The organism is Blastococcus sp. SYSU DS1024 (assembly GCF_054050795.1).
Window position 1 is genome coordinate 171,828 of record NZ_JBJHAA010000004.1, and the last position, 55,311, is coordinate 227,138.

At 74.4% G+C, this 55,311-nt stretch carries 60 protein-coding genes and 1 tRNA gene (2 of these 61 running past the window's edge); 36 read left to right on the forward strand and 25 right to left on the reverse strand.

Annotated features, from left to right (window positions below; all coding sequences use genetic code 11):
- The 3 genes in view from ACI79S_RS05665 to argS are tightly spaced (each overlapping or abutting the next) and all read right to left on the reverse strand, a layout consistent with a single transcriptional unit that may run on beyond the window.
- On the reverse strand, nt 1-1,065 hold the 5' portion of the coding sequence (locus ACI79S_RS05665; protein WP_456592461.1) for a homoserine dehydrogenase. It extends 231 nt beyond the left edge of the window; the window shows 1,065 of its 1,296 coding nt (coding positions 1-1,065); the start codon lies at nt 1,063-1,065; the stop codon falls past the left edge of the window.
- Nucleotides 1,062-2,555, reverse strand: a complete 1,494-nt coding sequence (lysA, locus tag ACI79S_RS05670; RefSeq protein WP_456592462.1) for a diaminopimelate decarboxylase — start codon at nt 2,553-2,555, stop codon at nt 1,062-1,064. The genes ACI79S_RS05665 and lysA overlap by 4 nt, the downstream gene beginning before the upstream one ends.
- Complete coding sequence (gene argS / locus ACI79S_RS05675) at nt 2,555-4,216, reverse strand: arginine--tRNA ligase (protein WP_456592463.1); 1,662 nt, start codon at nt 4,214-4,216, stop codon at nt 2,555-2,557. Before argS ends, lysA begins: the two co-directional genes overlap by 1 nt.
- A 155-nt stretch (nt 4,217-4,371) precedes the next feature.
- Between argS and ACI79S_RS05680 the strand changes: the two genes are divergently transcribed.
- From ACI79S_RS05680 to ACI79S_RS05690, 3 genes are all read left to right on the forward strand, one after another.
- A complete protein-coding gene (locus ACI79S_RS05680; RefSeq protein ID WP_456592464.1) occupies nt 4,372-5,097 on the forward strand; it encodes a DUF3105 domain-containing protein in 726 nt (241 codons plus the stop codon).
- A gap of 28 nt (nt 5,098-5,125) precedes the next feature.
- The gene (locus tag ACI79S_RS05685; protein WP_456592465.1) at nt 5,126-5,785 is read left to right on the forward strand and encodes a DUF305 domain-containing protein; all 660 of its coding nucleotides are present in this window, start codon (nt 5,126-5,128) and stop codon (nt 5,783-5,785) included.
- A gap of 70 nt (nt 5,786-5,855) precedes the next feature.
- A tRNA-Arg gene (locus tag ACI79S_RS05690) sits at nt 5,856-5,930 on the forward strand.
- Nucleotides 5,931-6,082: 152 nt separating this feature from the next.
- On the opposite strand, the gene ACI79S_RS05695 is transcribed toward ACI79S_RS05690, so the two are convergent.
- Complete coding sequence (locus tag ACI79S_RS05695) at nt 6,083-6,460, reverse strand: cupin domain-containing protein (protein WP_456592466.1); 378 nt, start codon at nt 6,458-6,460, stop codon at nt 6,083-6,085.
- Nucleotides 6,461-6,672: 212 nt separating this feature from the next.
- Here ACI79S_RS05695 and ACI79S_RS05700 point away from each other — a divergent pair, with 212 nt between their 5' ends.
- The 3 genes from ACI79S_RS05700 (at nt 6,673) to ACI79S_RS05710 (ending at nt 9,410) form a co-directional block, all read left to right on the forward strand.
- Nucleotides 6,673-8,298: a sodium-dependent transporter gene (locus ACI79S_RS05700; protein ID WP_456592467.1), complete on the forward strand. Its 1,626-nt coding sequence runs from the start codon at nt 6,673-6,675 to the stop codon at nt 8,296-8,298.
- Nucleotides 8,295-8,429 carry a methionine/alanine import family NSS transporter small subunit gene (locus ACI79S_RS05705; RefSeq protein ID WP_456592468.1) on the forward strand — a complete coding sequence of 45 codons (135 nt, stop codon included), beginning with the start codon at nt 8,295-8,297 and terminating at the stop codon, nt 8,427-8,429. The genes ACI79S_RS05700 and ACI79S_RS05705 overlap by 4 nt, the downstream gene beginning before the upstream one ends.
- An 84-nt stretch (nt 8,430-8,513) precedes the next feature.
- On the forward strand, nt 8,514-9,410 hold the full coding sequence (locus ACI79S_RS05710; RefSeq protein ID WP_456592469.1) for an alpha/beta fold hydrolase: 897 nt from the start codon (nt 8,514-8,516) through the stop codon (nt 9,408-9,410).
- Nucleotides 9,411-9,427: 17 nt separating this feature from the next.
- On the opposite strand, the gene ACI79S_RS05715 is transcribed toward ACI79S_RS05710, so the two are convergent.
- On the reverse strand, nt 9,428-10,198 hold the full coding sequence (locus tag ACI79S_RS05715) for an SDR family NAD(P)-dependent oxidoreductase (protein ID WP_456592470.1): 771 nt from the start codon (nt 10,196-10,198) through the stop codon (nt 9,428-9,430).
- Nucleotides 10,199-10,378: 180 nt separating this feature from the next.
- On the opposite strand from ACI79S_RS05715, the gene ACI79S_RS05720 reads away from it, so the two are divergent.
- The 3 genes from ACI79S_RS05720 to ACI79S_RS05730 are packed head-to-tail and all read left to right on the forward strand — an operon-like array spanning nt 10,379 to nt 12,393.
- Nucleotides 10,379-10,801: a hypothetical protein gene (locus ACI79S_RS05720; RefSeq protein ID WP_456592471.1), complete on the forward strand. Its 423-nt coding sequence runs from the start codon at nt 10,379-10,381 to the stop codon at nt 10,799-10,801.
- Nucleotides 10,722-11,846, forward strand: a complete 1,125-nt coding sequence (locus tag ACI79S_RS05725; protein ID WP_456592472.1) for an alpha/beta fold hydrolase — start codon at nt 10,722-10,724, stop codon at nt 11,844-11,846. Before ACI79S_RS05720 ends, ACI79S_RS05725 begins: the two co-directional genes overlap by 80 nt.
- Before the next feature lies 1 nt (nt 11,847).
- Complete coding sequence (locus ACI79S_RS05730) at nt 11,848-12,393, forward strand: N-acetyltransferase family protein (protein WP_456592473.1); 546 nt, start codon at nt 11,848-11,850, stop codon at nt 12,391-12,393.
- 6 nt (nt 12,394-12,399) lie between these two features.
- On the opposite strand, the gene ACI79S_RS05735 is transcribed toward ACI79S_RS05730, so the two are convergent.
- The 4 genes from ACI79S_RS05735 to ACI79S_RS05750 are packed head-to-tail and all read right to left on the reverse strand — an operon-like array spanning nt 12,400 to nt 16,810.
- Nucleotides 12,400-14,037 carry an ABC-F family ATP-binding cassette domain-containing protein gene (locus ACI79S_RS05735; protein ID WP_456592474.1) on the reverse strand — a complete coding sequence of 546 codons (1,638 nt, stop codon included), beginning with the start codon at nt 14,035-14,037 and terminating at the stop codon, nt 12,400-12,402.
- Between the two features lie 31 nt (nt 14,038-14,068).
- Entirely contained in the window at nt 14,069-15,142 is a 1,074-nt protein-coding gene (locus tag ACI79S_RS05740) for an adenylate/guanylate cyclase domain-containing protein (RefSeq protein WP_456592475.1), read from the reverse strand.
- A gap of 14 nt (nt 15,143-15,156) precedes the next feature.
- Nucleotides 15,157-15,627, reverse strand: coding sequence for a universal stress protein (locus ACI79S_RS05745; RefSeq protein WP_456592476.1), 471 nt, complete (start codon nt 15,625-15,627; stop codon nt 15,157-15,159).
- Between the two features lie 10 nt (nt 15,628-15,637).
- Complete coding sequence (locus ACI79S_RS05750) at nt 15,638-16,810, reverse strand: MFS transporter (RefSeq protein ID WP_456592477.1); 1,173 nt, start codon at nt 16,808-16,810, stop codon at nt 15,638-15,640.
- A gap of 141 nt (nt 16,811-16,951) precedes the next feature.
- Between ACI79S_RS05750 and ACI79S_RS05755 the strand changes: the two genes are divergently transcribed.
- The 7 genes from ACI79S_RS05755 (at nt 16,952) to ACI79S_RS05785 (ending at nt 25,300) form a co-directional block, all read left to right on the forward strand.
- Nucleotides 16,952-17,881, forward strand: a complete 930-nt coding sequence (locus ACI79S_RS05755) for an ABC transporter ATP-binding protein (protein ID WP_456592478.1) — start codon at nt 16,952-16,954, stop codon at nt 17,879-17,881.
- A complete protein-coding gene (locus ACI79S_RS05760) occupies nt 17,878-18,642 on the forward strand; it encodes an ABC transporter permease (protein ID WP_456592479.1) in 765 nt (254 codons plus the stop codon). Before ACI79S_RS05755 ends, ACI79S_RS05760 begins: the two co-directional genes overlap by 4 nt.
- A gap of 81 nt (nt 18,643-18,723) precedes the next feature.
- The gene (locus ACI79S_RS05765) at nt 18,724-19,533 is read left to right on the forward strand and encodes an ankyrin repeat domain-containing protein (protein ID WP_456592480.1); all 810 of its coding nucleotides are present in this window, start codon (nt 18,724-18,726) and stop codon (nt 19,531-19,533) included.
- Nucleotides 19,534-19,674: 141 nt separating this feature from the next.
- The gene (locus ACI79S_RS05770) at nt 19,675-23,481 is read left to right on the forward strand and encodes a multifunctional oxoglutarate decarboxylase/oxoglutarate dehydrogenase thiamine pyrophosphate-binding subunit/dihydrolipoyllysine-residue succinyltransferase subunit (protein ID WP_456592481.1); all 3,807 of its coding nucleotides are present in this window, start codon (nt 19,675-19,677) and stop codon (nt 23,479-23,481) included.
- 67 nt (nt 23,482-23,548) lie between these two features.
- Nucleotides 23,549-23,734 carry a DUF6104 family protein gene (locus ACI79S_RS05775; protein ID WP_456592482.1) on the forward strand — a complete coding sequence of 62 codons (186 nt, stop codon included), beginning with the start codon at nt 23,549-23,551 and terminating at the stop codon, nt 23,732-23,734.
- 320 nt (nt 23,735-24,054) lie between these two features.
- Nucleotides 24,055-24,525 (forward strand): hypothetical protein, encoded by a 471-nt coding sequence (locus tag ACI79S_RS05780; RefSeq protein ID WP_456592483.1) that lies wholly within the window; start codon nt 24,055-24,057, stop codon nt 24,523-24,525.
- Nucleotides 24,526-24,586: 61 nt separating this feature from the next.
- Nucleotides 24,587-25,300, forward strand: coding sequence for a metal-dependent hydrolase (locus tag ACI79S_RS05785; RefSeq protein WP_456592484.1), 714 nt, complete (start codon nt 24,587-24,589; stop codon nt 25,298-25,300).
- Between the two features lie 7 nt (nt 25,301-25,307).
- On the opposite strand, the gene ACI79S_RS05790 is transcribed toward ACI79S_RS05785, so the two are convergent.
- Nucleotides 25,308-25,604, reverse strand: a complete 297-nt coding sequence (locus ACI79S_RS05790) for a hypothetical protein (protein WP_456592485.1) — start codon at nt 25,602-25,604, stop codon at nt 25,308-25,310.
- A 76-nt stretch (nt 25,605-25,680) separates the two neighbouring features.
- On the opposite strand from ACI79S_RS05790, the gene ACI79S_RS05795 reads away from it, so the two are divergent.
- Genes ACI79S_RS05795 through ACI79S_RS05805 form a run of 3 tightly spaced genes read left to right on the forward strand, consistent with a single transcriptional unit; the run spans nt 25,681 to nt 29,668 of the window.
- Nucleotides 25,681-26,868 (forward strand): RtcB family protein, encoded by a 1,188-nt coding sequence (locus ACI79S_RS05795; protein WP_456592486.1) that lies wholly within the window; start codon nt 25,681-25,683, stop codon nt 26,866-26,868.
- Between the two features lie 20 nt (nt 26,869-26,888).
- Nucleotides 26,889-28,232, forward strand: coding sequence for an MFS transporter (locus ACI79S_RS05800; RefSeq protein WP_456592487.1), 1,344 nt, complete (start codon nt 26,889-26,891; stop codon nt 28,230-28,232).
- The gene (locus ACI79S_RS05805; RefSeq protein ID WP_456592488.1) at nt 28,229-29,668 is read left to right on the forward strand and encodes a pyridoxal phosphate-dependent decarboxylase family protein; all 1,440 of its coding nucleotides are present in this window, start codon (nt 28,229-28,231) and stop codon (nt 29,666-29,668) included. The genes ACI79S_RS05800 and ACI79S_RS05805 overlap by 4 nt, the downstream gene beginning before the upstream one ends.
- On the opposite strand, the gene ACI79S_RS05810 is transcribed toward ACI79S_RS05805, so the two are convergent.
- On the reverse strand, nt 29,658-30,854 hold the full coding sequence (locus ACI79S_RS05810) for an NAD(P)-dependent malic enzyme (protein ID WP_456592489.1): 1,197 nt from the start codon (nt 30,852-30,854) through the stop codon (nt 29,658-29,660). The two genes, ACI79S_RS05805 and ACI79S_RS05810, sit on opposite strands and share 11 nt — an antisense overlap.
- A 53-nt stretch (nt 30,855-30,907) precedes the next feature.
- On the opposite strand from ACI79S_RS05810, the gene ACI79S_RS05815 reads away from it, so the two are divergent.
- Nucleotides 30,908-31,510, forward strand: coding sequence for a dTDP-4-dehydrorhamnose 3,5-epimerase family protein (locus ACI79S_RS05815; RefSeq protein WP_456592490.1), 603 nt, complete (start codon nt 30,908-30,910; stop codon nt 31,508-31,510).
- Here ACI79S_RS05815 and ACI79S_RS05820 read toward each other — a convergent pair.
- Complete coding sequence (locus ACI79S_RS05820) at nt 31,496-31,894, reverse strand: S26 family signal peptidase (protein ID WP_456592491.1); 399 nt, start codon at nt 31,892-31,894, stop codon at nt 31,496-31,498. The genes ACI79S_RS05815 and ACI79S_RS05820 overlap by 15 nt on opposite strands.
- A gap of 51 nt (nt 31,895-31,945) precedes the next feature.
- On the opposite strand from ACI79S_RS05820, the gene sodN reads away from it, so the two are divergent.
- From sodN to ACI79S_RS05850, 6 genes are all read left to right on the forward strand, one after another.
- A complete protein-coding gene (sodN, locus tag ACI79S_RS05825) occupies nt 31,946-32,350 on the forward strand; it encodes a superoxide dismutase, Ni (protein WP_456589260.1) in 405 nt (134 codons plus the stop codon).
- 226 nt (nt 32,351-32,576) lie between these two features.
- Nucleotides 32,577-33,803: a PP2C family protein-serine/threonine phosphatase gene (locus ACI79S_RS05830; protein WP_456592492.1), complete on the forward strand. Its 1,227-nt coding sequence runs from the start codon at nt 32,577-32,579 to the stop codon at nt 33,801-33,803.
- A gap of 49 nt (nt 33,804-33,852) precedes the next feature.
- On the forward strand, nt 33,853-34,530 hold the full coding sequence (locus ACI79S_RS05835) for a phosphatidylserine decarboxylase (RefSeq protein ID WP_456592493.1): 678 nt from the start codon (nt 33,853-33,855) through the stop codon (nt 34,528-34,530).
- Nucleotides 34,531-34,540: 10 nt separating this feature from the next.
- Complete coding sequence (pssA, locus tag ACI79S_RS05840) at nt 34,541-35,368, forward strand: CDP-diacylglycerol--serine O-phosphatidyltransferase (protein ID WP_456592494.1); 828 nt, start codon at nt 34,541-34,543, stop codon at nt 35,366-35,368.
- Entirely contained in the window at nt 35,365-35,847 is a 483-nt protein-coding gene (locus ACI79S_RS05845; RefSeq protein WP_456592495.1) for an N-acetyltransferase family protein, read from the forward strand. The genes pssA and ACI79S_RS05845 overlap by 4 nt, the downstream gene beginning before the upstream one ends.
- Nucleotides 35,848-35,870: 23 nt before the next feature.
- The gene (locus tag ACI79S_RS05850) at nt 35,871-36,653 is read left to right on the forward strand and encodes an HAD-IIA family hydrolase (protein WP_456592496.1); all 783 of its coding nucleotides are present in this window, start codon (nt 35,871-35,873) and stop codon (nt 36,651-36,653) included.
- 23 nt (nt 36,654-36,676) lie between these two features.
- On the opposite strand, the gene ACI79S_RS05855 is transcribed toward ACI79S_RS05850, so the two are convergent.
- Nucleotides 36,677-37,159 (reverse strand): hypothetical protein, encoded by a 483-nt coding sequence (locus ACI79S_RS05855; protein ID WP_456592497.1) that lies wholly within the window; start codon nt 37,157-37,159, stop codon nt 36,677-36,679.
- Between the two features lie 89 nt (nt 37,160-37,248).
- Here ACI79S_RS05855 and ACI79S_RS05860 point away from each other — a divergent pair, with 89 nt between their 5' ends.
- A complete protein-coding gene (locus ACI79S_RS05860; protein WP_456592498.1) occupies nt 37,249-38,274 on the forward strand; it encodes a diacylglycerol/lipid kinase family protein in 1,026 nt (341 codons plus the stop codon).
- Nucleotides 38,275-38,552: 278 nt separating this feature from the next.
- Nucleotides 38,553-38,804, forward strand: a complete 252-nt coding sequence (locus tag ACI79S_RS05865; RefSeq protein ID WP_091928851.1) for a WhiB family transcriptional regulator — start codon at nt 38,553-38,555, stop codon at nt 38,802-38,804.
- 127 nt (nt 38,805-38,931) lie between these two features.
- Here the strand turns inward: ACI79S_RS05865 and ACI79S_RS05870 are convergent, their stop codons facing one another.
- Nucleotides 38,932-40,413, reverse strand: coding sequence for a sensor histidine kinase (locus tag ACI79S_RS05870; RefSeq protein WP_456592499.1), 1,482 nt, complete (start codon nt 40,411-40,413; stop codon nt 38,932-38,934).
- An 80-nt stretch (nt 40,414-40,493) separates the two neighbouring features.
- On the opposite strand from ACI79S_RS05870, the gene ACI79S_RS05875 reads away from it, so the two are divergent.
- Nucleotides 40,494-40,991, forward strand: a complete 498-nt coding sequence (locus ACI79S_RS05875; protein ID WP_456592500.1) for a GNAT family N-acetyltransferase — start codon at nt 40,494-40,496, stop codon at nt 40,989-40,991.
- 57 nt (nt 40,992-41,048) lie between these two features.
- On the opposite strand, the gene ACI79S_RS05880 is transcribed toward ACI79S_RS05875, so the two are convergent.
- Together ACI79S_RS05880 and ACI79S_RS05885 are read right to left on the reverse strand one after the other, a co-directional pair.
- The gene (locus tag ACI79S_RS05880; protein ID WP_456592501.1) at nt 41,049-41,273 is read right to left on the reverse strand and encodes a biotin/lipoyl-binding carrier protein; all 225 of its coding nucleotides are present in this window, start codon (nt 41,271-41,273) and stop codon (nt 41,049-41,051) included.
- 57 nt (nt 41,274-41,330) lie between these two features.
- On the reverse strand, nt 41,331-42,380 hold the full coding sequence (locus ACI79S_RS05885; RefSeq protein WP_456592502.1) for a biotin carboxylase N-terminal domain-containing protein: 1,050 nt from the start codon (nt 42,378-42,380) through the stop codon (nt 41,331-41,333).
- Nucleotides 42,381-42,554: 174 nt separating this feature from the next.
- On the opposite strand from ACI79S_RS05885, the gene ACI79S_RS05890 reads away from it, so the two are divergent.
- Nucleotides 42,555-42,629 carry a 50S ribosomal protein bL37 gene (locus ACI79S_RS05890; protein WP_014377707.1) on the forward strand — a complete coding sequence of 25 codons (75 nt, stop codon included), beginning with the start codon at nt 42,555-42,557 and terminating at the stop codon, nt 42,627-42,629.
- 204 nt (nt 42,630-42,833) lie between these two features.
- Here the strand turns inward: ACI79S_RS05890 and rsrA are convergent, their stop codons facing one another.
- On the reverse strand, nt 42,834-43,172 hold the full coding sequence (rsrA, locus tag ACI79S_RS05895; protein WP_456592503.1) for a mycothiol system anti-sigma-R factor: 339 nt from the start codon (nt 43,170-43,172) through the stop codon (nt 42,834-42,836).
- The gene (locus tag ACI79S_RS05900) at nt 43,169-43,864 is read right to left on the reverse strand and encodes a sigma-70 family RNA polymerase sigma factor (RefSeq protein ID WP_456592504.1); all 696 of its coding nucleotides are present in this window, start codon (nt 43,862-43,864) and stop codon (nt 43,169-43,171) included. The genes rsrA and ACI79S_RS05900 overlap by 4 nt, the downstream gene beginning before the upstream one ends.
- A 196-nt stretch (nt 43,865-44,060) precedes the next feature.
- On the opposite strand from ACI79S_RS05900, the gene ybaK reads away from it, so the two are divergent.
- Complete coding sequence (ybaK, locus tag ACI79S_RS05905) at nt 44,061-44,534, forward strand: Cys-tRNA(Pro) deacylase (RefSeq protein ID WP_456592505.1); 474 nt, start codon at nt 44,061-44,063, stop codon at nt 44,532-44,534.
- A 2-nt stretch (nt 44,535-44,536) separates the two neighbouring features.
- Here ybaK and ACI79S_RS05910 read toward each other — a convergent pair whose 3' ends face one another.
- Nucleotides 44,537-46,084, reverse strand: a complete 1,548-nt coding sequence (locus ACI79S_RS05910; RefSeq protein WP_456592506.1) for a fused MFS/spermidine synthase — start codon at nt 46,082-46,084, stop codon at nt 44,537-44,539.
- Between the two features lie 7 nt (nt 46,085-46,091).
- Nucleotides 46,092-46,838, reverse strand: a complete 747-nt coding sequence (locus ACI79S_RS05915; RefSeq protein WP_456592507.1) for an SOS response-associated peptidase — start codon at nt 46,836-46,838, stop codon at nt 46,092-46,094.
- A gap of 137 nt (nt 46,839-46,975) precedes the next feature.
- Here ACI79S_RS05915 and ACI79S_RS05920 point away from each other — a divergent pair, with 137 nt between their 5' ends.
- From ACI79S_RS05920 to rsgA, 3 genes are all read left to right on the forward strand, one after another.
- On the forward strand, nt 46,976-48,439 hold the full coding sequence (locus tag ACI79S_RS05920; protein ID WP_456592508.1) for an NAD-dependent succinate-semialdehyde dehydrogenase: 1,464 nt from the start codon (nt 46,976-46,978) through the stop codon (nt 48,437-48,439).
- 94 nt (nt 48,440-48,533) lie between these two features.
- Complete coding sequence (gene aroA / locus ACI79S_RS05925) at nt 48,534-49,817, forward strand: 3-phosphoshikimate 1-carboxyvinyltransferase (protein WP_456592509.1); 1,284 nt, start codon at nt 48,534-48,536, stop codon at nt 49,815-49,817.
- The gene (gene rsgA, locus ACI79S_RS05930) at nt 49,814-50,830 is read left to right on the forward strand and encodes a ribosome small subunit-dependent GTPase A (protein WP_456589279.1); all 1,017 of its coding nucleotides are present in this window, start codon (nt 49,814-49,816) and stop codon (nt 50,828-50,830) included. Before aroA ends, rsgA begins: the two co-directional genes overlap by 4 nt.
- Here the strand turns inward: rsgA and ACI79S_RS05935 are convergent.
- The gene (locus ACI79S_RS05935) at nt 50,824-51,069 is read right to left on the reverse strand and encodes a hypothetical protein (RefSeq protein WP_456592510.1); all 246 of its coding nucleotides are present in this window, start codon (nt 51,067-51,069) and stop codon (nt 50,824-50,826) included. The genes rsgA and ACI79S_RS05935 overlap by 7 nt on opposite strands.
- 95 nt (nt 51,070-51,164) lie before the next feature.
- Nucleotides 51,165-51,701, reverse strand: a complete 537-nt coding sequence (locus tag ACI79S_RS05940) for a DUF2087 domain-containing protein (protein WP_456592511.1) — start codon at nt 51,699-51,701, stop codon at nt 51,165-51,167.
- Nucleotides 51,702-51,753: 52 nt separating this feature from the next.
- On the opposite strand from ACI79S_RS05940, the gene ACI79S_RS05945 reads away from it, so the two are divergent.
- Nucleotides 51,754-51,936, forward strand: coding sequence for a DUF2795 domain-containing protein (locus ACI79S_RS05945; RefSeq protein ID WP_456592512.1), 183 nt, complete (start codon nt 51,754-51,756; stop codon nt 51,934-51,936).
- Nucleotides 51,937-51,957: 21 nt separating this feature from the next.
- A complete protein-coding gene (gene hisN, locus ACI79S_RS05950) occupies nt 51,958-52,797 on the forward strand; it encodes a histidinol-phosphatase (protein WP_456592513.1) in 840 nt (279 codons plus the stop codon).
- On the opposite strand, the gene ACI79S_RS05955 is transcribed toward hisN, so the two are convergent.
- The 3 genes in view from ACI79S_RS05955 to ACI79S_RS05965 are tightly spaced (at most 52 nt apart) and all read right to left on the reverse strand, a layout consistent with a single transcriptional unit that may run on beyond the window.
- The gene (locus ACI79S_RS05955; RefSeq protein WP_456592514.1) at nt 52,798-54,144 is read right to left on the reverse strand and encodes an FGGY family carbohydrate kinase; all 1,347 of its coding nucleotides are present in this window, start codon (nt 54,142-54,144) and stop codon (nt 52,798-52,800) included.
- A 52-nt stretch (nt 54,145-54,196) separates the two neighbouring features.
- Nucleotides 54,197-55,219, reverse strand: a complete 1,023-nt coding sequence (locus ACI79S_RS05960) for an aldo/keto reductase (protein ID WP_456592515.1) — start codon at nt 55,217-55,219, stop codon at nt 54,197-54,199.
- A gap of 40 nt (nt 55,220-55,259) precedes the next feature.
- Nucleotides 55,260-55,311, reverse strand: the end of a protein-coding gene (locus ACI79S_RS05965; protein WP_456592516.1) for a phosphatase PAP2 family protein. It continues 758 nt past the right edge of the window; 52 of the gene's 810 nt are visible here — the last part of the coding sequence; the start codon falls outside the window, past its right edge — the gene reads right to left on this strand; the stop codon is at nt 55,260-55,262.

A 55,311-nucleotide genomic window follows, 5' to 3' on the forward strand; every position in this document is an offset into this window, starting at 1 on the left:
GCTGACGTGGTAGCGCGTCGGCGTCTCGGCCATGGGGCGGACGGCGAGGTCGGCGTAGCCGGTGGGGCCCTGGCCCGAGGCGCCGGCCACGCGGTTGCGGGCCACGGCGACGAGGTCGCCGAGGACCGCGCTGGCGGTGGGCTCTCCCCCGGCACCCTGGCCGTAGAACATGAGCTGCCCGGCCGCCTCGGCCTCGACGAAGACGGCGTTGAACGCGCCGCCGACGGAGGCGAGGGGGTGGGCCGTCGGGATCATCGCCGGGTGCACCCGGACGGCGACCGAGTCGCCGTCGCCGTTCCCGTCCACCCGCTCGCAGATGGCCAGCAGCTTCACCGTGCAGCCGATCTCGGCGGCCCGCGCGACGTCGCTGGCGGTCACCGTGGAGATGCCCTCCCGGTGCACGTCCGCGGCCGAGACCGGCGTGTGGAACGCCAGCGAGGCGAGGATCGCGGCCTTCGCGGCGGCGTCGAAGCCGTCGACGTCGGCGGTCGGGTCGGCCTCGGCGTAGCCGAGCTCGGTGGCCTCGGCCAGCGCCTCCCCGAAGCCGGCGCCGGTCTCGGCCATCCGCGACAGGATGTAGTTGGTCGTCCCGTTGACGATGCCCACGATGCGGGACAGCTGGTCACCGACCAGCGACTCGCGCAGCGGCCGCAGGATCGGGATCGCCCCGGCCACCGCGGCCTCGTAGTAGAGGTCCACCCCGGCCTTCGCGGCCGCGGCGTGCAGGGCGACGCCGTCCTCGGCCAGCAGGGCCTTGTTGGCGCTGACCACCGACTTGCCGGCCTCGAACGCCGCCAGCATCAGCGAGCGCGCCGGCTCGATGCCCCCGATCACCTCCACGACGAGGTCGACGTCGTCGCGGGTCACCAGCCCGTGCGCGTCGGTGGTGAGCAGGTGCGCCGGGACGTCGGGGTGGTGCGCCGGTCGCCGGACCGCGACGCCGGCCACCTCGACCGGGCGGCCGATCCGCGCGCCGAGGTCGTCGGCCTGCTCCTGCAGCGCCCGCAGCACCGCGCCGCCGACCGTCCCGCAGCCCAGCAGGGCCACCTTGAGGGGTCCGTTCACGAGGTCGCTCCCGCGGGGTGCTCGGGCGCCGGCTGGTCGATGGCCGGCGAGGGGGCAGGGCGGTCGGCGAGGACCGCGTCCAGGGCGAACACGTCCGACAGTGTCTGACGTCGCACGATCTCCGTGGCGGCGCCGTCCCGGACGGCGACCACCGGGGGCTTGAGCAGGTAGTTGTAGTTGCTCGCCATGGACCAGCAGTAGGCGCCGGTGGCGGCGACGGCGAGCAGGTCACCCGGCTGGACGTCGGAGGGCAGCCACAGGTCCCGGACCAGAATGTCGCCGCTCTCGCAGTGCTTCCCGACCACCCGGCACAGCGCCGGCGGGGCGTCGGAGACGCGGTTGGCCAGCACGCAGGTGTAGGCGGCGTCGTAGAGGGCGGTGCGGATGTTGTCGCTCATCCCGCCGTCGACCGACACGTAGTTGCGCACCTGGGGCGCGCCGGGGGCACCGCTCGCGCCGAGCCGCACCGGCTTGATGGTGCCGATCTCGTAGAGCGTGACCGTGCCCGGACCGGCGATCGCGCGGCCGGGCTCGACCGCCAGGCGCGGGACCGGCAGGCCCAGCTGGGCGCACTCGGCGGCGACGACGGCGCGCAGCCGCGTCGCGACGTCCACCGGGCTGACCGGGTCGTCCTCGGCCAGGTAGGCGATGCCGAAGCCGCCGCCCAGGTTGAGCTCGGGGAGCACCTGGCCGGTGGCCTGGTGCACCTGCCCCATCAGCCCGACCACCCGGTGCGCCGCGGCCTCGAAGCCGGCGGTGTCGAAGATCTGCGAGCCGATGTGGCTGTGCAGGCCGGTCAGCCGCAGCGCGGGCTCGCGGATGACCCGCACCGCGGCGGTGAGCGCGTCACCGGTGGCCAGGGAGAAGCCGAACTTCTGGTCCTCGTGCGCGGTGGCGATGAACTCGTGGGTGTGCGCCTCGATGCCCACGGTCGCGCGGATGAGCACCGGCACCGGCGCCCCGCCGTCGGCGACCCGCTTCTCGGCCATCGGGACCAGCCGCTCGATCTCGTCGAAGGAGTCCAGCACGACGTGGCCGATGCCCGAGTCGACGGCCAGCTGGAGCTCGACCAGCGACTTGTTGTTGCCGTGCAGCGCGATCCGCTCGGCGGGGAACCCGGCCGCCAGCGCCAGCGCCAGCTCGTTGCCGCTGCAGGCGTCCAGGTGCAGGCCGTCGTCGGCGATCCACCGGGCCACCTGGCCGCAGAGGAAGGCCTTCGAGGCGTAGTGCACGTCGGCGTCGGCGAACGCCCCGGCGAACTCCGCGGCGCGCCCGCGGAAGTCCTCCTCGTCCAGCACGAAGAGGGGGGTGCCGTGCGCGCGGGCCAGGTCGGTGACCGCCCGGCCCCCCAGGTGCAGCTCGCCGTCCACCCGCCGCGCCGTCCGGGGCCAGACGTGCGGGTCGAGCGACCCGAGCTCGGCCGGCGGTGCGCCGGCGGCCGTCGGCGGGGTGATGGTCCCGTGCAGCGGCCCTGCGGGGTGGGCCCGCATCACATGCGCTCCGGCGCGGTCACGCCGAGCACCCCGAGGCCGTTGCGGAGCACCACCGCGGTCGCCGCGCACAGCCACAGCCGGGCGGTGGTGAGCGGGGTGGCCTCCTCGTCGCCGCGGGGCAGCACCCGGCAGGCGTCGTAGAAGCGGTGGTAGGTGCCGGCCAGCTCCTCCAGGTAGCGGGCCACCCGGTGCGGCGCGCGCAGCTCGGCGGCGGAGGTGAGCACCCGCGGGAACTCGCCGATCGCCCGCAGCAGGTCGTTCTCCCGCTCGTGCACCAGGGCGGCGACGTCGACGTCACCGGCCCCGCCCAGCGCGATCCCGAGGTCGGCGGCGTTGCGCAGCACCGAGGAGATGCGGGCGTGGGCGTACTGGACGTAGAAGACCGGGTTGTCGTTGGTCTTCCGCGTCCACAGGTCGATGTCGATGTCGATCTGCTGGTCGACCGAGGCCCGGGCCAGCGCGTACCGGGCGGCGTCGGCGCCGATCGCGTCGACCAGGTCCTCCAGGTTGACCACCGTGCCGGCCCGCTTGCTCATCCGCACCGGCTCGCCGTCACGGAGCAGGTTCACGAGCTGGCCGAGCAGTATCTCCAGGTGGGTCGCGGCGTCGTCGCCGGCCGCGGCCACGAGCGCCTTGTACCGGCCGACGTAGCCGGAGTGGTCGGCACCCAGCATGATCACGACCTTGTCGAAGCCGCGCTCGCGCTTGTTCAGGTAGTAGGCGCAGTCGGCCGCGAAGTAGGTGGGCTCGCCGTCGGCCTTGACCAGCACCCGGTCCTTGTCGTCACCGAAGGTCGTCGTCCGCAGCCACACCGCGCCCTCGGAGTCGTAGACGTGCCCCTGCTCGCGCAGCCGGGCCACGGCCTTCTCCAGGGCGCCCGCCTCGTGCAGCGACGTCTCGGAGAACCACACGTCGAAGTGGACGCCGAACGCCTCCATCGTGCTGCGGATCTCGGCGACCATGAGCTCCACGCCGCGGGCGCGGAACACCGCGAGCTGCTCGGCCTCGGGGCGGTCGAGCAGGCCCGGCTCGGCGGCCACGACCTGGGCGGCGATGTCGCCGATGTAGCTGCCGGCGTAGCCGTCCTCGGGCACCGGCCGGCCGTTCGCCGCGGCCTGCAGGCTCCGGGCGAACCTGTCGATCTGCGCGCCGGCGTCGTTCAGGTAGTACTCGCGGGTCACGGTCGCGCCGCTGGCCTGGAGCAGCCGGGCGATGGCGTCGCCGACGGCGGCCCAGCGCGTGCCGCCGATGTGCACCGGCCCGGTCGGGTTCGCGGAGACGAACTCGAGGTTGAGCCGCTGCCCGGCGAGGGCCCCGGTGCGCCCGTAGCCCTCCCCGGCGGTCACGGCGTCGACGGCGATGCGGCCCAGCGCGCCCTGGGCGAGCGTGATGTTGAGGAAGCCCGGACCGGCGATGTCGACGCCGGCGACACCGGCGTGCGCGCGCAGCTCGGTGGCCAGCAGGTCGGCGACCTCGCGCGGCGGGCGACCGGCGGGCTTGGCCAGCCGCAGGGCGACGTTGGTGGCGTAGTCGCCGTGCTCGGGGTTCCGCGGCCGCTCGACGACGACCTCCGCGGGGACATCGACGGGCAGCGCGCCTCGCTCGACGACCGCGGCCACGGCGGTACGAACGACGTCCTGAAGCTGCTCCGGTGTCACCCGGCGAGCGTACTGACCGCCTTCCGGCGGCCCGCCGACCCGCCCGGCTCCCAGCTTCCGCACAGGCGCGCGACCTAGACTCGCGCGCGGTGAGCGGGGCCTACCCGCGTGCCCGAACGCAGCGGCGCGGACGCGCCCCGTAACGAGGAGAGGCCTTGGCCAAGGACCGCACGCCCGACAAGAGCCGAGCCAGCGGCGGTGGGGCCACCCGGTCCGGCGGGCGGGCGACCGGTGGCCGCACCCGGCCGCCGACGCAGGTCGTGGCGCAGCAGCGGCCGTGGGGGCTGATCGCCGCCGCGATCGCCGTCGTCCTCTTCGCCGCGGCCGTCATCAGCTACGCCGTCGTCCAGGTGCAGGAGGCCGACGCCTCCCGGGTGGAGTCGATCGACGAGATCGCCGGCGCGCAGACCTACGACTACGAGGGCGGGCTGCACAACGACGGCCCCATCGAGTACAGCGAGTCCCCGCCGGTCGGCGGCGAGCACGCCAACCTGTGGGCCGACTGCACGGGCACCGTCTACGACGTCGACATCCGGCACGAGAACGCGGTGCACAGCCTGGAGCACGGCGCGGTGTGGATCACCTACAACCCCGACGAGGTCTCCGACGCGGACGTGGAGACGCTGGCGGAGCTGGTCGACGGCGTCTCCGGCCGCATGCTCTCCCCGTACGAGGGGCAGGACTCCCCGATCAGCGTCCAGTCGTGGGGCGAGCAGCTGAAGGTCGACAGCGCCGACGACGAGCGGATCAAGCAGTTCGCCGACCTCATGACCTACAAGGCCGACAGCTTCCCCGAGCCCGGCGCCACGTGCGAGAGCCCGACCTTCCTGGCCGACCCACTGCTGGAGAGCGCCGACGCGGGCACGACCACCGACCAGTGACCGCCACCATCCGCCGGGGGGTGACCCCGTGACCGCACCCGACCGCTCGCGCGGCCGTGCCCTGCGCACCGCGCTGCTCGCCGTGATCGCCGTCGGGCTGGTGGTGCTCGGCGGTGGGCTCGCCGTGGCGCTGGGCATCGGGCGGGGCACTCCCACGCCGACGGCCGACTCGGTCGACGCAGGCTTCGCCCGGGACATGTCCCGGCACCACCTGCAGGGCGTCGAGATGGCCAACCTGGTCGACGAGCGCAGCGACGACCCCGAGCTCGAGCACCTGGCCTTCGACATCTCGGCCGCGCAGACCAACCAGGCGGGGCGGATGCAGGGCTGGCTGGCCCTCTGGGGGCTGCCCCAGTCCGGCGAGCCCATGACGTGGATGGGCGAGGAGCACGCCGGCCACGACATGGGCGACGTGGACACCGCCGCCGACATGCCCGGCATGGCCACCACGGAGGAGCTGGCGGAGCTGCGGAGCCTGTCGGGCACGGAGTTCGACGTCCGGTTCCTCCAGCTGATGATCCGCCACCACCAGGGCGGCTTCGACATGGCCGCCTACGCGGCCGAGCACGCCGAGGTGGAGGCCGTGCGCGACCTCGCCCGGTCGATCGAGCAGGCGCAGGGCGTGGAGACGACGACGATGACGCGCATGCTCACGGCCCGGGGCGGAACCCCCCTCCCCGAGCCGTGACCGGCGGCGCAGGAGCCGCCGCACGGGGCGGGGTGCGGGGCTGGTAACTTCTCCCCTGCCCCACCACCGAGCCCCCGTAGCTCAGGGGATAGAGCACCGCCCTCCGGAGGCGGGTGCGCAGGTTCGAATCCTGCCGGGGGCACCACCAGATGCCGACCGTCGCCCGCGCGGACCGACCGTTGGCTCCGGATGAGCAGCGGAGAGGCCCCACCGGCCCCGGGGACGGGTGCCGGCGGGGCCTCTCGCACGTCGCGGGCGGGCTGACGCTCGACGTGGGGACGCCACCGCGTCGCCGGCTCACCCGTCCGCGGAGAACCGGTACACCACGTCCTCGACCGAGTCGGTCGCGAAGACGTACACGAAGCGCAGCGGCTGGTCCGCGGTGTTCCGGATGCCGTGCTCGGCGTCCCCCGGGATGAAGACGACCGAACCGCCGGTCACGGGGTGCTCGACCCCGTCCAGCACGACGACCCCGGTGCCCGCGATGACGTGGTACACCTCGGCCTGGGTGTGCCTGTGCCGACCGAGCCAGCCGGCGGGCGGCAGCTCGGTGAGACCGGTGTAGAGCGAGGACGTCGGCGTCCGGTCCCGGCTGATCAGGACCTGGAACGCGACGTGGCCCCGGATCGGGTCGTCCCACACCTCGGTCTCGGTCTCGGCTGCGGTGCGCACCACGGGTTCCACGTCGTCGGGCTTCCCCCGGAGACGCCGGCGCAACCCGGTCCGGCGGTGCCGACGGCCACGGGGTTGCGGATCAGGGCCCCGGACCGCCGCCCGGCCGTTAGAGTCCGGGCGTTCGACGTCGCCCGAGTACCGGCACCTCCCGTCGACGACCCCTCGGGGCACGGGTGCCCGCAGGCTCGGCGGACCACCACGCAGGAGGTCAGATGAGCACGACCGCGGGACGCGGCACCCCGCCGACCCAGGAGGAAGGCCGCCGCGGCGGGTTCAGCTCCCGGCGCGTCTTCATCCTGGCGGCGATCGGTTCGGCGGTCGGGCTCGGCAACATCTGGCGGTTCCCGTACGTCGCGTACGACAACGGCGGCGGCGCCTTCCTGCTGCCCTACCTGGTCGCGCTGCTGACCGCCGGCATCCCGTTCCTGCTGCTCGACTACGCCATCGGTCACCGCCACCGTGGCTCCGCGCCGCTCTCCTTCGCCCGGCTGCGCCGCGGGGCCGAGGGGCTCGGCTGGTGGCAGGTGGCCATCTGCTTCGTCATCGCCGTCTACTACGCGGCGGTCCTCGCGTGGGCGCTGCGCTACACGCTCTTCTCGCTCGACCAGGCCTGGGGCGCCGACCCCGAGGCCTTCTTCTTCGGCGAGTTCCTGCAGGCAGGTGACGTCGAGATCACCGCCGACGTGGTGCCCGGGGTGCTCCTCCCCCTGGCGCTGGTCTGGCTGGCCGTCCTCGTGATCATGGCCCTGGGCGTCCAGCGCGGGGTCGGCATGACCTCGCTGGTCCTGATCCCGCTCCTGGTGCTCGCCTTCGCCGCCCTCGTCGTGCAGGCGCTGCTGCTGCCCGGCGCCGGCGCCGGCCTCGACGCGCTGTTCACGCCCGACTGGTCGGCGCTCACCTCGGCCCCGGTCTGGGCCGCCGCGTTCGGCCAGATCTTCTTCTCGCTGTCGGTCGGCTTCGGCATCATGATCACGTACGCCTCGTACGTCCGCCGCCGCGAGGACATGGTCGGCTCCGGCCTCGTCGTGGGTTTCTCCAACTCCGGCTTCGAACTGCTCGCCGGCATCGGCGTGTTCGCCGCCCTGGGCTTCATGGCCCAGGCGAGCGGGGACGCGGTCGGCGACGTCGTCAGCGGCGGTATCGGCCTGGCCTTCATCGCCTTCCCGACGATCATCAGCGAGGCCCCGGCCGGCGCCCTCCTCGGCGTCCTGTTCTTCGGGTCGCTCGTCGTCGCCGGCATCACCTCGCTGATCAGCGTGATCGAGGTCGTGATCTCCGCCGTCCGCGACAAGTTCGACACCAGCCGCCGCACCGCGACCTTCGCGGTCGGCGTTCCCGCCGCGGTGCTGAGCCTGGTGCTCTTCAGCACGACGAGCGGCATCTACGTGCTCGACGTCGTCGACCACTTCGTCAACCAGTACGGCATCCTCGTCGTGGCGCTGGTCAGCGTGCTGGTCGTCGCCTGGGTTGTCCGGGCCCTGCCCGGCCTCAGCGAGCACCTCAACGTCCACGGCCGTCCCCGGGTCGGCACCGGCTGGCGCCTGCTGACGAGCGTCGTCGCCCCGGCGGGGCTGGCCGTCGTGTTCGTCTTCGCGGTGCGGGACGACCTCGCCGCGCCCTACGAGGACTACCCCACCTGGCTCCTGCTGGTCCTCGGCTGGGCGCTGGCCGTGGTGCTGCCGCTCGTCGGCTTCCTCCTCGCCCGGCTGCCGTGGCGCGCCGGGACCCACCTGGACGGACCGCCACCCGGCTCCGACCCCGCGGCGCCGCTGCCCGCGACCCCCGCGGCGGACCCGAACCACCCGGTGACCGGGCACGACGAGGGAGGCCGGCGATGAGCGCCGAGGCGATCGCGATGATGGTGGTGGCGATGGTCGTCATCTGGGGCGGCCTCGCGCTGGCCATCGCCAGCCTGCTGCGCCACGGCAACGTCGAGGACCGCACCGAGGGCGGGCACCGGGACCTCTGACCCGGTGCACGCGGCAGGCGCGACCGCGGTGGGTCCGCCCGTGTCGCGACGTGCGTCCCGGGCGCCTGCACTAGCGTCCGCCGCATGGAGACCAGCGGCATCCAGCAGGCACGGGTAGGCGATCTCGAGCTCGCCTACGAGACGTTCGGCGAGACGGCGGATCCGCCGGTCCTGCTCGTCATGGGGCTGGCCACCCAGATGATCGGCTGGCCCGACGACTTCTGCCGCGGCCTGGCCGAGCGAGGTCTGTTCGTCGTCCGCTTCGACAACCGCGACATCGGGCTGTCGACCCACCTCCACGACGCCGGCGCCCCGGACGTCCTGGCGATACTCGGCGGCGACCGCTCCTCGGTCGCGTACGCGCTGACCGACCTCGCCGAGGACACCGCCGGCCTGCTCGACGCCCTGGGCCTGGAGAGCGCGCACGTCGTCGGCGCATCCATGGGCGGGATGATCGCCCAGCTGGTGGCCATCACCCACCCCGAACGGGTGCGCAGCCTGACCTCGATCATGTCGACCACCGGCGACCCGGCGGTGGGAGCACCGAACGAGGCGGCGATGGGCGTGCTCCTGGCCGCGCCGGCCGGCGACCGGGAGGGCGCCATCCAGCGGGTCGTGGACACCTACCGGGTGATCGGCTCCCCCGGCTTCGAGTTCGACGAGGCCGCGGTGCGCGACCGCGCCGGGCTCTCCTTCGACCGGGCGTACGACCCGGCCGGCGTGGCCCGGCAGCTGGCCGCGATCCTCACCACGCACGACCGGACCGCCGACCTGGCCGGGGTGGCAGTGCCCACCCTCGTGATCCACGGCGAGCAGGACAGCCTGGTGGGCGTGAGCGGTGGCCGGGCCACCGCCGCGGCGATCCCGGGCGCGGAGCTGCTCGTCGTCGACGGCATGGGCCACGACCTGCCACGTGAGGTCTGGCCGCAGCTCACCGACCGGATCACCGCGCTGATCGAGCGGGCCGAGCAGGCGCGGTGACCCGGAGGCGGTGACCGTCAGCTGGTGAGCATCCCGCCCTCGACCGGGATGGTGGTGCCGGTGACGTACCCGCCGGCGTCGCTGACCAGGAAGACCAGGGCGGCGGCGAGCTCCTCGGGCTCGCCCTTCCGCCCGACGAGGACCCGGGACAGCTGCGACTCCAGGTAGCCCTCGGGGTACTGGTCGGTCATCTCCGAGGTGAAGAACCCCGGCGCCAGGGCGTTGACCCGGATGCCCTTGCGCCCCGTCCACTGCTGGGCGAGGTCGCGGGTCAGCCCGATCAGCCCGGCCTTGCTCGCGGCGTACGCCGCCTGCGGCAGGCCGGCCGTGGTCAGTCCCAGCACGCTGGAGATGTTCACGATGGAGCTGCCGGGCTGCATCACCCGGCCGCAGGCCTGGGCCATCCAGTAGCAGCCGTTGAGGTTGACGTCGATGACCTGCCGGAACTGCTCCGGCGCCTCCCGCGTCGCCGGCGCGGCGGTGCCCACGCCGGCGTTGTTGACCAGGATGTCGACCTTGCCGAACTCCGCCACGGCCGCGTCGACCAGGCCCTGGCAGTCCTCGGGTCGGGACACGTCGGTGGCCACGCTGATCGCCCGTCGCCCGGCCGCCTCCACCGCCCGCTGGGTGTCGGCCAGCCGGTCTACGCGCCGGGCACCCAGGACGACGTCGCAGCCGGCCTCGGCAAGGGTGCGGGCGAAGACCGCACCCAGCCCGGAGGACGCCCCCGTCACGATGGCGACGCGGTCGTCGAGGCGGAACAGGTCGAGGATCGAGCGGTCGGGCATGAGCGGGGATCTCCTCGCAGACGATGGGGTGTCCCGCCACCGTATCGGCCATGTGCGGTAGATCACCGGTCGAGCCGGGTAGGTGGGCTGCGTCCAGACGCCGGGCACAGGGAGGCCGACCATGACCGACCCCGCGCAGCCCCCGCTCGACGGCGCGGCGCCGGCGACCGGGGTGCGCCGATGAGCGCCCCGCTGTGGCGGCAGGCCTACGACGCCGCCGAGCGCGCGATCGCCCCGCGCGCCGAGGACGTGGTGCGCAGCGAGTACTTCTCGCTGGCCACCGCCCTGCTCCGCCGCGCGCAGACCGTCGCGGGCGGATCGGTCCAGGGCCTCAGCGCCCGCGCCTGGCACCTGCTGAACCTGCCGGCCGGCAGCGACATCAGCCGGTTGCGCGCGCAGATCGGCTCCCTGGACCGCGAGGTGCGCCGGCTGACCATCCAGCTGGAGCAGGAGCGGCGACGCAGCTCTCCGTCGCGCCCCGGCTCGGCCCGAACGACGACCGCCCCGACCACGGAGGACAGCGATGCCGACGGTGCCCAGCCCGCAGACGGTGCTCGACCGCGTCCGGCGCGACGTCGAGCGCAACACCCTGCGCGCCCGTAACGGCATCAAGCTCGTCGCCGGCGTCGACCGGCCCGGTGTCGGGCAGACCCCCAAGGACGTCGTCTGGCAGCGGGGGCGCACCCAGCTCTGGCACTACCGCAACGACCCGGACACCTACGGCGGCGTCCGCTACGGGCCGCCGCTGCTGATCGTGTTCAGCATGGTCAGCCGCAGTTACATCCTCGACCTGACTCCGGGCAACAGCTTCGTCGAGCAGCTGCTGAGGGCCGGCTTCGACGTGTACATGCTCGACTGGGGCGAGCCCGACGAGCGCGACGCGGGGAACGGCCTCGAGGACTACGTCGACGACTACATCCCCGCCGGGGTCGACCGCGTCCTCGAGCTCTCCGGGGCCGACGAGGTCAACCTGCTCGGCTACTGCTTCGGCGGGGACCTGGCCCTGCTCTACGCCGCGCACCACCCCGACGCGCCGCTGCGCAGCCTCACCGTGCTGGCGACGCCGGTGGACTTCCGGCACATGGGTCCGCTCGCCGACATCTTCGCCGTCGGCGGGATGGACGTCCGCTCCGTCCTCGACGCGGACGGCAACGTCCCGCCCTCGGTGGTCGTCCAGGGGTTCCGCGCGCTGACCCCGACCGCGGAGGTGACCCGCTACGTCACCCTGTGGGAGCGGCTCTGGAACGACGAGTACGTCGCCTCCTACCAGGCCATGACCGGGTGGTCGGACGACCACGTGCCCTTCCCCGGCGCCGCCGCCCGGCAGACCGCGGAGATGCTGGTGCGGAACAACGGCATGGTCAACGACCGGCTCGCCGTGGGCGGGGACCCGGTGCACCTCTCCGACATCCAGGTGCCGTTCCTGACCGTGCGGGCCAACCGGGACCACATCGTGCCGCCGGACGCGACCGCGCCCCTGATCGACCTGGTCGGCTCCCCCGACAAGCACGAGCTCTGCCTGGACGCCGGCCACATGGGGCTGGTCGTCGGGCGCACCGCGGCGAAGACGACGGTGCCCACGATCATCGACTTCGTCCGCCGGCGCAGCGACCCGCTGGACGCCGACGAGACCAGCCAGGAGGCCTGACGTGACGGTGCTGGAACTCGGCCCCGAGCGCTGCGACGCGTTGCTGCGGTTCTTCGGCGACCTCCCCGAAGGGGACCTGACCTTCATCAAGGAGGAGGTCACCGATCCCGACACCGTCCGCTCGTGGGCGACCGGCGACTCCCCCGGTGGCCGCTGGGTGGCCGTCGACGGCGCGGACGAGGTGACCGGCTACGTCGCGGTCCGGCCGCTGCCGGGCTGGTCCGACCACGTCGGCGAACTGCGCCTGGTCGTGGCCCCGTCGAGCCGGGGCAGCGGGCTGGGGCGTGAGCTGGCGCGGCAGGCCCTGGTGGGTGCGGTCTCCTCGGGGCTGCGGAAGATCGTCGTCGAGGTGGTCGCCGAGCAGGGCCCGGCGCTGGCGCTCTTCAGCGACCTCGGTTTCAGCGGCGAGGCCCTGCTGCGCGACCACATCCGCGACCGCAGCGGCGAGCTGCGCGACCTGATGGTGCTGGCGCACCACGTCTCCGACACGTGGGCGGGCATGGACACCGTCGGCATCGCCGACGAGCTCGGGACGCCGGCCGGCTGAGCGGGCTCAGCGCTCGGTGACGCGCCCGCCGTCGACCTCGAGCCGGCGGTCGGTGGCGACGGCGGCGAGCATCCGCCGGTCGTGGGTGACCAGCAGCAGCGTGCCCGTGTAGCCGGCCAGCGCCTGCTCCAGCTGCTCGATCGCCGGCAGGTCGAGGTGGTTGGTGGGCTCGTCGAGCACCAGCACGTTGATGCCCCGGGCCTGCAGCAGCGCGAGCGCCGCGCGGGTGCGCTCCCCCGGCGACAGGGTGACCGCCGGCCGCAGCACGTGGTCGGCGGTCAGGCCGAACTTCGCCAGCAGCGTCCGCACCTCCGCCGTCGGCCAGTCGGGCACCTCCGCGCCGAACGCGTCGAGCAGCTGCTCCGGGCCCAGGAAGCGCTCCCGGGCCTGGTCGATCTCGCCGATCCGGACCGACGGCCCGAGCGACGCCGCCCCCTCGTCCAGCGGAACGCGGCCCAGCAGAGCGGCCAGCAGGGTCGACTTCCCGGATCCGTTGGCGCCGGTGATGGCCACCCGGTCGCCCCAGTCGACCTGCAGGTCCACCGGGCCGAGGGTGAAGCCGCCCCGGCGGACGACGGCGCCGCGCAGCGCCGCCACGACGGCGCCGGCCCGGGGCGCGGTGGCGATCTCCATGCGCAGCTCCCACTCCTTGCGGGGCTCCTCGACCACGTCCAGCCGCTCGATCATCCGCTGGGTCTGCCTGGCCTTGGCCGCCTGCTTCTCCGACGACGCCCGGTTCGCCGCCTTGATGTGCTTGTCGCCGTCCTTGGACTTCTTGATCGAGTCGCGGACGCCCTTGGCCATCCAGTTGCGCTGCATCCGGGCCCGCTCCTCCAGCGAGGCCTTGGTCCCGGCGAACTCCTCGTACTCCTCGCGCGCGTGCCGGCGGGCGACCTCTCGTTCGGCCAGGTACGCCTCGTAGCCGCCGTCGTGCACCCGCACCAGCTGCTGGGCGAGGTCCAGCTCGACGATCCGCGTGGCCGTGCGGGCGAGGAACTCGCGGTCGTGGCTGACGACGACGACACCGGCCCGGGCGCCGGTCACGAAGCGCTCCAGCTGGTCCAGGCCCGCGAGGTCCAGGTCGTTGGTCGGCTCGTCGAGCAGCAGGAGGTCGTAGCGGGACAGCAGCAGCGAGGCCAGGCCCACCCGGGCGGCCTGCCCGCCGGAGAGCCCGGTCATCGGCGCGTCCAGCGCGACGCCGGGCGCGACCTCGGCGACGACCTCGGCGGCCCGCTCGTCGAGGTCGGCCCCGCCGAGGGCCAGCCAGCGCTCCAGCGCGTCGCCGTACGCGTCGTCGGCGCCCGGCTCCCCCGTCGCGAGCGCCTCGGTCGCGGCCTCCATGGCCGCCTGGGCGGCTGCGACACCGGTGCGCCGGGCGAGGGCGGCCAGGACCGTCTCCCCGGCCAGCCGCTCGTGCTCCTGCGGGAGGTGGCCGAGGGTGGCGCTCGGTGGGCTGAGGGAGATGCTGCCGGCCTCGGCGGGGAGCTCGCCGGCCAGCGTGCGCAGCAGGGTCGACTTGCCCGCGCCGTTCACCCCCACCAGGCCGACGACGTCGCCGGGGGCGACGACGAGATCCAGCTCGGAGAAGAGCACGCGGGCGCCGTGACCGGCCGCCAGTCCGCGGGCGACGAGGGTGGCGCTCACCCCTCCAGCCTGCCAAGCCGCCCGGGCGGGGTCAGTCCCGGCTCGCCGACGGGTCGTCCTCGACGTCGAAGGCGTCGTCGCCGTACCCGCTCTCGGCGTCCTCGCCGCTGGTCGTCCTGCTCCGCCTGACCAGCCACGGCTGGAGGTGGTCGTAGCCGCGCACCGAGACCCGGCGGAGCGGCCGGACCCGGTAGTCCGGCAGCCCGCGCAGCCGGTCGGCGAGGTCCCGGTCGACCAGCAGCGCGCCGGGACGGGCGAGCGAGGTGAGCCGGCTGGCGAGGTTCACGACCGGCGAGTAGACGTCGCCGAGACGGGTGAGCACCGCCCCGTAGGCGGCTCCCACCCGCAGCGGCGGGCGATCGGCGGCTGCCCAGGAGTCGGGGAGCTCCAGGCCGATGTCCGCGGCGTCCGTGGCCGACCGGGCGGTGAAGAGCACGCCGTCCCCGACGGTCTTCACGACCCGGCCGTGGTGCCGGGCGATCACCTCGGCGGCGGTGCTCTCGAAATCCTCCACCATCTTGCCCAGCTCGCGACCGCCCATGCCGCGGCTGCGGGAGGTGTAGCCGACCAGGTCGGCGAACCCCACCGCCAGCTCCCGGCGGTCGCCCGGCCCGGTGGCCGCGAGCAGCCGGTCGACGTTGGCCACTAGGTGCCGGCGCCAGACGTAGTCCTGCACCTCGCGCAGCCGGGGTAGCAGCTCCTGCGCCGCGGTCACCGCCCGCTCGGTGGTCGCGGCCGGGTCCTCGCCGGCCTGCGCGCCGCGGACCAGCGCGTCGGCCAGCATGTCGGTCTGCCAGTCGGCCAGCCGGGACAGCGACTGCCCCATCGCCCGCGCGATGGAGGCCTCGCTCTCCGGGTCGACGAAGCCCGTGTCGATCAGCGTCGACAGCACCCCGAGCGCGGCGATGTCGGCGTCGGTGAAGGCGGGGTCGTCGTCGGCCGCGTCGGGGAAGCCCAGGGCCCGCCAGAGCCGCTGGGTCCGCTCCGGCGGCATCCCGGCCAGCCGGCCGACCTGCAGCCGGGTGTACCGACGCGGCCCGCCGAGCAGGAGCCGCTCCAGCGCCTCCCGGGCGCCGGGGTCCGGGCCCTCCCCGGGATCAACCATGCCTGTCGCAGACCTCAGTCGGTGGTGTGGACGACCAGCACGTCGCACCCCGACCGGCGGGTGGCGTCGGCCGGGACCGAGCCCAGCAGCCGGCCCTTGATGCTGTTCAGCCCCCGGTTGCCGACGACGAGCAGATCGGCCTTCTCCCGGCGGACGACGTCCAGCAGCGTCTCGACCGGTGACCCCATCACCGCGACGGTGCGCACGTCGCGGGCCCCCGCCGCGAGAGCGCGTTCGGCGGCGGAGCGCACGGTCTCCTCGGCCGGATGCGACCCGACCACCTGGTAGGCCTCGTCGCCCAGGACGTCCTGGGCGCGGGCCAGCTCCCGGTCGTCGGCCTCGGTGGGGAGGTAGGCGCAGGCGACCACCAGCGTCGCCCCGCAGGCGCCGGCCAGGGCCCCCGCCCGGGCGACGGCGCGCAGCGACGACTCCGACCCGTCGGTTCCGACGACGACCGTGGAGTAGGCGTTCACGGGCTCGCTCACGGCGGGCACTCTAGGGGACGACGACCGCCCGTGTGCCCGGGGTCACGCGAGCGGGGCCGGTGCGGCCGGCGAGGAGCGCCACCGCGGCGAGCAGCAGCGGCAGCAGCGCCAGCGCCGCGGAGAGCCCGACGAGCTCGGCCAGGCCACCGATCACCGGCGGGCCCAGCAGGAAGCCGAGGTACCCGGGGGTGCTCACCGCGGCGAGCGCCGGCCCTGCCTCCGGCTCGCCCTCCGCCGCGGCGGAGAAGACCAGGGGGACCGTGCAGGCCAGCCCGGCCCCCAGGGCGGCGAAGCCGACCAGCACCACGGCGACGGTCGGACCGGCGACCACCAGCACCCCGCCGGCCGCGGCCACCAGCGCCGAGGTGCGGACCGTGCGGACCCTCCCCCAGGCAGCGACGACGCGGTCGCCCACCAGCCGGCCGGCCACCATCGTCAGGCTGAAGGCGGTGAACGCCAGCCCCGCCACCCCGGCGGAGGCCCCCAGCTCGTCGCGCAGGTGGACGGCGCTCCAGTCGCCGACCGCACCCTCCGCGAGGAGGACGACCAGCGCGATGAGGGCCAGCGGCAGGAGCCGGCCGCGGGGCCACGCGAACAGCGGCCCCGCCTCCCCGCCGGTCCGCTCCTCCCGCAGCAGCGCCGGGAACAGCGGCGCGGTCAGGACGAGCAGCGCCAGGCCGGTGCCGCCCAGGTGCCAGGGCAGCCCGACGTCGCCCGCCGCGGCCAGCGAACCGGTCAGCGACCCCACCAGGGCCCCGGCCGAGAAGGCCGCGTGGAACGACGACATCACCGGCCGGCCGAGCGCCCGCTCCACCGTGACGGCCTGCGCGTTCATGGCGACGTCCAGGCCGCCGAACGCCAGCCCGAACACCAGCAGCGCCGGGACCAGCCAGGGCAGCGACGGCGCCAGCCCCAGCAGCACCGGGACCGCGAAGAAGGCCAGCGCCGTGGCCACCGTCGTCGTCCGGCTGCCGAACCGGGCGCTGAGCGCACCGACCAGCGGCATCGCGACCAGCGCCCCGACCGCCGGCACGAGCAGCGCGCCGCCGAGAGCCGCGTCGGAGAGCCCGAGGCCGGTCTTCACCGCGGGGATCCGCACCGCCCAGTTGCCGAAGAGGGCGCCGTTCGCCGCGAAGACGACGGTCACCGCCAGCCGCGCACGCCCCAGCCGCACCGGTCCCACGCACCCAGTCGACCACGTGGCGGGGAACGTGCACCCACGGGCTCCCGGAACGTCACCCAGGTGCGCTTGGATGGGTGGGAACACGGGCCAGCAGACGAGGAGAGCGACATTTCCACCGCCCCCGCCCCCACGCCCGACCCGGTGCGGGTCGAGGTCCAGGGGCTCACCAAGTCCTTCGGCACCGTGCGGGCGGTGAGCGACCTCGGCTTCACCGTCGAGCCGGGCACGGTCACCGGGTTCCTCGGCCCCAACGGCGCGGGGAAGACCACGACGCTGCGCATGCTGCTCGGGCTCGTGCAGCCCGACGCGGGCACCGCCACGTTCAACGGCACCCCGTACGCGGGCCTGCGGGAACCGGTCCGCACCGTCGGGGCGGTCCTGGAGACGGCGTTCCACCCCGCCCGCTCCGGCCGCAACCACCTGCGCGTCTACTGCCGCGCCGCCGGGCTGCCGCTGCAGCGGGCGGACGCGGTGCTGGCCCAGGTCGGCCTGGCCGACGCCGGCGGGCGCCGGGCGGGCGGCTACTCCCTCGGCATGCGCCAGCGGCTCGGTCTGGCGACGGCGCTGCTGGGCGACCCCGCCGTCCTCGTGCTGGACGAGCCCGCCAACGGGCTGGACCCCGAGGGGATCCAGTGGCTGCGCGGCTTCCTCCGCCACCTCGCGCACGAGCAGGGGCGCACCGTGCTGGTCTCCAGCCACCTCCTCACCGAGGTGGAGCAGACCGCCGACCGCGTCGTCATCGTCGGCGCCGGCCGGCTGGTCCGCGAGGCGTCGATGGAGCAGCTCCGCTCCGGGGCCGCGGGCGGCGGCACGGTGCTGGTGCGCAGCCCGGAGATCGCGCGGCTGGCCGAGTCGCTGCGCGCCGCCGGCATGCCGGTCACCCTCGACGGCGACTCCCTGACCGTCACCGGCCGGACCACCGCCGAGGTCGGCGCCCGCGCCTTCGCCGCCGGGGTGGAGCTGCACGAGCTGCGCGCGCACACCAGCGGCCTCGAGGAGATCTACTTCCAGCTCACCGCCGGCCAGGAGCAGTACGCCGCCGGCGCGACGTCCCCGGAGGCCCCCCGATGACCGCCCTCGTCCGCGCCGAGTGGACCAAGCTCTTCACCACCCGGGTCTGGATCGGGCTGCTGGTCGGCGCCTGCGTCCTGGCCGGCGGTTTCACGGCGCTGTTCACCGCCCTGGCCGGCGTGGAGCAGCAGGGCCAGCCGGGCCTGCCCGCGGTCGGCACCCCCGCCTACGAGGAGCTGATCTTCTCCGTCGGCGCCAACGCCAGCGTGCTGCTGCTCATCCTCGGCATCATCGGGATGACCCAGGAGTACCGGCACCGCACCGCGACGCCCACCTTCCTGACGACCCCCCACCGCGGCCGGGTGGTCGGCGCCAAGCTGCTCGCGTACGCGCTGGTCGCCGTCCCGTTCGCGCTGGTGGTCCTCGCGGTCAACGTGCTGGTCGCGGTCGTCTACGCGGGTGCCCGCGGGGCCACCCCGTCCCTGACCGGGGACAACCTGCGCACCATCGCCCTGTCGGGTCTGGTGCTGGTGCTGTTCACCGTGATCGGCGTCGGCGTCGGCGCACTGCTGCGCAACCAGGTCGGCGCGATCGTCGGCGCGCTGGTCTACCTCTACGTCGTCGAGCCGATCGTGGCCTCGGTCGGGGCCATCCAGGCGGCCTACAAGTGGCTGCCCGGCGGGGCGGTGCAGGCGCTCACGTCCGACTTCCAGGCGCCCGAGCTGCTGACGCCGTGGCAGGGCGGCCTGCTGCTGCTCGGTTACGGTCTCCTGGCAGCGTTCCTGGGCACCTTCCTGGCGGTCCGCCGCGACATCGCCTGAGGCGCCAGGGGGAACGCCCACGACTTCTGCTCCGGTCGAACAGCACGCGCCGGGCAGCCTCGAACGCAGAACGGAGAACGCGTGACCACTCGCATGACCGTCCAACGACTCGGCCGGCTGATCGCCGACGGGGAGACCGATGCCGTCCGGTCGGCGGTCGCCGAGGCACCCCAGCTGCTCGAGGGCACCGTCGAGCGCGACGGCCAGGAGGGCTGGACCCCGCTGCACCTGGCGGTCGCCTGCGACCGGGTCGACGTCGTCCGCGTGCTCGCCGGGGCCGGCGCCGACCTCTCCGCCCGCACCGACCAGCACCGCACGCCGCTGCACCTGGCGCTCGAGCACGCGCCCGGGCTGGTCCCGGTGCTGGTGGAGCTCGGTGCGGTCGTCGACGCCCCCAGCGCGGCCTACCTCGACGACGTCGACCGGCTCACCGCCGAGCTCGACGGCGGCGCGGAGCTGACCGACCCCACCACGGGGGTCGACCTGCTCGCGTGGGCCGCGTTCGGCGGCGCCGCCGGCACCGCCCGGCTGCTGCTGGCACGCGGCGCCGACCCCGATGGCGGTGCGCTGCACGCGGCCGCCGCCGGCCGCAGCGCCGAGCTGGTGCGCCTCCTCCTGGACGCCGGCGCCGACGTCGACCGCCGGGATCCCGACACCGGCCGCACGCCGCTGCACGCGGCGGTGGCGGCGGGGGCCACGGGGGACGTGCCCGAGATCGTCCGGCAGCTGCTGGACGCGGGAGCCGACGTCAACGCCACGACCCACGACGGTGCCAGCGCGCTCGACATCAGCCGCGTGGCGGCGGCCCGGCACCGGCGGGCCGACGAGAACCAGGCGAACGGCAACGACGCCCTGGTCGAACTGCTCGTCGCCCACGGCGCCACCCACTGACCACCAGGTGGGACGGGCGCGCGGTCCCCGCTCCGTGTCGGGTCCCCGACCCGGCACGGGCGTAGACTCGACACCCGGTCCAGCGACGCGCCCCTCAGACGCAGCCCCGAGACGAAGAAGGCACTCGACCCCGTGTCAAGCGTGAACTCATCCCGCCCGTCGTCCACCTCGTCCCCGGTCGCCGGTTTCGGCACCAACGAGTGGCTGGTCGAGGAGATGTACCAGCAGTTCCTCGCCGACCCGTCCAGCGTCGATCAGGCGTGGCACGAGTTCTTCGCCGACTACCGGCCGGGCAGCCCCGTCGGTGGCGGTGACCGCGAGCAGGCGCCGTCCGCCACCGGCGCACCCGCACCGGCGTCCCCGCCGCAGGGTGCTCCGGCGCCCGGCGGGGAGCCGGAGCCCACCGGCGCGGCAGCGCCGGACGTCCAGCGCCCGGCCGCCGGGTCCGAGCCGACCGGGAGCGCACCCGTGCAGAAGAGCAGCCCGAAGCCCGCCGCCCCCGCGGAGAAGCCCGCGGAGAAGAAGGCCGCCCCCGCGGAGAAGGCCGCCCCCGCCGCCAAGCCCGCGCCCAAGCCGTCGGCCGGCGACGGCAAGCAGTCCCCGCTGCGCGGCGCCGCCGCCGCCGTGGTCAAGAACATGAACGCCTCGCTGACCGTGCCGACGGCGACGAGCGTGCGGGCGGTGCCGGCCAAGCTGCTGGTCGACAACCGCATCGTCATCAACAACCACCTGGCCCGCGCGCGCGGGGGCAAGGTCTCCTTCACGCACCTGATCGGCTACGCGCTGGTCCGGGCGCTCGACGCGTTCCCGAACATGAACAGCGCCTTCGCCGAGATCGACGGCAAGCCGGTGCTGGTGGCGCCCGAGCACGTCAACTTCGGGCTGGCCATCGACCTGCCGAAGCCCGACGGCTCGCGCTCGCTGGTGGTGGCGTCGATCAAGGCCGCCGAGGAGATGGACTTCGCCGCCTTCTGGGCCGCCTACGAGGACATCATCCGGCGCGCCCGGAACAACAAGCTGACGATGGAGGACTTCTCCGGCACCACGATCAGCCTGACCAACCCGGGCACGATCGGCACCAACCACTCGGTGCCGCGGCTGACCGCCGGGCAGGGCGCGATCATCGGCGTGGGGGCCATGGAGTACCCCGCCGAGTTCCAGGGGATGAGCCCCGAGGTGCTCACGGACATGGGCGTCTCGAAGATCATCACGCTCACCTCGACCTACGACCACCGGATCATCCAGGGCGCGGAGTCCGGCGACTTCCTGCGCAAGCTGCACTCGCTGCTGCTGGGTGAGGACGGCTTCTACGACGAGGTCTTCCGCTCCCTGCGGATCCCCTACGAGCCGGTGCGCTGGATGCCGGACGTGCGGGTCACGCGCGAAGGGCAGATCGACAAGGAAGCCCGGGTCATCGAGGTCATCGAGTCCTACCGGCGCAACGGCCACCTCATGGCCGACACCGACCCGCTCGAGTTCAAGGTCCGCACCCACCCCGACCTCGACATCCTCCAGCACGGTCTCACCCTGTGGGACCTGGACCGGACGTTCCCGGTCGGCGGTTTCGCCGGTGAGCGGCTCATGCCCCTGCGGGACATCCTCGGCGTGCTGCGCAACTCCTACTGCCGCACGGTCGGCGTGGAGTACATGCACATCACCGATCCCGAGGAGCGCGAGTGGCTCCAGCAGCGGATCGAGCTCAAGCACGCGCAGCCCGACCGCGAGAAGCAGAAGCACGTGCTCGGCCGGCTCAACGCCGCCGAGGCGTTCGAGACCTTCCTGCAGACCAAGTACGTCGGGCAGAAGCGGTTCAGCCTCGAGGGCGGGGAGTCGGTCATCCCGATCCTCGACGAGGTGCTCATCGCCGGGACCGACCACGGCCTCGACGAGGTCGCGATCGGCATGGCCCACCGCGGCCGGCTCAACGTCCTCGCCAACGTGCTCGGCAAGAGCTACGCCAAGATCTTCGGCGAGTTCGAGGGCAACATCGACCCCGGCACCGTCCAGGGCTCCGGCGACGTGAAGTACCACCTCGGCGCCACCGGGACGTTCCGCAACCCGTTCCGCACCGACGCCGAGATCGCCGTCTCCCTGGCCAGCAACCCGAGCCACCTGGAGACGGTCAACCCCGTCCTCGAGGGCATCGTCCGCGCCAAGCAGGACATGATCGACAAGGGCGAGCAGGGCTTCACGGTGCTGCCCGTCCTGCTGCACGGTGACTCCGCGTTCGCCGGCCAGGGCGTGGTCCAGGAGACGCTGAACCTCTCCCAGCTCCGGGGCTACCGCACCGGCGGCACCGTGCACGTCGTCATCAACAACCAGGTCGGGTTCACCACGAGCCCCGGCTCGGCGCGCTCGACGCTGTACTCGACCGATGTCGCACGGATGGTCAACGCGCCGATCTTCCACGTCAACGGCGACGACCCCGAGGCCTGCGTCCGGGTGGCCCGGCTGGCGGTCGAGTACCGGCAGACGTTCAAGAAGGACGTCGTCATCGACCTCGTCTGCTACCGCCGCCGCGGGCACAACGAGGGCGACGACCCCTCGATGACCCAGCCGCTGATGTACGACATCATCGACCGCAAGCGCTCGGTGCGGAAGCTGTACACCGAGGCCCTGGTCGGCCGCGGCGACATCACGCTGGAGGAGGCCGAGGAGGCCCTCAAGGACTACCGCGGCCAGCTGGAGCGCGCCTTCGCCGAGACCCACGACGCGCAGGACTCCTCCAAGCCCGAGCCCGTGATGGACCCGCGCACGCCGCAGGAGTCCACGGTGCAGACGGCGATCACGCAGGAGATCCTCAAGACCATCGGCGACGCGCACGTCTCCTTCCCGCCGGACTTCACCCCGCACCCGAAGCTGCAGAAGATGCTGGAGAAGCGGGCCGCGATGGCCAGCGAGGGCGGCATCGACTGGGCCATGGGCGAGCTGCTGGCGTTCGGGTCGCTGCTGATGGAGGGCGTGCCCGTCCGGCTGGCCGGGCAGGACTCCCGCCGCGGCACGTTCGTGCAGCGCCACTCGGTGCTGATCGACCGCGAGAACGGCGCGGAGTACACCCCCCTGGCCAACCTGACCGAGGACCAGGCGAAGTTCTTCGTCTACGACTCGCTGCTGAGCGAGTACGCGGCGCTCGGCTTCGAGTACGGCTACTCGGTGGCCAACCCGAAGGCGCTGGTGCTCTGGGAGGCGCAGTTCGGCGACTTCGTCGACGGCGCCCAGATGGTCATCGACGAGTTCATCAGCTCCGGCGAGGCGAAGTGGGGTCAGCGCTCCGGCGTCGTCCTGCTGCTGCCGCACGGCATGGAGGGGCAGGGCCCCGACCACTCCAGCGGCCGGATCGAGCGGTTCCTGCAGCTGTCGGCGGAGAACAACATGACCGTCGCCAACTGCACCACGCCCGGCAACTACTTCCACCTGCTCCGCCGCCAGGCGCTGTCGGACGTGCACCGGCCGCTGGTCGTCTTCACGCCGAAGTCGCTGCTGCGGGCGAAGGCGGCGGTCAGCCCGGTGGCCGACTTCACCGAGCAGAGCTTCCGCCCGGTGCTCCCCGACACCGGGGTCGGCGGTGAGCCGCTGGATGCCGCGGCGGTGAAGCGCGTGCTGCTCTGCAGCGGCAAGGTCGCCTACGACCTCATGGCGCAGCGGGAGTCCGACGGCCGCGCCGACACCGCGATCGTGCGGGTCGAGCAGCTGTACCCGCTGCCGGCCGAGCAGATCCGCACCGAGCTCGAGCGGTACTCCAACGCCACCGACGTGGTGTGGGTGCAGGAGGAGCCGGCGAACATGGGCGCCTGGCAGTTCATGGCGGTCAACCTGCCCGAGGAGCTGCCCGAGGGCCGGAAGCTCCGGCGGGTCAGCCGGCGGGCCTCGGCCAGCCCGGCGGTCGGCTCGGCGAAGGTGCACGAGGTCGAGCAGCGCAAGCTGGTCGCCGAGGCCTTCGCCGACTGAACCGCCCCGCCCACTCGACGCCCGGTCCCCGATCCGCTCGGGGACCGGGCGTCGTAGGTTCTGGGGCATGTACTTCACCGACCGGGGTCTGGAGGAGCTGGCCGAGCGGCGGGGCGGGGAGCAGGTGACGCTCGCCTGGCTGGCCGACCAGATGCAGGCGTTCGTCGACCAGCACCCCGACTTCGAGGTGCCGGTCGAGCGGCTGGCCACCTGGCTGGCCCGGGGCGGCACGGACGACGACCTCGACGAGTGAGCGAGGACCGCCTGCCGCCCACCAGCCACGAGCTCGCGGCGGGCTGCCGCAGGGGGCCCGGCAGTGCCTGCTGACCTGCCGCTGTCGCGGGTGCGCGTCCGGGCCGACGTCACCGATCCCGACGCCTGGTTCTGGGCGCTGCCCGCCGTCGACCGGTTGCGGTCCCACGGTCTGGCGCTGGCGCCGGTGACGGTGCTCGTCGGGGAGAACGGCAGCGGCAAGTCCACGCTGCTGGAGGCGGTCGCGCACGCCTGGCGGGCGTCGCTGACCGCCCAGGTGAAGCACTGGGGTCCGCTGCCCGCCACCGAGGACGCGGAGCTGTGGCGGGAGCTGGAACTCGTCGGCGAACGCCCCGGCCGCAGGGCGGCGTCTGGCTGCGCGGCGAGGCCATGCACGACGTCTTCGCCGGCATCGACAGCACGGCCGTGGAGCTGCGCCCCTTCGACGGGATCCCGCTCAACGCTCGGTCCCACGGCGAGGGCTTCCTGGCCTTCCTCGAGTCCCGCACGCTCGAACGCGGGCTGTGGGTGCTGGACGAACCGGAGTCGGCGCTGTCGTTCCGGTCGTCGCTGCGGCTGATGGCGTTGCTGCACGGCGTCGCGGCGACCGGGTCCCAGGTGCTGCTGGCCACCCACTCCCCCGTGCTGGCCGCACTGCCGGGCGCCCGCGTCTACGAGCTGGACGAGGCGGGGTTCACCGAGCGCCCGTGGGCCGACCTGGACGTGGTGCGGGACTGGCAGACCTTCTTCGACGCCCCCGAGCGGCTGCTGCGCCACCTGCTCGACGACTGAACGACGGGGACACGCCGCCCCGCCTCCCGCCTACCGAGCGGCGTGGCGGGACGCTGGGCTCATGCTCGGTCACTCGCACGCGCTCTCCGGCCTGGCCGCCGGCGCCGCGACCCTGCCGTGGGCCCCCGTCCAGGGAGCCGTCGCACAAGGCGCCTGGATCGCCGCCGTCGGCGGCTTCGCGATGCTCCCCGACCTCGACCACCGCAGCTCCACCGTCTCGGACATGTGGGGCCCGGTCACCGACGTACCCGCAGGCGCGATCGGTGCGCTGGCCGGCGGCCACCGCTGGGGCACCCACGACGCCGTGCTCGCCCCGCTGGCCTTCGGCGCGCTGGCCGCGGCCGCCTCCGGCGCGTTCTGGTCGAGCCTGCTGGTCCTCGCCCTGGCCATCGGGCTGGCGCTGCGGGCGCTGCACTTCGTCATCCCCGGCCGGACCGAGACGACCATCCTGGGCAACCTGCTGCTGTCCTGGGGCGGCGCCTGGCTGCTGCTGGACCACATGGCGCCACCGGCCTGGCTGCCCTGGGCGGTCGCCGCGGGCGTGCTCACCCACATCGCCGGCGACGCGATCACCACCGCCGGGGTGCCGGTGCCGCTGCTCTGGCTGGCCCGGCGCAAGCGGCTGGCCCTCTCCCCCATCCGCACCGGCGCCACGATCGAGAAGGTGGCGCTGGTGCCGCTGTTCGTCGTGGCGACGCTCGCGTTCGTCTACACCAACACCGAGCTGCGCGGCGCCGTCGATCCGCTGGTCGACCGGCTGCTCAGCGCCGGCTGAGCACGGCTCACGGTCGGGGGTTGGTGCGCGTCCACCCCCGGTCGTCGCGCCGAGCGCCCTGGGCGGCCCGGCAGCGGCGGCAGACCTCCTGCACCTCCTCGGCGTGCCGGCCCGACTCCGGCTGCGCGTCGGGCCAGCCGACGTGCGGGAAGCGCGTGAGCCGCGACCTGTGCAGCGACAGCCCGCAGGCGGTCTCGTTGCGCCCGCGTTCCCAGGCGTGCACCTCCCCGGCGGGGTACCGGATCCCGTCGTCGGGATCGATCCACTGACCCGAGGCGGCGACGGCCGCCCTGCTCGCTCCCATGGGCGCCCCCGTACCCGCGATCGGCCCCTGGGACAAACGGCTCGCCGTGATCGGCCGGGACCCGCAGACTCCAGAGGTGGAAAGACTGTCCGACAAACTCCTGAACTGGGCGAGCATCCTCGACGAGGAGACCCGCCGGCAGGCCGAGCGCACCGCCTCCCTCGACATCGTCGACCCCCACGTGGCGCTGATGCCCGACGCGCACCTCGGCAAGGGCGCGACCGTGGGGTCGGTGCTGCCGACGCGGGCGGCGATCATCCCGGCCGCGGTCGGCGTCGACATCGGCTGCGGCATGATCGCCGTCCGCACGCCCTGGTCGGTGGACGAGGTGCGGGCGCGCGGCTCCCTGGCACCGCTGCGCGGGGACATCGAGCGGGCGGTCCCGCTGTCGGCGGGCCGGTACAACAAGAAGCTCACCGCGACCGCCCGGCGGCGGGTCGAGGAGCTGGAGGCGAAGGCCGAGGAGCTCGGCGACCGCGTGCTGGCCTCGGTGACGACGACGGCACCGAACTGGGCGATGCAGCTGGGCAGCCTCGGTTCGGGCAACCACTTCATCGAGGTGACCGCCGACGAACGCGACCGCGTCTGGCTGTTCCTGCACTCGGGCAGCCGCGGGGTGGGCAACAAGATCGCCCAGAAGCACATCGCGATCGCCCAGGAGCGGGCCCGGCGGGACGGCCTGGACCTGCCCGACCGCGACCTCGCCTGGCTCGACGAGGGCACCCCGGAGTTCGACCGGTACGTCGCCGAGCTGCGCTGGGCGCAGCACTTCGCGCTGCTCAACCGCGAGGAGATGATGGACCGGGTCGCCGACTGCCTGGCCCGGCACATGCGCGCCGACAGCACGCCGGAGCTCGAGCGGATCAACTGTCACCACAACTTCAGCCAGCACGAGAAGCACTTCGGCGAGCAGCTCTGGGTGTCGCGGAAGGGCGCGATCCAGGCGGAGAAGGGGCAGGCGGGGCTCATCCCGGGCTCGATGGGGACGGCGAGCTACGTCGTCACCGGTCTCGGCAACCCGGAGTCGCTGAACAGCTCGCCGCACGGCGCCGGCCGGGTGTTCTCGCGCACGAAGGCGCGCAGGACGTTCACCCGCGCGCAGCTCGAGGAGTCGATGCGCGGTATCGAGTGGCGGCACAGCGACGCGTTCCTCGACGAGATCCCCGCCGCCTACAAGGACGTGGACGTCGTCATGGCCGACGCCGCGGACCTGGTGGAGGTGCGCCACACGCTGCGCCAGCTGGTGAACGTCAAAGGCGACTGAGCCGCTACCGTGCAGCACTTGTGACGGCCGTCTCACCTGGTCCCCGGCTCGACCGGGGCGTCCACCTCGGGTACGCGCTGGGCTCGATCGGCACGGCGGCGTTCGGGACGGTGCCCGGGCTGCTGCTGCTCTACTACCTGACCGACGTGCTCGGCGTGGCCGCCGGGATCGCCGGCCTGGTGGTGTTCCTCCCGAAGGCCTGGGACGTCTGGCTCAACCCGTGGATCGGCAGCCGGTCGGACCGCACGGTGAGCCGCTGGGGCCCCCGTCGGCCGTGGATGCTCGCGGGCGGTCTGACCCTGCCCCTGCTGTTCGTGCTCGTGTTCGCCGGGCCGAGCGCGCCCCCGGCGCTGGCCGCCCTCTGGGTGGCGGTGACCTTCCTGCTGGCGGCGACCGCCTACGGGTTGTTCCAGGTGCCCTACGTCGCCCAGCCGGCGGAGATCACCGACGACGCCGGGGAGCGGGCCACCCTGATGTCGTGGCGCGTCGCGGCGCTGGCCGTCGGCATCCTGCTCGCCGGCGCCGGGGCGCCCGCTGTGGTCGACCTGGCCGGCGGCGGGCGGGGCGGCCACCTGGCGATGGCGGTGTTCGTGGCCGTGCTGCTGGCCGTGGGCATGCTGGGCGCGGTCGCCGGGACCCGGCGGGCGCCGACGCTCACGCAGGTGCGCAGCGAGGAACGGCTGGGCGCCGCGCTGGCGCTGGCCTGGCGGTCCCGGCCGTTCCGGGTGCTGCTCGTGGGCTTCGTGATCCAGGCGCTCGGGATCGGCGTGATGCTGGCCGGGGTGCCGTACTACTCGCGCCAGGTCCTCGGCGATCCGGCGGCCGGGTCGCTGCTGTTCGCCGCGCTGGTGGGCCCGGCGATCCTCGTGATGCCGCTGTGGCTGCGGGTCAGCCGCACCGTGGGCAAGCGCACCGGGCTGCTCGCCGCGGCCACCCTCTTCGCGGCCGCGGCGGCGGCCCTGGCGGTGGGCGACGCCGGCGGGACCGGGCTGGTGCTGGCCCTGGTCGTCCTCGTGGGGATCGGCTACGCCGGCATGCAGATGTTCCCGCTCGCGATGCTGCCCGACGTCATCGCCGCCGACGAGGCTGCGTCCGGCCGGCGGCGGGCCGGCGTGTTCACCGGGGTCTGGACGGCGGCCGAGACCCTCGGGCTCGCGATCGGCCCGGGGCTGCTCGGCGGACTGCTCGCGCTGGCCGGCTACGTCTCCTCCACCGGTGGGGAGACGGTGACCCAGTCCTCGACCGCCCTCACCGCCGTCCGGCTCGGCTTCAGCGTGCTGCCCGCCGTGCTCGTCCTGGCCAGCCTGCCCGTGCTCGCCCGCTACCGCCTGACCCCCGCGACCGCCCAGGAGGTCCCCGCGTGAACCCGCAGGACGTGCTCGCCGAGCTGACCGCGTTGCAGGCCGGCGACGTGCCCACCCACGGGGGCGCCACCATGGCCTACGTCTACGATTCCGGCCGCGCCGAGGTCGAGGAGCTGGCGGCGGCCGCCCAGGCGGCGTTCCAGTGGACGAACGCGCTGGACCCGACCGCCTTCCCCAGTGTGGCCCGCATCGAGAACGACCTGGTCGGCGCCGCGCTCGGACTGCTCGGCGGCGGGCCGGACGCCGTGGGCACGCTGACCAGCGGCGGCACCGAGAGCTGCGAGCTCGCCGTCCTCGCCGCGCGCGAGCAGTGGCGTGCCCGGGGCGGGGCCGGACGCCCCCGGCTGCTCCTGCCCGTCACCGCCCACGCGGCCTTCCGCAAGGCCGCGCACCTGTTCGAGGTGGAGGTCGTGGACATCCCGGTCGACGCGGAGACCTGCCGGGCCGATCCGTCGGCGGTGGTGCGGCAGCTGGACGAGCGCACGGTGCTGGTGGTCGTCAGCGCGCCGTCCTACCCGCACGGGGTGCTCGACCCCGTGGGCGAGATCGCCGGCCTCGCGGCCCGCGCCGGGGTGCCGTGCCACGTGGACGCCTGCATCGGCGGCTGGGTCCTGCCCTTCCTGGACGACGTCCCGGAACCCTTCGACCTGTCGGTGCCGGGGGTGACGTCGCTGTCGGTGGACCTGCACAAGTACGGCTACGCGCCCAAGGGCGTGTCGGTGCTGCTGACCGCCACCCCCGAGCTGCGGCACGCGCACTGGTTCACCACCGCCGGCTGGCCGGGCTATCCCGTGGTCAACCCGACCCTGGCCGGCACCCGCCCGGCCGGTGCGATGGCGGCCGCCTGGGCGGTGCACCGGTGGCTGGGCGACGACGGCTACCGGGAGCTCGCCGCCCGCGCGCGCCGGGCCACGTGCACGCTGGTCGACGGCGTGCGCGACATCCCGGGGGTGCGCGTGGTCGGGCGCCCCGCCACCACGCTCGTGGCCCTCGCCGCGGACGGCCCGGACGGCGTCGACGTCCTCAACCTCGCCGACGAGATGACCGCCCGCGGCTGGCTGCTGCAGCCGCAGCCGCCCTTCGCCCAGGACGGCGGGGACCTGCCCGCCACCCTGCACCTCACCGTCACGGCGGCCACCGCCGACCGGGTGGCGGCCCTGCTGGCCGATCTCGCCGACGCCGCCCGGGCGGCCGCCGCGCTCCCCCGCCCGGTACCCGACCCCGAGCTGGTGGCCGCCGCCGCCACGATCGACCCCGCGGCGCTGACGGTGGCCGAGGTGGAGGCGCTGCTGGAGCTGGCCGGGATCTCCGGCGGCTCGCTCCCGGAGCGCATGGCGCCGGTGCACGCGCTGGTCGCGGCGCTCCCCCGGCCGGTCGCCGAGCGGCTGCTGGCCGGGGTGCTGGGGCGGGTCTACCGACCCGCGCTCAGCGGGTGACCCCCTGCTCCCGGGCGCAGGCGCCCACGGCCTCGGCGACGGCGGTCGCGACCCGGCGGTCCAGCGGGCTGGGCACGATGTAGTCGGGCCGCAGGTCGTCGCCGACGACGCCGGCGATGGCGGCGGCGGCCGCGAGCTTCATCTCCTCGGTGATGCTGGTCGCGCCGGCGTCGATCGCGCCGCGGAAGACCCCCGGGAACGCGAGCACGTTGTTGATCTGGTTGGGCAGGTCGCTGCGGCCGGTGGCGACGACGGCGGCGTACTTCGCGGCCATCTGCGGATCCACCTCGGGCGTCGGGTTGGCCAGGGAGAACACGATGCAGTTCTCCGCCATCGACGCGATCGCCTCCTCGGGGACCGAGCCCCCGGAGACCCCCAGGTAGACGTCGGCCCCGCGCAGGGCCGCCACCATGGAGCCGGCGAACCCCGACGGGTTGGTGTTCTCCGCGAGCCACCGCTTGGTACCGGTCAGCCCGTCACGGCCGGGGTGCAGGACGCCCTGCGAATCGGCGACGGCGATCTCCCCCACCCCTGCCTCGAGCAGGATCTTCGTGCAGGCCACCCCCGCCGCGCCGGCGCCGGAGACCACGACCCGCAGGTCGCCCAGCTCCCGGCCGACCACCTCCGCGGCGTTGCGCAGCGCGGCGAGCACGACGATCGCGGTCCCGTGCTGGTCGTCGTGCATGACGGGGATGTCCAGCCGCTCGCGCAGCCGGGCCTCGATCTCGAAGCAGCGGGGGGCGCTGATGTCCTCGAGGTTGATCCCGCCGAACGACGGCGCGATCGCGGCGACGGTCTCGACGATCTCGTCGACGTCGGTCGTCGAGAGCACGATCGGCACCGACGAGAGGCCCGCGAACTCGCTGAACAGGCAGGCCTTGCCCTCCATGACCGGCAGCGAGGCGGCGGGGCCGATGTCGCCCAGCCCGAGGACGGCGGTGCCGTCGGAGACCACCGCGACGACGCGCGGTGCCCAGGTGAACCGGCGGGCCAGCGCCGGCTCGGCGGCGATCGCGCTGGACACCCGGGCGACGCCGGGGGTGTAGGTGAGGGCGAGGTCGGCGATCGAGCCGATCGAGCGGGTGGAGGAGACGGAGAGCTTGCCGCCCTCGTGCACCGCGAACGCCGGGTCGGCGGCGAAGCGATCGGTGCTGACGTGGTCCACGGAGGCCGGATTCCCGCTCATGGGCACAGCAGCGTAACCACGGCCGGAGGCCCGTCTGTCGCTACGGTGCGCAGGTGGAGATCAGCGAGCTCGCCGTGCCCGACAGTTATGTGATCGACCTGACGCCGCACGGCGACGCGCGGGGCCGTTTCACGGAGTGGTACCGCGCCGACCTGCTGTCCCAGGCAGTGGGACACCCGCTGACCCTCGCGCAGGCCAACCACAGCGTCTCCGGCGCGGGGGTCCTGCGCGGCGTGCACTTCGCCCTGGTGCCCCCCGGCCAGGCGAAGTACGTCTACTGCCCGGCCGGCCGGGTGCTCGACGTCGTCGTCGACGTGCGCGTCGACTCCCCCACGTTCGGCGTGCACGACGCGGTGCTGCTCGACAGCGAGCAGCCGCGCGCGGTCTACCTGGCCGAAGGGCTCGGCCACGCGTTCGTCGCCCTGGCCGACCGCAGCTCGGTCACCTACCTGGTCTCCTCGCCCTACGACCCGGGCCGGGAGTTCGGCGTCTCACCCCTGGACCCCGACCTGGACCTGCCCTGGCCGGCGGACCTCGATCTGGAGCTGTCGGCCAAGGACCGGGACGCACCCACCCTCACGCAGGCGCGCGACCAGGGTGTGCTGCCGACCATGGCCCAGTGCGCTGCGCGGTACGCGCAGCTACGCGAGATCTGAGCGCGGACCCGGCGGAGGGGCGTCGGGGAGCCGGCCGGGTCGCGGCCAGAGCCGGCCCACCACCCGGCCCACCGCGACGGCGGCACCGAAGGACCGGCTGTCGTCGGTCACGAACGGGTTGTCGCCCTCGACCCAGCACCCGCCGTCGACGGCGCGGTGGACCCGCTTGACCACCAGCAGCTCCGGTCGGGCCGGGAACCGGGCCAGCACGACGTCACCGGCGCGGACCGGTGACCCGACGGGCAGCCGCCGCACGAGCAACCGGTCCCCGTGGCGGACGGTGGGGGACATCGACGGGCCGGTCACCCGGGCCAGCACCCAGCGTGTCGCCAGCCCGGGAAGGCTCTCCGGGCCGCGACCGCCCGACGTGTTCACGCTGGTCACCGCGGGTAGGGTCGCAGAAGATCCATCCCCACGACCCCGGAGGCACCTCTCATGCGTCTGTTCCGCATGTTCTCCGCCGTGGAGGCCACCGCGCACTGCGACCTCCCCTGCGGCGTGTACGACCCGGCCCAGGCCCGCATCGAGGCGGAATCGGTCAAGGCCATCCAGGAGAAGTACCAGAGCAACGAGGATCCGGTCTACCGGACCCGCGCGATCATGATCAAGGAGCAGCGGGCGGACCTGGTCAAGCACCACCTGTGGGTGCTCTGGACCGACTACTTCAAGCCCCCGCACTTCGAGAAGTACCCGCACCTGCACGAGCTGTTCAACAAGGCCACGAAGCAGGCCGGTGCGGCCGGCGGCAAGGGCAGCATGGACCCCGCCGAGGGTCAGAAGCTGCTCGACTACATCGCCGAGATCGACAAGATCTTCTGGGAGACCAAGGCCGCGGCCTGACGAACACCCCGTCCTCCTCACCCCTCGCATGCTCGGGTGAGCCTCGGGACGGGGCCGCACCTCGGACGGCGCTGGTCGACTCCTGTCGGCCGGCGCCGTCCGTCGTCCGCCCTCCGGACGGCGGATGTCCGTGGTGAACAGCACGTATACCCGCGGGTCCGTCCGGGCACCCAGGACGGACCGTGGACGCGACGGGACGTCCCGATGCCCGAGTCAGGAGTCTCCGTTGATCGACGTCGGCGCCGTACTGCAGAAGGTGGAGGCGGCAGCCCCCATCGAGGCCGTCGAGGTCGTCGCGGCGGAGCTGGGCGCCATGGTCGACGCGACCGCGGTGACGCTGCTCCTCGCCGACTTCAGCGGGCGTGCCGTCATCCGCCTGACCTCCGCGGGTCGCGTGGACGGCGCGCGCAGCCACGGCGTGGAGCAGGCCGAGACGCTCCCGCTGCCCGGGTCGCGGTACGAGCAGGTCCTGCGGACCCAGCTGGCCGACGTGCAGTCGATCGACGACGGCGCCCGGATGGTCGTCCCGGTGACCGACCGCGGCGACGCGATCGGGGTGCTGGAACTCGACCTCCCCCGCTACCCGTCGAGCGACGAGGTCGCCGACATCAGCAGCGCCGCCCACGCGCTGGCCTACGTGCTCATCGCCGCGCGCCGGCACACCGACGTCTTCGAGTGGGGACAGCGCTCCACGCCCTTCGCGCTCGCCGCGGAGATCCAGCGCCGGCTCCTGCCGGCCTCCTACACCTGCGAGGCCGGGCAGTTCACCCTCGCCGGGTGGCTCGAGCCGGCCAGCTCGGTGGGCGGCGACACCTTCGACTACACGCTGGACCGTGACTGCCTTCAGCTGTCGATCACCGACGCGGTGGGCCACCAGGTCGAGGCCGCTCTCCTCGCGACGCTGCTGGTCGGGGCGCTCCGGAACGGGCGCCGCCGGGGTCTGGACCTCGCCGGTCAGGCGCGGTACGCCAACGACGCGCTCGCCGAGAGCTCCGAGCCGGGCCACTTCGTCACCGGCCAGCTCCTGCGGGTGGAGCTGCGCACCGGCGTCGCGACGATCGTCAACGCAGGGCACACCCTCCCGCTGCGCCTCCGCGACGGGGAGGTGACGGAGGTCGAGCTGGCCGTGGAGCCCCCGTTCGGCGTGGTGCCGGACAGGGGGTTCGCCGTGCAGTCCTTCCCGCTCGAGGCCGGCGACCGGGTCGTGTTCCTGACCGACGGCATGCTCGAGCGCAACGCCGCCTCCCTCGACGTCGCGGCCGCCCTGGCCGACAGTGCGGCCCTGCACCCGCGGGAGGTCGTCCAGGAGCTGGGGGCGGCGGTCCTGCGAGCCACGGGCGGCGACCTGCGGGACGACGCCACGATGCTGTGCCTCGACTGGTACGGGGGGCCACCCCGCAGGCGGGCCAGCGCGTTCGGCGCCGACCCCGGCCGCGCCTCCGCGCCGGCCTGACCGGCGGCTCCGGTCCCCGCCGCCACTCGACCGGTAGCGTTCGCACACGATGCGCATCGACCCTGCCGGCTGGCCCTTCATCACCGGACCGCTGGCCCCTGCCGCCCTGCTCGCCGCGGGAGCCCGGGCCACGGGCCGGCGCTGGCCCCGCCTGGCCACCTGGCCCCTCCTCGGGCTGTCCGCCTACATGGCGGTCTTCTTCCGCGACCCCGACCGCCGCTGCGACACCACCCCGCCCGGCCCGGACGACGTCCTCTCCCCCGCCGACGGCGTGGTCATGGTCGCCGGTGAGCCGCAGGAGGGCGTGGCCCCCGACGACGCCCCCGAGGGCGGCTGGCAGCAGGTCAGCGTCTTCCTGTCGGTGGTCGACGTGCACGTGAACCGTTCCCCTTACCGCGGCGAGGTCGTGGAGAGCTCCTACCGCAAGGGCAGCTTCCTGGCGGCGTACCGCAAGGAATCGGCGCACCGAAACGAGCGCAGCGAGCTCCGGCTCCGTGACGGCGACCGCACGGTCGTCTTCCGCCAGATCGTCGGGGTGCTGGCGCGCCGGATCGTCACCCGCACCGGGCCGGGCCGCACGCTGGCGACGGGGGAACGCATGGGGCTGATGAAGTTCGGCTCGCGCATGGACGTCTTCGTGCCGCGCGAGTGCACCCTCACCGTGACGAAGGGCCAGCGCGTGCGGGGCGGCGAGACCGTCATCGCCCGCTGGCCCTCGGCCGGCTGAAGGGATCGGCGTGCCCAGCTCCGCGTCCGGTCAGCGCCGTCCACCGACCCGTCGCACGGCCACCGTCGAGTTCGTCCGCGGCTCCGTGCGGGGGAGCCGGCGCCGCGCCCTGGCCACGCTGCCCAGCCTGTTCACCCTCGGCAACATGCTGTGCGGCTTCGGCGCGATCCTGGTCTCCATCCGGGGCCAGTACACCCTCGCCGCCGTCCTGATCGGGCTCTCGGTGCTGTTCGACATCACCGACGGCGCCGTCGCCCGGCTGGTGGGTGCGGTGACGCCCTTCGGCCTGCAGTTCGACTCGCTGGCCGACCTGGTCTCCTTCGGCCTGGCGCCGGCGCTGCTGGCGTTCACGCTGTTCTCCGAGGGCCGCGACGAGTGGGACCCGCTGGGCTGGGTGGTCTGCTTCCTCTGGGTGGCGTGCGCGGCCATCCGGCTCGCCCGCTTCAACACCACCATCGACCCGACGGCGGACAAGCGGTACTTCATCGGCATGCCCAGCCCCGGCGCGGCCGGTGTCGTGCTCGCGTCGGTGTTCGCCTTCGGTGACGACATGCAGGGCCGCGACCGCCTCTGGGTCCTGCTGGTGGTCGCGGTCCCGGCCGTGCTGATGGTGACCAACATCCGGTTCCGCTCGTTCCGCTCGCTCGTCAGCCCCAAGAGCGGCCGCCCCTACGGGCTGGTCGCCACGGCGGTGCTGCTGGTGGTCGGTTTCGCGCTGTTCCCCGTCGTCACCGGGTGCCTGCTGGCCTACGGCTACCTGCTCGCCCCGGTGCTCGTCCCGGCGCTCTCCCCGCTGGGCCGGCTGGTGCCCGGACGGGTGAAGGAGGCCTTGTCATGAGCGTGCGGCCGATCCGGCCCGGCGACGTCCCCGCGGTCGTCGGGCTGGTGCGCGAGCTCGCCGAGTACGAGCGGGCCCTCCACGAGGTCCGGCTGACCGAGGAGCAGCTCACCGAATGCCTGTTCGGCGAGTCCCCGGCCCTCTTCGGTCACGTGGCCGAGCGCGCCGGCCAGGTCGTGGGCACGGCCCTGTGGTTCCTCAACTTCTCCACCTGGCGCGGCACCCACGGCATCTACCTCGAAGACCTCTACGTCCAGCCGCGGCACCGGGGCACGGGCCTGGGCAAGGAGCTGCTCCGCACGCTCGCGGAGGTCTGCGTCGAGCGCGGCTACTCGCGGCTGGAGTGGTCGGTGCTGGACTGGAACACCCCGTCGATCGACTTCTACCGGGCGGCCGGCGCCGTCCCCATGGACGAGTGGACCGTGTTCCGCCTGACCGACGGCGCGCTCGCGTCGTTCGCCTCCGGCGACCGAACCTGACCGCGCGGCGCTAGCGTTCGACCGTGACCACCGAACGCGGACCGATCGAGTGCTGGCTGACCGACATGGACGGGGTCCTCGTCCACGAGGGGAACGCCCTGCCCGGTGCGAAGGAGTTCCTCGACCGCCTCGTCGAGCGGCGGCGCCGGTTCCTCGTGCTCACCAACAACTCGATCTTCACGCCCCGCGACCTCGCGGCCCGGTTGAGCCGCACCGGGCTCCTGGTGCCCGAGGAGGCGATCTGGACCTCGGCGCTGGCGACGGCGGACTTCCTCGCCACGCAGCTGCCCGGCGGCTCGGCGTACGTCATCGGCGAGGCGGGGCTGACCACCGCGCTGCACGAGGTCGGGTACGTCATGACCGACACCGACCCGGACTACGTCGTCCTCGGGGAGACGCGCACGTACTCGTTCGAGGCGATCACCCGGGCGATCCGGCTGGTGGGCAACGGCGCGCGCTTCATCGCGACCAACCCCGACGTCACCGGCCCCTCCCCCGAGGGCCCGCTGCCGGCGACCGGGTCGGTGGCCGCGATGATCACCGCGGCGACCGGCGCCAAGCCGTACTTCGTCGGCAAGCCCAACCCGATGATGTTCCGCAGCGCGATGAACCGGATCGAGGCGCACTCGGAGTCGACGATCATGGTGGGCGACCGCATGGACACCGACGTCGTCGCCGGTATCGAGGCAGGCCTGGAGACGGTGCTGGTCCTCTCCGGGTCCACCGCCGCGAGCGAGGTGAGCCGCTTCCCGTTCCGGCCCAGCCGCGTGTGCGACTCGATCGCCGACGTGATCGACCTGGTGTAGCCGTACGTCCGGCGCCGGCGGCGTCAGCGGTCCTCGTACGCCAGTCGCGAGTCGGGCGCGGCCAGCAGGTAGAGCACCGTGGCCGCCAGCACCAGGATCGGCAGGCCGATCAGCGGCTGCTGCGCGGAGAAGGCGAACGTGAAGCCGGTCAGCCCCAGGAACAGCTGGAGCGCCACCACCGGAGCCCGGGCCCAGCCGGCGACCCGCCACAGGCCCCGCGCCCCCGCCCCGAGCACACCGGCGGCCAGCGCGGCCAGCACCACCTCGGCGAGCGCACGAGGCACGCTCTCCGGGGCGCCGGCCAGCGTGAGGTAGAGCAGCACCAGCGCGCCCACCGCGAACGCCAGCGCCTCCAGGGCCACCACCAGCGCCGCCCGGCGCAGCGACGGCGGCGCCTCCGCCGCCGGCAGGGCGGGGCGCGGCGCCGGCTGCGCGGCCGTGGCGCCGAACAGCCGGTCGGCGAGGCGACGGGGCGGCGGGGTGGGCGCTCCGCGGTCCTCGGTCACGACGACGAGATTACGCGCGGGCCCGGTGCCCCTGATCGCCACCGGACGTCCTCCCGCGTGCACGCCGGGCCGCTGGTTAGCCTGGCGGCATGCGCGCGCTCGTGGTCGTCAACCCCGCGGCCACGACCACGACCGCCAAGATGCGCAACGTGCTCGTCGGCGCGCTGGCCAGCGAGCTGAAGGTGGACGTCGCCGAGACCATGCATCGAGGGCACGGCCGGGAACTGGGCGCCCGGGCGACCGCCGAGGGGATCGACGTCGTCGTCGCCCTCGGCGGCGACGGCACGGTGAACGAGGTGGTCAACGGCCTGCTCACCGACGGGCCCGGACCGGCCGTGCCGACGCTGGCCGTCGTGCCGGGCGGGTCGACCAACGTGTTCTCCCGGGCCCTCGGCCGGTCGCGTGACCCGGTGGAGGCGACCGCCGAGATCCTCGCCTCGCTGCGCGCCGGCCGGACGCGGTCGGTGTCGCTGGGCACGGCGAGCGCCACCGGCACCAGCACCGCGGCGGTCACCGGGGTCGCGCCGGAGGCCGCGGAGGCGGTCGCCCGGGCCGACGCCTTCGCCGACGGCCCGGGGTGGACCGACCCACGGTGGTTCGTGTTCGCCGCCGGCTTCGGGTTCGACGCCGAGGTGATCGCCCGGGTGGAGGCCCATCGCGCCCGGGGGCGCCGGTCGACCGGCGCGCTCTACGTCCGGGAAGGCACCAACGCATTCCTGTTCGGGCGGGAGCGGCGGCGCCCCGCGATGACGCTCCAGGTGCCTGGCGAGCCGCCCGTCGAGGAGCTGTTCCTCTGCCTGGTGTCCAACGTCAGCCCCTGGACCTACCTGGGGGCGCGACCGGTCAACCCGACACCGCAGGCATCCTTCGACACCGGGCTGGACGTCTTCGCCCTGGGCCGCATGGGTGCCGCCCGGATGCTGCGCGCTCTGCGGCAGACCATGCGACCGGAGCCGGACCTGCGCGGACGCGGCCTGCACCGGTGGCACGACCTCCAGGAGCTCGCGATCACCGCCGTGCGACCGCAGGGCTGGCAGGTCGACGGGGACCACCTGGGCACGGCCACCGGCGTCCGGATCACGAACGTGCCGCACGCCCTGCGCGTGATCGCCTGACGACGTTCCTTGAGCGCTGGCGACCGACTTTCCCCCCGCCGGGTGGCGGGCCTAGCACGGGCGTGGTGAGGTTGCTCACGCGGGGGTCAGCGTCGACCCCGATTCGCTTGACAGGCGTCCGGCACGTGAAAACATCGCTGCTGGGACGCAACCTGCCGGTAACAAAGCAGGCAGTCGCTGCCGCCAAGGCGCTGGGTGACCGGTGTCGGCCCGGCGATGGCAGACCGAGCAAGGCGACTGACGCACCGACCGCAGACGACATCGAGGAGTACAACGCCATGGACTGGCGCCACCGCGCGCTCTGCCGGGACGAGGACCCGGAGCTGTTCTTCCCGATCGGGACGACCGGCCCCGCTCTCGTCCAGATCGAGCAGGCCAAGGCCGTGTGCCAGCGCTGCCCGGTGGTCTCGTCGTGCCTGGACTGGGCCTTGCGCTCGGGCCAGGACTCCGGTGTCTGGGGTGGGCTCTCCGAGGACGAGCGGCGCGCGCTGAAGCGGCGCCAGGCTCGCACCCGGGTCCACACCGCCTGATCCGGAGCACCACGACGGCTGCCGGAGAGCACCGGCAGCCCACCGCACCACCGCGAACGCACCGACCGCCACGAGGCCGGTCCGGGTCCTCCCGGACCGGCCTCGGCGTCGTCCGGGAGGGTGCAGCTCAGCGCCGCGGCCAGGCGCTGCGGGGCAACGTCAGCACGACCTCGGTGCCCGACCGGCCTTCCAGCGTCCCCATCGTCAGGCTCCCGCCCAGCTCGCTGGTGACCAGCGTGCGCACGATCTGCAGGCCGAGCCCGTCGCTCGCCGCCGGGTCGAAGTCCGGTGGCAGGCCCCGTCCGTCGTCGCGGACCCGCACACGCAGGTCGTCCCCCTCGCGCTCGGCGACCAGTTCGATGACCCCCGGCTCCCCCTCGGGGAACGCGTGCTCGGCCGCGTTGTGCAGCAGCTCGGTCACGGCGAGGACCAGTGGGGTCGCCGCTGCCGCGGGCAGCTCTCCGAACGAGCCGGTGCGGCGGGTGCGGGCCGCCGGCCCCACGGAGGTCAGGTCACCGAGCATCGGCAGCACCTGGTCCAGGACGTCGTCGACGTCGACCACGTCCTCCCGGCTGCCGGCGAGCGTCTCGTGCACGACCGCGATCGACGCCACGCGGCGTACCGACTCCTCCAGCGCCGCCCGGGCCGCGGGCTCGGTCATCCGGCGGGCCTGCAGGCGCAGCAACGCGGCGACCGTCTGCAGGTTGTTCTTCACCCGGTGGTGGATCTCCCGGATGGTGGCGTCCTTGGTCAGCAGCGCCCGGTCCCGCCGCCGCACGTCGGTCACGTCGCGCACCAGCACCAGCGCCCCGGGTTCGGCGCCGGGGGCGTGCAGCGGCAGCGCCCGCAGGAGCAGCGTCGCGCTGGCGGCCTCGACGTCCATGGGATCCAGGTAGCGACCGGCGATCGCCGCGGTGATGCCGGCGGCCGCCGCCTCCCCCGCCACGCGGTCGGTGACCGCGCGGCAGGTCACCTCGGCGAGGACGGCGCCGGCCAGGTCGCCGACCACCCCGATCCGGCGGTAGGCCGAGAGGGCGTTCGGGCTGGCGTAGGTGACCCGGCCCGCCCCGTCGAGGCGCACCAGCCCGTCCCCCACCCGTGGGCTCATCTCCGCGTCCTGCACCTTGACCGGCGGGAAGGTGCCCGCGGACACCATGAGGCAGAGGTCGGCGGCGATGTCGAGGTAGGTCAGCTCCAGCGTCGACGGTGACCGCGTCACCGCGAGGTTGGTGTCCTTGGCCAGGACGGCGATCCCCACGCCCTCGTGCCGCACGGGGATGACCTCGCGCCGGCGCGGAGTCGTCCCCGACCAGTCCGGTTCCCCGTCGGTGACCGGCCGCCCGTCGCGGAGCGCCACGGTGAAGGGCCGCGCCGCGTCGGCGTCCACCTCGACGCCGACCATGTCCTCCGGCCGGCTGGTCGGCGCGGTGAGCGGGCGGACCTGGGCGACGCACCACCACTGTCCCGACGACAGCGGCACCCAGAGCGTCAGGTCGGCGAAGGCCAGGTCGGCCAGCAGCTGCCAGTCGGCGACCAGCCGCCGGGCGTGGTCGATCTGGGCGGGGCTGGACGCCGTGCCGCGGGTGAGGCGCTCCGAGAGGCTGCTCATGGTGCCCCGAGCCTATGGCCCGTCCCGAGGTCCACCCCGAGCGGGCGAGCAGGACCGGGGCCTCTCCTACGCTGCTCGGCGTGCCGCCCCTCCCCACCGTCCGCATCGAGCCGGCGGTCCCCGCCGACCACGACCGCATCGCCGCGCTCACCGTGGACGTGTACGTGCGCGGCGGCCTGGCGTCGGCGGAGTACGCCGCCGAGCTGGCCGACGTGGCCGGTCGTGCTCGATTGGCCGAGCTGCTGGTGGCCCGCGACGAGGCCGGCCGGCTGGTCGGCAGCGTGGCGTTCGTGGCGGGCGGCGACTTCGGCGAGGTGCTCGAGTCCCCCGACGAGGCCGGCTTCCGCATGCTCGTGGTCGACCCGCGGGCGCAGGGTCGCGGGGTGGGAGCCGCCCTGGTGCAGGCGTGCCTGGCCCGGGCCCGTGCGACGGGCCGGCGGCGCGTCGTCATCTCCACCGGCACGCGCATGACCGCGGCCCACCGGCTGTACGAGCGGCTGGGCTTCACCCGGCTGCCGGCGCGCGACTGGTCCCCCGTCCCCGGCGTCGACCTGCTCGTCTACGCCCTCGACCTCTGAGACCCCGTCCAGGGGACGCCCGGAGCCTGCGAGGGGTGGGGAGGACGGGGTCCTTCCTCAGGCGGACGCGACGGTGGCGATGAGGTCGCCCTCCTGGAGCACCTCGCCCTCCACCACGTGCAGCTCCTGGACGGTCCCCGCCCGCTCGGTCAGCACCGGGATCTCCATCTTCATGGACTCCAGGATCACCAGCGTGTCACCGGCGGACACCTGCGCACCGGGCTGCACCAGCACCTTCCAGACACTGGAGACCATCTCCGCGTGGATCTCCTCGACCGCCACCGGAACCTCCCGCGCCCGCCCGATCATGAGCCCCCATCCAAGCACGGGCCCCGGGCGTCAGGTCGCCGGGAAGGCGCGCCCCTCCGCCAGCCTGCCGAGCACGGCGCAGACCTCGGGACCGTCGTGCGGCACCCCGGCCCCGGTCGGTCCGGACAGCGCCAGGCTGGCCGCCCGGGCAGCCGTCGCCACGCTGTCCGCTCCGGCGCTCACGGTGGCCAGCAGGGCGTCGTACCAGCCGTCCAGCCGGTCACCGGGGTCGTAACCGCTGACCGCGACCAGGTCCACGCCGCCCTCGGCCGCGGGCGGTCGCCCGGAGCCGGGGAGGCGACCGCTGATCCGGCCGGCGGTCCCCGGCGGGAGCGTGGCGCGCAGCTGTGCGACGACCGCCGCCCGCGGCTCGGTGCGGGCCACGGGATCCGGCCCGGGGACCCGGGGACCGACGGCGCTGCGCAGCGCCAGCTCGACGGCGTCCACACCGTGCGACCGCTCGAGCACCGCCATGTCCAGCGAGAAGCCCGCGGCGACCTCGGCCAGCTCGCCGTCGGGGGCGATGCCGACGGTGACCAGCCCGCGCCAGCCCACCTCGGCGAGGCGGTGCGCGGCCGCGGGCAGCTGCCGGGGCTCGCCGGGGGTCCAGGACACCCGGGCGATGCCGGCGGCGCGATCCCGCGCCACCGGGGTGTCGAAACGGAGTCCGTCAGCGGTCACCCAGGCGAGGAAGCCGCGCTCGCTGGCCGGCTCCACGCCGTCGCCACCGAGGCGTTCCAGGACCTCGGCATCGGGGCCGCCCCAGCGCAGACCCGCCCGGACCACCTCGGCGGCCAGTCGCGCGTTGCCGGCCAGGGCGGGAGGAACCGGGAGGACCGTATCGGCGCCGCTGCGCCGGGCCGCCTCCACGATCCGGTCGACGGCCAGGTAGGACTCGGCCGCCGGCGCAGGCCCCAGCAGCACGGCGTCGTCGGCCAGGCGGACGTGCCGTGCCGAGCGCTCCGTCTCGCTGTGCACCGCGACCGCCTTGAGGCCGAGCCGCTGGCACGCCCGGATCACGGCGCACCCGGCGGGTCCCCGTCCGGCGACGAGGACGGTCTCGATCCCCAGCTGCGGCACTGCTGCTCCTCCTGCGTTCGCCCTGCCCGGCGCACGGCCGGGTCTCCCCGTGAGAGGCTTGCCGGGTCAGCTTGGCGGGTCCGTCGGCGCAGCGCACCCCGCGTGCGCCTGTTCCGGCCCCCGCGCACACCCACGGGCCGCCCGGCCCACCAGCAGTATGAGAGGAGGGCAGCGATGTCCAAGCGCGGACGCAAGCGTCGCTCCCGCAAGGGGAACAAGGCCAACCACGGCAAGCGCCCCAACGCCTGACGACAGGCCCGGGAGCACCGCAGCGAGGCACCAGCGGGGAGCGGACCGGGCGCGGAGTCAGGCCAGTGCGCGACGCCTGAGGAAGGCCGCCGGGGCCCCTGCGGGGAGCCGGATGCGAGAGGCCCAGAACCCGTCGGGTTCTGGGCCTCTGGCGTTCGGCCCCGTCCCGGGGCCCAGCCTGAGCGTGCGAAGGACGGGGTCCTCTCAGGCGGTGGGGCGCTCCTCCGACCGCTCGATCGTCAGCCGCTCGACGCTGACCTGGGTCCCGTCCTCCTCGAACGAGACGCTCGTCAGCTGCATCTTGATGCGGTCGCGCAGGCCCGACGGCGGCTTGTCGCCACCGCAGCGTCGCCGGACCAGCGCCTTGAACTCCTGCTCGATGCCGAACTGGCGCAGACAGGGCGAGCACTCGTCGAGGTGCTCGGCGATCACGCCCCGGCGCTCGTCGGACGTCTCGTGGTCGAGGAACTCGAAGACGTGCGTCAGGACGTCGTCGCACGAGTTGATGTCGAGGGGCTCGCCGGCCCCCTGCAGATCGCTCACGGGCGGGTCGCCTCCTCACCGGCCCCGGCGCGGACGAAGCCCCGCTCCCGGGCGTAGTCGGCCAGCAACTTCTGCAGCCCTCGGCGACCGCGGTGCAGCCGGGACATCACCGTGCCGATGGGCGTGCCCATGATCTCGGCGATCTCCTTGTAGGCGAACCCCTCGACGTCGGCCAGGTAGACCGCGAGCCGGAAGTCCTCGGGCAGCTGCTGCAGGGCCTCCTTGATGTCGGAGTCCGGCAGGTGGTCCAACGCCTCGATCTCGGCCGACCGCAGGCCCGAGGAGGTGTGCTCCTCGGCGGCGTAGAGCTGCCAGTCCTGCACCTGGTCGGTGGGGTACTGCTGCGGCTGCCGCTGCTTCTTGCGGTAGCTGTTGATGTAGGTGTTGGTGAGGATGCGGTACAGCCAGGCCTTGAGGTTGGTGCCCTCGGCGAACTGGTGGAACGCCGAGTAGGCCTTGACGAAGGTCTCCTGCACCAGGTCCTCGGCGTCCGCCGGGTTGCGGGTCATCCGCAGGGCCGCCGGGTAGAGCTGGTCGAGATAGGGCAGCGCGTCGCGCTCGAACCGCGCGTCCCGCTCGGCACGGGTCTCGGCGAGCTCCGTGCGGCTCCCGCCCTCGCGGGCCTCCGGCACCTCTACCGGCGCGCCCTCGGGCAGCTGACCGGGGTTGTCGACCGCGGATTCCTCAGGCACCGACCGTCCTCTCCGGGGCCCCCGGACGCGGGGCACCACGTCGGTCGATCCTAGCCGTGCGGCGTCCGGACGGCCCGGGGGACGCCGGTGCACAGCCCGTGCGCGAGTGGTGGAGACGCTGCTGCTCACGGCCGGTGCAACGGCACCGGCGGCGGCGGCCATTCCCGACGGGCCGGGCTCGCTACGCTGCGGCGCCGTGGCGGCAACCCCGGCGGTACGGGTCCTGGAGCAGGCGAAGGTGGCCCACGTGCTGCACCCGTACGACCCCGAGCACCCGGCCGACCAGGGCCACGGCGAGGCCGCCGTCGCCGCCTTGGGCGCCGATCCGCGGCAGGTGTTCAAGACCCTGGTGACCCGGGTCGACGGCGCCCTCACCGTCGCCGTGGTGCCGGTCAGCGGGGCCCTGGACCTCAAGGCGCTGGCCACGGCCGCCGGCGGCCGCAAGGCGGCGATGGCCGACCCCGCCGACGCCGAGCGGGCGACCGGCTACGTGCTCGGCGGCATCAGCCCACTGGGGCAGCGGAAGGCGCTGCCCACGGTGGTCGACGCCTCCGCGCTGGACTTCCCGACGGTGCTGGTCAGCGCCGGGAAGCGCGGGCTCCAGCTGGAGCTGCCCCCGGCGGAGCTGGTGCGGCTGACGCGCGCCCGGACGGCCTCCATCGGCCGTTGACGTCACGGCGCCGCGTACGGCGTCAGGAGCTGGTCGACCGGGGCGAAGTCGTCGGTCAGCACGGGGGCGTCCCCGACGAACCGGGTCAGCTCCTCCCCCTCGGCCACCTGCCAGGCCAGGTCCCGGCGGGTCAGCGCGGCGGCGATCTCCTCGACGGGCAGCGGCCGCTGCGACCCGACCGCGATCACGTTGCCGCCGTCCTCCCCGGCGAGGACCGGCGCGCGGGCGAGCAGGACCACGTGCTCGAACACCTCGCGCATCGTGGCCAGCTCGGCGCGCACGAACGACAGCGGGGGGTGGTCGATGAGGTTGACCGCGTAGACGCCGTCGTCGGCCAGTGCCCGGTCGACCAGCTCCAGCGCCTCGAGGGTGGTCAGCTGCCAGGGGACCGAGAGCCCGCCGAAGGCGTCGCCGACGACGAGGTCGCGCTGCCCCGCCGGCTCCTCGACCAGCCCGACCCGGCCGTCGGCGACCCGCACCCGCAGGTCGGCCGACGTCTCGAGGCCGAGCTGCTCGCGGTCCATCGCGACCACCCCGGGGTCGACCTCCACCACCTGGCTCTCCGTGCCGGGCCGTACCTCGGCGAGGTACCGCGGCAGCGTGAGCCCACCACCCCCGACGTGCAGCGCGGAGATCGGCTCCCCCGCGGGGAAGACCGCATCGGTCACCGCGGCGACGGCCCGGATGTAGGCGAACTCCAGGTAGGTCGGGTCGGCCAGGTCGACGTAGGAGTGCCGGAGGGTGTCGAGCATCAGCACCCGGCCCGAGGGCCGCTCCGGATCGGCGACCACCCGCGCGCAGTGGTAGGCCGTCTCCTCCTCGCACGGGGTCGGGGCGACCGCGGCGAGGCCGGCGCCGACGACGGCCAGGACGAGCAGGCCGGCCGGGACGGTGCGGGGCTCACCACCACGCCGCAGGACCACGCCGACCGCCACCCCGGTGAGCACGGTGACCGCCCCGGTGGCGACGAGGATGACACTGCTGGGCAGGACCGCCACGAGCACGAACCCGGTGGCGAACGTCGCCGCGATCCCGCCGAGCGTGCCGATGCCCGACAGCCGCCCGACGACCGCGCCGGTCTCGTCGAGGCTGGCCAGCTGGAGCTTCACGACCATCGGCGGGACGGCGGACAGCAGCGCCGCGGGCACGACCACGGCGACCGCGGCCAGCAGGAGCACGCCCCCGGCGTCGGCCCCGCTGAGCAGCGAGCCGGTGAACCGGACCAGCGGCAGCACGGCGACCACCAGCGCCCCGCCGGCGATCAGCAGCGGCGCCAGCAGCCGTCGAGGGTCCGTGCGGTCGGCCGTCGCCCCACCCAGCCACGCGCCGACGGCGATCGCCGCGAGCGCGAAGCCGATCACGGCGGTGCTCGTCTGGACGGTCACTCCGACGTAGGGCGCGATCAGCCGCAGGCCGACGATCTCCAGCACGAGGACCGCACCGGAGCTCAGGAAGGTCAGCCCCGCCGCGACCCAGGCCGGCAGCGCGCCGCCGGGTGGCGGGGGCTGCGGCGGCGTGTCGACCGGAGCACCGGCGGACGTCTCGTCCACGGCCACGTCAGAACAGCGCCGGCTGGTCGGCGGGGGCGTCCACGCCGTCCGTCCGGGCCAGCAGCTCGGGGCCGTTGTTGCGGACGCTGTTGACCGCCGGGCTCACCGGCCGCAGCTCCAGGCCGGCGACGAGCTCGGGTGGGGTGGACCGGGCGAGCTCCGCCACGTCCTCCCGGGCCGGGTCGAGCCACTCCGCCCAACGCTCCCGCGGCAGCACCAGCGGCATCCGGTCGTGGATCTCGGCGAGCGCACCGGTGGCCGGGGCGGTGACCACGGTGCACGTGTAGAGCCGGTCCTCGCCCGTGCCCCAGACCTCCCAGAGGCCGGCCATGGCGATCACCGACCCGTCCTCGGGGGTGATGAAGTAGGGCTGCTTGGCCGGGGAGTCCAGGCGCTTGGCCCACTCGTACCAGCCGTCGGCCGGCACCAGGCACCGCCGCGAGCGCGCCGCGCTGCGGAAGGCCGGCTTCTCGGTCAGCGACTCCGCCCGGGCGTTGAGCATCCGGTTGCCGACGGACGGGTCCTTGGCCCACGAGGGCACCAGCCCCCAGCGCACCGCCCGCAGCTCGCGGTGCCCCCCACCGGTCGGCACGCCCTCGGGGTCGCGCTCGCGGGCGTGCCGGACGACGTAGACGTCCTTGGTCGGCGCCACGTTGTAGTCGGCGGCCAGCGGGGGCTGCCCGCCGGCCGGGACCGCCTCGAACTCGAGCGCGAGGTCCTCGGGCTTGCGACTGGCCGCGTAGCGACCGCACATGGTGCCTCCTCGAGGGCACGGGGCTGTTCCCCCGACTCTAGGTGCGCCCACCGACGAGCCGGCGCCCGTGCGTGTGCCCGCGACGACCGGGTAGGGCCCCTCTGTCGGAACGCTCGACGAGAGACGAGGATCACCCCGTGACCGCGACGCAGAACCCACCGACCGACCACCCGAAGACCGCCAGCGACAGCGCAGACCGGCGCTACGCGACGGTCAACCCCTTCACCGGCGAGACGGAGAAGGAGTTCGACTTCACCCCCACCGAGGCCATCGACGGCATCATCGAGAGGGCGCACGCCGCCTACCTGGAGTGGCGTCAGCGGCCGGTCGAGGAGCGCGCCGCCGTGGTGCGCCGCGCCGCCGAGCTGATGGACGAGCGCCGTGACGAGCTCGCCGCCCTCGTCACGACCGAGATGGGCAAGCGCCGCGACGAGGCCGCCGGCGAGCTGTTCCTCTGCTCGATGATCCTGAAGTACTACGCGGACAACGGCCCCGGCTTCCTGGAGCCGACGCCGATCCAGCCGCTGATGGGCAAGGGCGAGGCGCTCGTGGAGACCCGGCCGATCGGCGCCCTGCTGGCCATCGAGCCGTGGAACTACCCCTTCTACCAGGTGGTCCGGGTCGCCGGCCCGAACCTGGTGCTGGGCAACACCGTCATCCTCAAGCACGCCGAGATCACGCCGCAGTGCGCGCAGGCCATCGAGCGGCTGTTCGCCGACGCCGGTGCGCCGGAAGGCGTCTTCACCAACACCTTCCTGCGCATCGCCGACGTCGAGCAGGTCATCGCCGACCCCCGCATCGCGGGCGTGACGCTGACCGGGAGCGAGCGCGCCGGCAGCGCGGTCGGCGCGCTGGCGGGCAAGTACCTGAAGAAGTCCGTGCTGGAGCTCGGCGGCAGCGACCCGTTCATCGTGCTCGACGCGGACGACCTCGCCGCCACGGTCAAGGCCGCGACCACGGGCCGGATGCAGAACACCGGCCAGGCGTGCATCGCCGCCAAGCGGATCATCGTGACCGAGGAGGTCTACGACTCCGTCGTCGCGGGCCTCCAGCAGGCGTTCTCCTCGTTCTCCCCCGGCGACCCCACCGACCCGGGGACGACGCTCGCGCCGCTGTCGTCGGAGCAGGCGGCCGCGGACCTGCACGCGCAGATCCAGGACGCGATCGACAAGGGCGCCACGGTGCTCACCGGGGGCACCCGCCCCGAGCTGCCGGGCGCCTTCGTCGAGGCCACCCTGCTCGCCGACGTCACCCCGGACATGCGCGCCTACCACGAGGAGCTGTTCGGCCCGGCGGCCGTCGTCTACAAGGTGAAGGACGCCGACGAGGCGATCGCGCTGGCCAACGACAGCGTCTACGGGCTCGGCGCCACCGTGATGAGCAGCGACCTCGACCGCGCCCGGTCGGTGGCCGAGCGGATCGAGGCCGGGATGGTGTGGATCAACCAGCCCACCGGCTCCTCCCCCGAGCTGCCGTTCGGCGGCATCAAGCGCTCCGGTTACGGCCGCGAGCTCTCCGAGCTGGCGATGTTCGAGTTCGCCAACCGGCGGCTGCTGCGCACGGTCCCGGCGAAGAAGGCCGACAAGCCGCAGGCGGGCTGATGGAAGGACCCCGTCCTCCTCTCGCCTCGCACGCTCGGCGCGAGCCTCGGGACGGGGCCACGGTGCGGCGCGGGTGACCGGGCAGACTGATCACGTGTCAGACGTCTGGTCCGCGCCGCACCACCCGGCTCCCGTCGACGCCGTCGTCACGCTGCCCGGCTCCAAGTCCCTCACCGCGCGGGCGCTCGTGCTGGCCGCACTGGCCGACGGCCCCAGCCGGCTGGTCCGCCCGCTTCGCGCCCGGGACACCGACCTGATGGCGGCGGCGTTGCGGGCACTGGGGGTGCGGGTCGACGAGGACGGCGCGGACTGGCTGGTCACCCCGGGGGGGCTGCGCGGGCCGGTGACGGTCGACGCCGGCCTGGCCGGCACCATCCTGCGGTTCCTCCCGCCGGTGGCCGCCCTCGCCGACGGCGACGTGACGGTCGACGGCGATCCGCGGCTGCGTGAGCGCCCCAACGCCGGACTCATCGCCGCCCTGCGGGCGCTCGGGGTCGAGGTCGACGACCACGGCCGGGGTCGGGCACCGTTCACCGTGCACGGCACGGGGCGGGTGCGCGGGGGCGCGGTCACCGTGGACGCGAGCGAGTCCTCGCAGATCGTCTCCGGGCTGCTGCTCGCCGCGGCCCGGTTCGACGAGGGCATCGACCTGGCCCTGACCGGCGGGGTGCCGTCGATGCCGCACGTCGAGATGACGGTGACGACGCTGCGCGAGCACGGCGTCGACGTCACCGGCACCGGCACCGGCTGGCGGGTGGTCCCCGGGCCGGTCGCGGCGCTGGACCGCGTCGTCGAGCCCGATCTCTCCAACGCCGCCCCGTTCCTCGCCGCCGCACTGGTGACCGGCGGGCGGGTGACGGTGCGCGACTGGCCGGCGGTGACCACCCAGCCGGGCGCGCAGCTGGACCGGCTGCTGGCCGCCATGGGCGCCTCCGTCGAGCGGACCCCCGATGGCGCGCTGCAGGTCACCGGCGGGGCCGGCGTCCGCCCGCTCGAGGCCGACCTCGGCGAGGTGGGCGAGCTGACGCCGGTGCTGGCCGCGCTGTGCGCCCTGGCCGACGGCCCCTCCCGGCTGACCGGGATCGCCCACCTGCGCGGGCACGAGACCGACCGGCTGCAGGCGCTCGACGAGGTGCTCACCGCCGTCGGCGCCCGGGTGCGGCAGCTGCCCGACGGGCTGGAGATCGCGCCCGGCCCGCAGCGGCCGGCCCTGGTGGACTCCTACGCCGACCACCGCATGGTCATGGCGGCCGCCGTCCTCGGCCTGGCCGTCGAGGGGGTACGGGTGGCCGACCCGGGGGCGGTCACCAAGACGCTGCCCGATTTCCGCGAGCGGTGGTCGAGGCTGCTGGGCGGGGCGAACGGAGCCCTCGCGTGAGCGCGCAGCGCGGCGCCCGGCGCATGGACGAGGACGACGTCCGGGTCCGGCCGAGCCGCCGTGGCTCCCGCCCCCGCACGCGCACCCGCCCCACGCACGCCGACGCCGTCCCCGGACTGGTGATCGCCGTGGACCGCGGGCGCATGACGGTGCGGGTCGACGGGCCCGACGGCGCCGTCGACGTGACCACCATGCGCGCCCGCGAGCTCGGCAAGCACGGCGTCGTCGTCGGTGACCGGGTGCGGGTGGTCGGCGACACCAGCGGCCGCACCGACAGCCTGGCCCGCATCGTCGCGATCGAGGAGCGCACGACCTCGCTGCGGCGCACCGCCGACGACACCGACCCGACCGAGCGGGTGGTGGTGGCCAACGCCGACCTGCTCGTCATCGTCACCTCGGTCACCGACCCCGAGCCGGCGCTGGGCTTCCTCGACCGCTGCCTGGTCGCCGCGTACGCCGGCGGGCTCGAGCCGCTGCTGTGCCTCACCAAGACCGACCTGGCGTCACCGCAGCCGCTGCTGGACCGCTACGCCGGGCTGAGCCTGGACGCCGTCCCGATGTCGCTGGAGCTGCCGCTGGACGACCTGACCGAACGGCTGCGGGACCGGATGAGCGTGTTCGTCGGGCAGTCCGGCGTCGGCAAGTCGACCCTGGTCAACCGGCTGGTGCCCGACGCGTTCCGCGCCACCGGCGACGTGAGCAAGATCGGCAAGGGCCGGCACACGTCGTCGTCGGCCGTGCTCTTCGACCTCCCCGGCGGGGGCACCGTCATCGACACCCCCGGCATCCGGTCCTTCGGCCTGGCGCACGTCACCGCCGACGACGTCCTGGCCGCCTTCGAGGACATCGCCGAGGCCGCCACCGAGTGCCCACCGGGCTGCGGGCACACCGCCGAGGACCCCGAGTGCGCGCTGGACGCCTGGGCGGCCGCGGGACCGCCGGCCCGGGAGCAGCAGCTGGCCGCCCTGCGGGTCCTGCTGGGTGCGGTCGGCCAGGTCGGCCCCGGTTACTGACCGCGGAACCAGCTCCGCGGCGGCTCGGTGAACAGGTCGTCGTCCATCGGCTCGTCGACCGCCCCGATCCGCAGGTCGTGCCCCCGTCCCGAGATCTCCCCGCCGACGGCCTCGGTCAGCACGCAGACGCCGGTCTGCACGTCCAGCCGCACCCGGAAGGCGTCGGAGTACTCCGCCAGGATGTGCTGCGGGTGGTCGCGGTACTCGTCCAGGTCCACCTCGCGCGAGCGGAGCAACATCGGCGGACGGGGCCGGGGCCACGCCGGCAGTCTGCGGGTGCGGCAGCGGGTCGTCGCACGGATTCGTCGACAGGTCGACACGTCGACGAGGGAACTCAGACCTCCACGTAGCCGCCGCTGCGCCAGTAGACCCCGGCGTCCCGGCTGAGCAGTCCCTCGTCCACCAGGTAGCGGCGCAGCGCCGCGACGTCGGGGTGCCAGACGGCCAGCAGCGCGTTGACCTCGCGCTCGGGATAGCGGACGCCGGGCTCGAACACCCGCACCAGGTGGTCGAGGACCACCAGCCGCTTGCTGTGCTGGGCGGGGATGGACACCAGCCGGCCGTCACGGACGAAGGCCGACAGGACCGCGTCCACCGCCGGGTCGTCCGAGAGCGGCTCCGGCGCCGGGGCGGCCTCGGCGGCGGCGCGGGCGGCCGTGCCGAACCGCTCGGTGTGCAGCGCCAGGACGTGACCGTCGCGGTCGACCAGCCCGGCCCGGGCCAGCCGGCGGGCCGCGAGCGCGACCTCCTTGAGCGACAACCCCGACGCCGCGGCCACCTCCTCGATGGTCGTGGCGCCCAGCGCGAGCGCGGCCACGACCTTCAGCCGCACCGGGTCGGCGAGCAGCCCCGCGATCGTCGCTGCGTCCACGCACCCGACGGTATCCGTGCATCGGTGCCCGGGTGCGGGGTAGGACCCGACCATGGTCAGCCCCATCGACATCCAGAAGGCCCTGTCCGGCATGGACTACCCCGCGGGCAAGGACGACATCGTCAAGCACGCCGAGCAGCACGGCGGGGACGAGGAGGTCCTCGACGCCCTCCGGAACATCGAGGACCGCGAGTACGAGGGCCCGAGCGGGGTCAGTTCCGCCGTCTTCGACTGACCGCCGCTAGGTTGGGTGTCCATGACGTCGGGTCGGGGCTTCTCAGAGGACATGCGGCTGGCACACGTGCTGGCCGACCAGGCCGACTCGATCAGCATGGAGCGGTTCAAGGCGCAGGACCTGACGGTCGACACCAAACCCGACCTGACCCCGGTCACCGACGCCGACCGGGCGGTCGAGGAGATGCTGCGCATCACGCTGAGCCGCGCCCGCACCCGTGACGCGGTGCTGGGCGAGGAGTTCGGCACGACCGGCCACGGGTCCCGCCGCTGGGTGCTCGACCCCATCGACGGCACGAAGAACTTCGTCCGCGGCGTGCCGGTGTGGGCCACGCTGATCGCGCTGTTCGACGGCGACGAGCCGGTCGTCGGGCTGGTCTCGGCGCCGGCGCTGAACCGGCGGTGGTGGGCGGCGAAGGACGTCGGCGCCTGGACCGGACGCCGGCTGGAGTCGGCCACCCGCTGCCGCGTGTCGGAGGTCGCCGAGCTCGGTGACGCCAGCCTCAGCTACTCCAGCCTCTCGGGCTGGGAGGAGCGGGGCGGGCTCGACGGCTTCCTCGACCTCACCCGCTCGGTCTGGCGCACCCGCGCCTACGGCGACTTCTGGAGCTACGTCCTCCTGGCCGAGGGGGCGGTGGACATCGCCTGCGAGCCGGAGGTCTCGATCTGGGATCTCGCCGCACTGGACGTCATCGTGCGCGAGGCCGGCGGCCGGTTCACCGACGTCACCGGCGCTCCCGGGCCGGCCGGCGGGAGCGCCCTGGCGACCAACGGCAAGCTGCACGACGCCGCCCTGGAGCGGCTGCGGGCCAGCGAGACGGTGCACCCGCTGACCTCCGCCCCGCCGGTCCCACCCTCCTGATCAGCTCCGCGACGGTTCGACCACCGGCCCGGCCTCGCGCGCGGGGACGACGTCCGCACCGAGACCGCGCGCGGCCAGCAGCGCCGCACCGACGGCCGATGCGCTGCGCAGCCGCACGACCTGGACCGGGCGCCGCAGGACGTCGGCGAGGAGCTGCGGCACCGGAGCGGACCGCACGCCACCACCGGTGAGCACCACCGGGACGTCGGCGTCGGGCGGTTCGAGCAGCGCCGCCGCCGCGGCCACCGCCCCGACGACGCCCTCCACCGCCGCGCGCGCCAGGTGCGCCCGCGTGGTGCCCGGGTGCAACCCGTCCCAGCCGGCGCGGTCCTCCGGTCCGGCGACCCCACCCCGCTCGCCGGTGAGGAACGGCCGGAAGACCGCTCCCCCGGCGTCGGGCACCGACGCGGCCGCCGCGAACAGGTCCGCCCAGGACAGGCCCAGGACACCGCACACCCAGGCCCAGGCCGAGCCCCCGTTCTGCAGGGCCGCCATCGCGTACCAGCCGCCCTGGGCGTCGGCGTAGCCGTGCACCGGGGGGTCCGCCACCGGGTGCGGCGACCAGCCCGGTCGCAGCACCTGCGCGCCGGTGCCCAGGTTCACCTGCAGCCCGGTGGTCGTGCCCGCCGCCAGCAGGGCCAGCGGGGTGTCCGCCGCGCCGACGACGACCGGCACCTCCCCGACGGCCAGGGCGGGCGCGCCGACGACCTCCGTGCCGGGGCGGACCGCAGGGAGCAGCCGCGCCGGCACCCCGGCGGCGGCGGTCGCGGCGCCCGACCACCCGTCCGCGGGGACATCCCACAGCAGCGTGCCGGAGGCGTCGCTGCGGTCGGTGACCGGCGGGCCGCCGGGCACGAGCGCGGCCCGCAGCGCGTCCTTGGGCAGCAGGACGGCCGCCGCCCGCCCGAGCACCCCCGGCTCGTGCCGGGCCAGCCAGGCCAGCACCGGTCCGGTCATCCCGGGCACGAGCGGGTTGGCCAGCGCGGCGCGGTCGGCCGTGGCGAGCCGCCGCCAGCCGGCCAGCTCGTCGACTGCCCGGGTGTCCGGCCAGAGCACTGCCGGGCGCAGCGGCGCCCCGGCGGCGTCCACCAGGACGGTGCCGTGCATCTGGCCCGACAGCCCGAGCGCTCGCACCCGGGAGCTCCGCAGCACGGGCGCGAGCTCGTCCAGGGCGCCGTCGAGGGCCCGCCGCCACACCGCCACGTCGATCTCGGCCCGGTCCGGCGCCGGCCGGTCGTACGCGTAGGGGGACTCGGCCTCGGCCACGACGGCGCCGTCGTCGCGCAGCGCGACGACCTTCAGCCCGCTGGTGCCCAGGTCGGCCCCGAGGAAGACGCCCGTCGTCACCGGCTGCCGTCACGCCCCGGGTGGCCGGTGTCCCGCATCTCGTCGGCCGGGCTCATGCGGTCGGCTCCGGGCTGTCCCCGTAGGCGTAGCTGCTGTCCACGTACCGCCCGCCGACCGCCGCGCCCGGCGGCGCGATGGCGTCCAGCCGGGCAAGGTCGTCGTCGCCGAGCTCGATGCCGACGGCGGCGACGTTCTCCTCCAGGTAGCTCCGGCGCTTGGTGCCCGGGATGGGGACGACGTCCCGGCCCTGGGCCAGCACCCACGCCAGCGCGAGCTGACCGGGCGCCACGCCCTTCTCCGCGGCGAGCTCGCGGACGGCGTCCACCAGGCGCAGGTTGGCGGCGAACGCCTCCCCGGTGAAGCGGGGGTGGCCCCGCCGCCAGTCGTCGGCGTCGAAGTCCTCGGGGCTGGTGATCGCCCCGGTGAGGAAGCCGCGGCCCAGCGGGCTGAACGGCACGATCCCGATGCCGTGCTCCCGAGCCACGCCGAGGACCCCCTCCTCCAGGTCCCGGGTCCACAGCGACCACTCGCTCTGCAGCGCCGCGATGGGGTGGACGGAGACGGCGCGGCGGATCGACGCGGCGCTCGCCTCGGAGAGCCCCAGGTACCGGATCTTGCCCTCGGCCACCAGCCCGGCCATGGCACCGACGGTGTCCTCGATCGGCACCCTCGGGTCGACCCGGTGCTGGTAGTAGAGGTCGATCACCTCGACGCCCAGCCGGCGCAGGCTGGCCTCGGCGCAGGCCCGCACGTTCTCCGGCCGGCCGTCGATGGTCATGCCGCCGTCCGGGCGACGGGACAGCGAGAACTTCGTCGCCAGCTGCACCTCGTCCCGCCGCCCGGCGATCGCCTCACCCACCAGCTGCTCGTTGTGGCCGCTGCCGTAGACGTCGGAGGTGTCGAGGAACGTCACGCCCAGCTCGAGGGCCCGGTGGATGGTCGCGATCGACTCGGCGCGGTCGGCCGCGCCGTACATCTGGCTCATCCCCATGCAGCCCAGGCCGAGGCTCGAGACGGCCAGCCCGTCACGGCCGAGCGTGCGGGTACCGACGGGAGGCGGCGTGGTGGCAGGCATGCCCGCATCCTCGTCCGGGCGTCGCGCTGTCCGCCACCGCTCAGGCGGCGTCCCGCACCCACCCCGGCCCGGGCGCGGGAGGCCGTGGGCGG

Coding starts and splice junctions, on each gene's coding strand:
- lysA (WP_456592462.1), bottom strand. CDS start 2,555: ATGCGGGCCCACCCCGCAGGGCCGCTGCACGGGACCATCACCCCGCCG.
- ACI79S_RS05700 (WP_456592467.1), top strand. CDS start 6,673: ATGAGCACGACCGCGGGACGCGGCACCCCGCCGACCCAGGAGGAAGGC.
- ACI79S_RS05705 (WP_456592468.1), top strand. CDS start 8,295: ATGAGCGCCGAGGCGATCGCGATGATGGTGGTGGCGATGGTCGTCATC.
- ACI79S_RS05710 (WP_456592469.1), top strand. CDS start 8,514: ATGGAGACCAGCGGCATCCAGCAGGCACGGGTAGGCGATCTCGAGCTC.
- ACI79S_RS05715 (WP_456592470.1), bottom strand. CDS start 10,198: ATGCCCGACCGCTCGATCCTCGACCTGTTCCGCCTCGACGACCGCGTC.
- ACI79S_RS05720 (WP_456592471.1), top strand. CDS start 10,379: ATGAGCGCCCCGCTGTGGCGGCAGGCCTACGACGCCGCCGAGCGCGCG.
- ACI79S_RS05725 (WP_456592472.1), top strand. CDS start 10,722: ATGCCGACGGTGCCCAGCCCGCAGACGGTGCTCGACCGCGTCCGGCGC.
- ACI79S_RS05740 (WP_456592475.1), bottom strand. CDS start 15,142: ATGGTTGATCCCGGGGAGGGCCCGGACCCCGGCGCCCGGGAGGCGCTG.
- ACI79S_RS05760 (WP_456592479.1), top strand. CDS start 17,878: ATGACCGCCCTCGTCCGCGCCGAGTGGACCAAGCTCTTCACCACCCGG.
- ACI79S_RS05775 (WP_456592482.1), top strand. CDS start 23,549: ATGTACTTCACCGACCGGGGTCTGGAGGAGCTGGCCGAGCGGCGGGGC.
- ACI79S_RS05785 (WP_456592484.1), top strand. CDS start 24,587: ATGCTCGGTCACTCGCACGCGCTCTCCGGCCTGGCCGCCGGCGCCGCG.
- ACI79S_RS05790 (WP_456592485.1), bottom strand. CDS start 25,604: ATGGGAGCGAGCAGGGCGGCCGTCGCCGCCTCGGGTCAGTGGATCGAT.
- ACI79S_RS05810 (WP_456592489.1), bottom strand. CDS start 30,854: ATGAGCGGGAATCCGGCCTCCGTGGACCACGTCAGCACCGATCGCTTC.
- sodN (WP_456589260.1), top strand. CDS start 31,946: ATGCGTCTGTTCCGCATGTTCTCCGCCGTGGAGGCCACCGCGCACTGC.
- ACI79S_RS05835 (WP_456592493.1), top strand. CDS start 33,853: ATGCGCATCGACCCTGCCGGCTGGCCCTTCATCACCGGACCGCTGGCC.
- ACI79S_RS05845 (WP_456592495.1), top strand. CDS start 35,365: ATGAGCGTGCGGCCGATCCGGCCCGGCGACGTCCCCGCGGTCGTCGGG.
- ACI79S_RS05860 (WP_456592498.1), top strand. CDS start 37,249: ATGCGCGCGCTCGTGGTCGTCAACCCCGCGGCCACGACCACGACCGCC.
- ACI79S_RS05865 (WP_091928851.1), top strand. CDS start 38,553: ATGGACTGGCGCCACCGCGCGCTCTGCCGGGACGAGGACCCGGAGCTG.
- ACI79S_RS05870 (WP_456592499.1), bottom strand. CDS start 40,413: ATGAGCAGCCTCTCGGAGCGCCTCACCCGCGGCACGGCGTCCAGCCCC.
- ACI79S_RS05915 (WP_456592507.1), bottom strand. CDS start 46,838: ATGTGCGGTCGCTACGCGGCCAGTCGCAAGCCCGAGGACCTCGCGCTC.
- ACI79S_RS05935 (WP_456592510.1), bottom strand. CDS start 51,069: ATGTTGCTCCGCTCGCGCGAGGTGGACCTGGACGAGTACCGCGACCAC.
- ACI79S_RS05945 (WP_456592512.1), top strand. CDS start 51,754: ATGGTCAGCCCCATCGACATCCAGAAGGCCCTGTCCGGCATGGACTAC.
- hisN (WP_456592513.1), top strand. CDS start 51,958: ATGACGTCGGGTCGGGGCTTCTCAGAGGACATGCGGCTGGCACACGTG.
- ACI79S_RS05960 (WP_456592515.1), bottom strand. CDS start 55,219: ATGCCTGCCACCACGCCGCCTCCCGTCGGTACCCGCACGCTCGGCCGT.